This window comes from Neoroseomonas terrae, from assembly GCF_018129025.1.
Classification (GTDB): domain Bacteria; phylum Pseudomonadota; class Alphaproteobacteria; order Acetobacterales; family Acetobacteraceae; genus Neoroseomonas; species Neoroseomonas terrae.
This window is the reverse complement of sequence record NZ_JAAEDI010000026.1, coordinates 1-57,671: the sequence shown is the minus strand read 5'-3', so window position 1 is coordinate 57,671 and position 57,671 is coordinate 1. Positions and strand designations below refer to the sequence as shown.

General features: G+C 69.1%; 48 protein-coding genes (1 of these 48 running past the window's edge). 15 read left to right on the top strand and 33 right to left on the bottom strand.

Annotation, left to right across the window (positions count from 1 at the left end):
• A protein-coding gene (locus GXW78_RS21615) for an ABC transporter substrate-binding protein (RefSeq protein ID WP_211870971.1) crosses the window boundary here: on the top strand, window positions 1-1,138 show its 3' portion. The gene continues 449 nt to the left of window position 1, outside the view; 1,138 of the gene's 1,587 nt are visible here — the last part of the coding sequence; its start codon lies beyond the left edge, outside the window; it ends in the stop codon at window positions 1,136-1,138.
• Between the two features lie 20 nt (window positions 1,139-1,158).
• On the opposite strand, the gene GXW78_RS21610 is transcribed toward GXW78_RS21615, so the two are convergent.
• Genes GXW78_RS21610 through GXW78_RS21580 form a run of 7 tightly spaced genes read right to left on the bottom strand, consistent with a single transcriptional unit; the run spans window position 1,159 to window position 7,757 of the window.
• On the bottom strand, window positions 1,159-2,169 hold the full coding sequence (locus GXW78_RS21610) for a dimethylarginine dimethylaminohydrolase family protein (RefSeq protein ID WP_211870970.1): 1,011 nt from the start codon (window positions 2,167-2,169) through the stop codon (window positions 1,159-1,161).
• Between the two features lie 25 nt (window positions 2,170-2,194).
• Window positions 2,195-2,983 (bottom strand): ABC transporter permease, encoded by a 789-nt coding sequence (locus tag GXW78_RS21605; RefSeq protein ID WP_211870969.1) that lies wholly within the window; start codon window positions 2,981-2,983, stop codon window positions 2,195-2,197.
• Between the two features lie 4 nt (window positions 2,984-2,987).
• The gene (locus GXW78_RS21600) at window positions 2,988-3,833 is read right to left on the bottom strand and encodes an ABC transporter permease (protein ID WP_211870968.1); all 846 of its coding nucleotides are present in this window, start codon (window positions 3,831-3,833) and stop codon (window positions 2,988-2,990) included.
• Window positions 3,830-4,933, bottom strand: coding sequence for an ABC transporter ATP-binding protein (locus GXW78_RS21595; protein ID WP_211870967.1), 1,104 nt, complete (start codon window positions 4,931-4,933; stop codon window positions 3,830-3,832). The genes GXW78_RS21600 and GXW78_RS21595 overlap by 4 nt, the downstream gene beginning before the upstream one ends.
• Window positions 4,930-5,700 carry a class II aldolase/adducin family protein gene (locus GXW78_RS21590; protein WP_211870966.1) on the bottom strand — a complete coding sequence of 257 codons (771 nt, stop codon included), beginning with the start codon at window positions 5,698-5,700 and terminating at the stop codon, window positions 4,930-4,932. Before GXW78_RS21590 ends, GXW78_RS21595 begins: the two co-directional genes overlap by 4 nt.
• Complete coding sequence (locus GXW78_RS21585; RefSeq protein ID WP_338147811.1) at window positions 5,700-6,638, bottom strand: 2-hydroxyacid dehydrogenase; 939 nt, start codon at window positions 6,636-6,638, stop codon at window positions 5,700-5,702. The genes GXW78_RS21590 and GXW78_RS21585 overlap by 1 nt, the downstream gene beginning before the upstream one ends.
• A gap of 9 nt (window positions 6,639-6,647) precedes the next feature.
• Window positions 6,648-7,757 (bottom strand): extracellular solute-binding protein, encoded by a 1,110-nt coding sequence (locus tag GXW78_RS21580; protein ID WP_211870965.1) that lies wholly within the window; start codon window positions 7,755-7,757, stop codon window positions 6,648-6,650.
• 179 nt (window positions 7,758-7,936) lie between these two features.
• Here GXW78_RS21580 and GXW78_RS21575 point away from each other — a divergent pair, with 179 nt between their 5' ends.
• From GXW78_RS21575 to GXW78_RS21565, 3 genes are all read left to right on the top strand, one after another.
• The gene (locus GXW78_RS21575; RefSeq protein ID WP_211870964.1) at window positions 7,937-9,265 is read left to right on the top strand and encodes an NAD(P)/FAD-dependent oxidoreductase; all 1,329 of its coding nucleotides are present in this window, start codon (window positions 7,937-7,939) and stop codon (window positions 9,263-9,265) included.
• Window positions 9,262-10,881, top strand: coding sequence for an amidohydrolase (locus GXW78_RS21570; protein ID WP_211870963.1), 1,620 nt, complete (start codon window positions 9,262-9,264; stop codon window positions 10,879-10,881). The genes GXW78_RS21575 and GXW78_RS21570 overlap by 4 nt, the downstream gene beginning before the upstream one ends.
• A 67-nt stretch (window positions 10,882-10,948) precedes the next feature.
• Window positions 10,949-11,434, top strand: coding sequence for a GlcG/HbpS family heme-binding protein (locus GXW78_RS21565; protein ID WP_211870962.1), 486 nt, complete (start codon window positions 10,949-10,951; stop codon window positions 11,432-11,434).
• Between the two features lie 99 nt (window positions 11,435-11,533).
• Here the strand turns inward: GXW78_RS21565 and map are convergent, their stop codons facing one another.
• The 9 genes from map to GXW78_RS21520 form a co-directional block, all read right to left on the bottom strand.
• Entirely contained in the window at window positions 11,534-12,304 is a 771-nt protein-coding gene (map, locus tag GXW78_RS21560) for a type I methionyl aminopeptidase (protein ID WP_211870961.1), read from the bottom strand.
• Window positions 12,301-12,510, bottom strand: a complete 210-nt coding sequence (locus tag GXW78_RS21555; protein WP_211870960.1) for a ParD-like family protein — start codon at window positions 12,508-12,510, stop codon at window positions 12,301-12,303. The genes map and GXW78_RS21555 overlap by 4 nt, the downstream gene beginning before the upstream one ends.
• A 76-nt stretch (window positions 12,511-12,586) precedes the next feature.
• A complete protein-coding gene (locus GXW78_RS21550) occupies window positions 12,587-13,033 on the bottom strand; it encodes a thioesterase family protein (protein WP_211870959.1) in 447 nt (148 codons plus the stop codon).
• Between the two features lie 5 nt (window positions 13,034-13,038).
• Window positions 13,039-13,746, bottom strand: a complete 708-nt coding sequence (locus GXW78_RS21545; RefSeq protein ID WP_211870958.1) for an RraA family protein — start codon at window positions 13,744-13,746, stop codon at window positions 13,039-13,041.
• Between the two features lie 57 nt (window positions 13,747-13,803).
• A complete protein-coding gene (locus GXW78_RS21540) occupies window positions 13,804-16,014 on the bottom strand; it encodes a glycosyltransferase (protein ID WP_211870957.1) in 2,211 nt (736 codons plus the stop codon).
• A gap of 48 nt (window positions 16,015-16,062) precedes the next feature.
• On the bottom strand, window positions 16,063-17,412 hold the full coding sequence (locus GXW78_RS21535) for a glycosyltransferase family 4 protein (protein ID WP_211870956.1): 1,350 nt from the start codon (window positions 17,410-17,412) through the stop codon (window positions 16,063-16,065).
• A gap of 135 nt (window positions 17,413-17,547) precedes the next feature.
• A complete protein-coding gene (locus tag GXW78_RS21530; protein WP_211870955.1) occupies window positions 17,548-18,867 on the bottom strand; it encodes a TRAP transporter large permease in 1,320 nt (439 codons plus the stop codon).
• On the bottom strand, window positions 18,867-19,376 hold the full coding sequence (locus GXW78_RS21525; RefSeq protein ID WP_211870954.1) for a TRAP transporter small permease: 510 nt from the start codon (window positions 19,374-19,376) through the stop codon (window positions 18,867-18,869). Before GXW78_RS21525 ends, GXW78_RS21530 begins: the two co-directional genes overlap by 1 nt.
• A 70-nt stretch (window positions 19,377-19,446) precedes the next feature.
• Entirely contained in the window at window positions 19,447-20,439 is a 993-nt protein-coding gene (locus GXW78_RS21520; protein ID WP_211870953.1) for a TRAP transporter substrate-binding protein, read from the bottom strand.
• A 150-nt stretch (window positions 20,440-20,589) separates the two neighbouring features.
• Here GXW78_RS21520 and GXW78_RS21515 point away from each other — a divergent pair, with 150 nt between their 5' ends.
• Together GXW78_RS21515 and GXW78_RS21510 are read left to right on the top strand one after the other, a co-directional pair.
• Window positions 20,590-21,333 carry an SDR family NAD(P)-dependent oxidoreductase gene (locus GXW78_RS21515; RefSeq protein WP_211870952.1) on the top strand — a complete coding sequence of 248 codons (744 nt, stop codon included), beginning with the start codon at window positions 20,590-20,592 and terminating at the stop codon, window positions 21,331-21,333.
• Window positions 21,334-21,384: 51 nt separating this feature from the next.
• Window positions 21,385-22,140: an SDR family oxidoreductase gene (locus GXW78_RS21510; protein ID WP_211870951.1), complete on the top strand. Its 756-nt coding sequence runs from the start codon at window positions 21,385-21,387 to the stop codon at window positions 22,138-22,140.
• A 52-nt stretch (window positions 22,141-22,192) separates the two neighbouring features.
• Here GXW78_RS21510 and GXW78_RS21505 read toward each other — a convergent pair whose 3' ends face one another.
• Window positions 22,193-23,761, bottom strand: a complete 1,569-nt coding sequence (locus GXW78_RS21505) for an acyl-CoA synthetase (protein ID WP_211870950.1) — start codon at window positions 23,759-23,761, stop codon at window positions 22,193-22,195.
• Between the two features lie 135 nt (window positions 23,762-23,896).
• On the opposite strand from GXW78_RS21505, the gene GXW78_RS21500 reads away from it, so the two are divergent.
• The 3 genes from GXW78_RS21500 to GXW78_RS21490 are packed head-to-tail and all read left to right on the top strand — an operon-like array spanning window position 23,897 to window position 26,744.
• The gene (locus GXW78_RS21500; RefSeq protein WP_211870949.1) at window positions 23,897-24,940 is read left to right on the top strand and encodes a DctP family TRAP transporter solute-binding subunit; all 1,044 of its coding nucleotides are present in this window, start codon (window positions 23,897-23,899) and stop codon (window positions 24,938-24,940) included.
• Entirely contained in the window at window positions 24,924-25,451 is a 528-nt protein-coding gene (locus GXW78_RS21495) for a TRAP transporter small permease (RefSeq protein WP_338147810.1), read from the top strand. The genes GXW78_RS21500 and GXW78_RS21495 overlap by 17 nt, the downstream gene beginning before the upstream one ends.
• Before the next feature lie 6 nt (window positions 25,452-25,457).
• Window positions 25,458-26,744 carry a TRAP transporter large permease gene (locus GXW78_RS21490; RefSeq protein ID WP_211870948.1) on the top strand — a complete coding sequence of 429 codons (1,287 nt, stop codon included), beginning with the start codon at window positions 25,458-25,460 and terminating at the stop codon, window positions 26,742-26,744.
• A 23-nt stretch (window positions 26,745-26,767) separates the two neighbouring features.
• Here the strand turns inward: GXW78_RS21490 and GXW78_RS21485 are convergent, their stop codons facing one another.
• The 3 genes from GXW78_RS21485 to GXW78_RS21475 all read right to left on the bottom strand — a co-directional run bounded on the left by GXW78_RS21485 (window position 26,768) and on the right by GXW78_RS21475 (window position 29,164).
• Entirely contained in the window at window positions 26,768-27,127 is a 360-nt protein-coding gene (locus GXW78_RS21485; RefSeq protein WP_211870947.1) for a VOC family protein, read from the bottom strand.
• Between the two features lie 327 nt (window positions 27,128-27,454).
• Window positions 27,455-28,426, bottom strand: coding sequence for a tripartite tricarboxylate transporter substrate binding protein (locus GXW78_RS21480; protein ID WP_211870946.1), 972 nt, complete (start codon window positions 28,424-28,426; stop codon window positions 27,455-27,457).
• A gap of 81 nt (window positions 28,427-28,507) precedes the next feature.
• Complete coding sequence (locus GXW78_RS21475) at window positions 28,508-29,164, bottom strand: peroxiredoxin (RefSeq protein ID WP_211870945.1); 657 nt, start codon at window positions 29,162-29,164, stop codon at window positions 28,508-28,510.
• A 216-nt stretch (window positions 29,165-29,380) separates the two neighbouring features.
• Here GXW78_RS21475 and GXW78_RS21470 point away from each other — a divergent pair, with 216 nt between their 5' ends.
• From GXW78_RS21470 to GXW78_RS28105, 3 genes are all read left to right on the top strand, one after another.
• Window positions 29,381-30,190: a hypothetical protein gene (locus GXW78_RS21470; RefSeq protein ID WP_211870944.1), complete on the top strand. Its 810-nt coding sequence runs from the start codon at window positions 29,381-29,383 to the stop codon at window positions 30,188-30,190.
• Window positions 30,187-31,926, top strand: coding sequence for a thiamine pyrophosphate-binding protein (locus tag GXW78_RS21465; protein WP_338147809.1), 1,740 nt, complete (start codon window positions 30,187-30,189; stop codon window positions 31,924-31,926). Before GXW78_RS21470 ends, GXW78_RS21465 begins: the two co-directional genes overlap by 4 nt.
• A gap of 221 nt (window positions 31,927-32,147) precedes the next feature.
• Window positions 32,148-32,588 (top strand): hypothetical protein, encoded by a 441-nt coding sequence (locus GXW78_RS28105; RefSeq protein WP_246522511.1) that lies wholly within the window; start codon window positions 32,148-32,150, stop codon window positions 32,586-32,588.
• On the opposite strand, the gene GXW78_RS21455 is transcribed toward GXW78_RS28105, so the two are convergent.
• On the bottom strand, window positions 32,576-33,478 hold the full coding sequence (locus tag GXW78_RS21455) for a PfkB family carbohydrate kinase (protein ID WP_211870943.1): 903 nt from the start codon (window positions 33,476-33,478) through the stop codon (window positions 32,576-32,578). The genes GXW78_RS28105 and GXW78_RS21455 overlap by 13 nt on opposite strands.
• A gap of 81 nt (window positions 33,479-33,559) precedes the next feature.
• Between GXW78_RS21455 and trxC the strand changes: the two genes are divergently transcribed.
• Complete coding sequence (gene trxC, locus GXW78_RS21450) at window positions 33,560-34,018, top strand: thioredoxin TrxC (protein ID WP_211870942.1); 459 nt, start codon at window positions 33,560-33,562, stop codon at window positions 34,016-34,018.
• 71 nt (window positions 34,019-34,089) lie between these two features.
• Window positions 34,090-36,420 carry a xanthine dehydrogenase family protein molybdopterin-binding subunit gene (locus tag GXW78_RS21445; protein WP_211870941.1) on the top strand — a complete coding sequence of 777 codons (2,331 nt, stop codon included), beginning with the start codon at window positions 34,090-34,092 and terminating at the stop codon, window positions 36,418-36,420.
• Between the two features lie 138 nt (window positions 36,421-36,558).
• On the opposite strand, the gene GXW78_RS21440 is transcribed toward GXW78_RS21445, so the two are convergent.
• From GXW78_RS21440 to GXW78_RS21430, 3 genes are read right to left on the bottom strand one after another with little or no spacing between them, the layout of a single operon-like run.
• Entirely contained in the window at window positions 36,559-37,701 is a 1,143-nt protein-coding gene (locus tag GXW78_RS21440) for an acyl-CoA dehydrogenase family protein (RefSeq protein ID WP_211870940.1), read from the bottom strand.
• Between the two features lie 7 nt (window positions 37,702-37,708).
• On the bottom strand, window positions 37,709-38,914 hold the full coding sequence (locus GXW78_RS21435) for an acyl-CoA dehydrogenase family protein (RefSeq protein ID WP_211870939.1): 1,206 nt from the start codon (window positions 38,912-38,914) through the stop codon (window positions 37,709-37,711).
• A 13-nt stretch (window positions 38,915-38,927) separates the two neighbouring features.
• Window positions 38,928-41,018, bottom strand: coding sequence for a 3-hydroxyacyl-CoA dehydrogenase NAD-binding domain-containing protein (locus GXW78_RS21430; RefSeq protein WP_338147808.1), 2,091 nt, complete (start codon window positions 41,016-41,018; stop codon window positions 38,928-38,930).
• A 161-nt stretch (window positions 41,019-41,179) separates the two neighbouring features.
• Between GXW78_RS21430 and GXW78_RS21425 the strand changes: the two genes are divergently transcribed.
• Window positions 41,180-41,968, top strand: a complete 789-nt coding sequence (locus GXW78_RS21425) for an SDR family NAD(P)-dependent oxidoreductase (protein ID WP_211870937.1) — start codon at window positions 41,180-41,182, stop codon at window positions 41,966-41,968.
• Window positions 41,969-42,022: 54 nt separating this feature from the next.
• Here the strand turns inward: GXW78_RS21425 and GXW78_RS21420 are convergent, their stop codons facing one another.
• The 9 genes from GXW78_RS21420 to GXW78_RS21380 all read right to left on the bottom strand — a co-directional run bounded on the left by GXW78_RS21420 (window position 42,023) and on the right by GXW78_RS21380 (window position 57,485).
• Window positions 42,023-43,822, bottom strand: a complete 1,800-nt coding sequence (locus GXW78_RS21420) for a formylglycine-generating enzyme family protein (protein WP_211870936.1) — start codon at window positions 43,820-43,822, stop codon at window positions 42,023-42,025.
• 83 nt (window positions 43,823-43,905) lie between these two features.
• Window positions 43,906-45,093 (bottom strand): ABC transporter permease family protein, encoded by a 1,188-nt coding sequence (locus GXW78_RS21415; RefSeq protein ID WP_211870935.1) that lies wholly within the window; start codon window positions 45,091-45,093, stop codon window positions 43,906-43,908.
• Window positions 45,094-45,095: 2 nt separating this feature from the next.
• Window positions 45,096-45,824 (bottom strand): ABC transporter ATP-binding protein, encoded by a 729-nt coding sequence (locus GXW78_RS21410; RefSeq protein ID WP_211870934.1) that lies wholly within the window; start codon window positions 45,822-45,824, stop codon window positions 45,096-45,098.
• A 187-nt stretch (window positions 45,825-46,011) separates the two neighbouring features.
• Window positions 46,012-47,934 carry a vWA domain-containing protein gene (locus GXW78_RS21405; protein ID WP_211870933.1) on the bottom strand — a complete coding sequence of 641 codons (1,923 nt, stop codon included), beginning with the start codon at window positions 47,932-47,934 and terminating at the stop codon, window positions 46,012-46,014.
• Window positions 47,931-49,064: a hypothetical protein gene (locus tag GXW78_RS21400; protein WP_211870932.1), complete on the bottom strand. Its 1,134-nt coding sequence runs from the start codon at window positions 49,062-49,064 to the stop codon at window positions 47,931-47,933. Before GXW78_RS21400 ends, GXW78_RS21405 begins: the two co-directional genes overlap by 4 nt.
• Complete coding sequence (locus GXW78_RS21395) at window positions 49,061-51,661, bottom strand: virulence factor SrfC family protein (protein WP_211870931.1); 2,601 nt, start codon at window positions 51,659-51,661, stop codon at window positions 49,061-49,063. The genes GXW78_RS21400 and GXW78_RS21395 overlap by 4 nt, the downstream gene beginning before the upstream one ends.
• Window positions 51,658-54,621 carry a virulence factor SrfB gene (locus tag GXW78_RS21390; RefSeq protein ID WP_211870930.1) on the bottom strand — a complete coding sequence of 988 codons (2,964 nt, stop codon included), beginning with the start codon at window positions 54,619-54,621 and terminating at the stop codon, window positions 51,658-51,660. Before GXW78_RS21390 ends, GXW78_RS21395 begins: the two co-directional genes overlap by 4 nt.
• A gap of 79 nt (window positions 54,622-54,700) precedes the next feature.
• Window positions 54,701-55,894, bottom strand: a complete 1,194-nt coding sequence (locus GXW78_RS21385) for a hypothetical protein (protein WP_211870929.1) — start codon at window positions 55,892-55,894, stop codon at window positions 54,701-54,703.
• Between the two features lie 280 nt (window positions 55,895-56,174).
• On the bottom strand, window positions 56,175-57,485 hold the full coding sequence (locus tag GXW78_RS21380) for a hypothetical protein (RefSeq protein ID WP_211870928.1): 1,311 nt from the start codon (window positions 57,483-57,485) through the stop codon (window positions 56,175-56,177).
• Window positions 57,486-57,671: the final 186 nt, after the last annotated feature.

The following is a 57,671-nucleotide window of genomic DNA, read 5'->3' as shown; positions in this document are numbered from 1 at the left end:
CTTCGGCCTGGTGCCGGAAGCCCTGGCGCGCTCCACGGCCTCCGCGCTGTTCGTCATGCCGGAACGCATCGCGCGCACGCCCGCGAATACGGCCATCACCGACCCGACGGGCTCCGGCCCCTTCATCTTCCGCCAGCAGGAATACCTGCCGGGCGAACGCGCCGTGTATGTCCGCAACCCCGCGTATCGCCCGCGCAGTGAGCCGGCCGATGGGCTTGCAGGCGGCAAGGTCGTGCAGCTCGAACGCGTCGAATGGCTTGGCATCAGCGACCCCGCCACCGCCGCGGCTGCGCTGCAGTCGGGCGAGATCGACTTCGTCGAGCAACCGACGCCCGACGTCCTGCCGGTGCTCCAACGCAACCGCAACATCCGCACCTTCGCGCTGAACCCGGTCGGCTTCATGGCCTGGCTGCGGCCGAACTCGACCGTGCCGCCCTTCAACGACGCCCGCGCACGGCAGGCGCTGCTGTTCCTGATCAATCAGCAGGAGAACCTCCAGGCGATCGGCGTCGCGCCGTCCGAGCAGGTGCCCTACTGCCCCGCCTTCTTCTTCTGCGGCACGCCTTTGGAATCGGATGCCGGCGCGCAGGGTCTGCGCGACATCAACGTCGCCCGCGCCCGGGAGCTGCTGCGTGAGGCAGGCTACAACGGCCAGCGCGTGGTGTTCCTGAACGCGACGGATTCGCCGATCAACAACGCGGTGACGCTGACCATGTCCGAGAATATGCGTCGGGCCGGTCTCAACATGGATGTCGTCGCCATGGACTGGGCGACGCTGACCCAGCGCCGCAATCGCCGGGAGCCGTCGGACCAAGGGGGCTGGAACCTGTTCGTCACCGTGGCGAACGTGCTGGACGGGCAGAATCCGCTGGTGAATCTCTACCTGGCCGCGACCTGCGATGCCGCGCCCGCCGGCTGGCCCTGCGACGAGGAACTGGAACGCCTCCGCACCGCCTGGTGGTCGGAATCCGACCCGGGGAAGCGCCAGCAGATCCTGGTACAGGTCCAGGCCCGCGCCGCACAGGTTCTGCCCTACATCAATGCCGGCCAGTTCCGGACGCTGGCCGCCTACCGCAGCAATGTCGAAGGGCTGCGGCAGACCACGGTGCCCGTCTTCTGGGGCGTGACGAAGCGCTGAATGAGCGCCGCGCGATCTGGTCAGACCGGGTCGCGCACCAGCGGCGAGGTGGAGCAGTGAATCCCACCGCCGCCGAGATAGACCTTGTCATAGGTCACGAGCCGGACGCTGATCCCGGCCTTGTCCAGTGCCTCTTGCGTGCGCGGGCCGACCTGGTCGCTCATCAGCACGCGGCCCGGCGCGACGGCCAGGCAGTTGATCGCCCAGGACGGGTCCTGATGGTTCAGCGGGATCATGCGGATGCCGAGCCGCTTCAGTTCCTCCATGAAGACGAAGGGCAACGTCGAGGGATTCACCAGTGCGACGTCGTGGTCGATCATCACGAAGGCGCCATCGATATGCAGGCGGTAGCCGGGGATCTGCACGCGGATCAGACGCGTCCCCTGCAGCGCCAACACTTCCTCCACCTGCCGTGCGCCTTCCTCATTGACGCGGGAGGAAACGCCGACGACCGCCACATCCGGGCGGATATAGGCGAATGAGCCGCCCTCCATCAGCCCGGTGCCGGCGACCGTGCGCAGGATCGGCATGCCGAGCGCGGCGAGCGTCTCCGTTACCGGCCGTTCCTCGCCGCGCCGGATGCGCGGGCCCATGCGGGTGACGATGGCGCCGCCATCGACGGCGATGCAGGAATCCCGCGTGTAGATCGACTTGTGGCGGCCGGTCGCGGCGCGGTTCAGCATCACCACCTCGACGCCTTCCTCGCGCAGCGCGGCGGCGAGCGCATCGTGCTGCGCCTGCTGCTCGGCGAGCGAGGGGATCACCTCCCCACGCCAATAGGCGCCGGTCGCCGGGTCGCCGTGGGCGCCGAGTTCCGGGATCAGCGGCAGGGTCTCGAGAACCTTCATCTCCTCGCCCGGACGATGCATCAGCACCGCGCGCAAGCGGCCGATGTCGGAATTGCAGCCCCAGCGGCGACCCCAACCGAAGACCTGTTCCTCCTCGCTATTGAAGCCGGGCTCCGGCTCGCTGGCGAAGCGCTCGATCAGCATGTTGTAGCGGTGGTCGAACTCGCTCATCGCGCTCGACATGGCGCGTTCCTCCGTCTTGTTGGTGTCAGCCTTCGCTGCGCCGCCGCAGGGCCCGGTCGGCCATGAGCAGCAACAGCGTGAACAGGATCAGCAGCACCGCGACCGCCGCCATCGCCGGGTCCAGGTTCTCGTTTATTCCGTCCCAGATGCGGCGCGGTAGGGTGAAGACGTCGCGGGACGCGATGAACAGCACCATCACCAGTTCATCCCAGGAATGGATGAAGGCGAAGATGGCGCCCGAGAAGATGCCCGGCGCGATGCGCGGCAGAATCACCCAGCGCAGCGTCTGCGACAGGGACGCCCCCATGCCGCGCGCCGCCTGCTCCAGCCGCGGATCGAAGGTGGCGAGCGCGGTGGAGACCGTGATCACCACATAGGGGATCCCCGTTACCCCATGCGCGATCACCACCCCCAGGAAGCGGTCAAGCAACCCGAGCGGCCCGAAATACCGGTACAGCCCGATGGCATAGACGATGGACGGAATAATCAGCGGCAGCAGCATCAGCACGCGGATGAGTTCCGTTGCCCGGCGCGAGATCCGCCAGCAGCCTATGGCGCAGAGCGTCCCTGCCGTCACAGACAGCACCGTCGCCGCCACCGCGATGGTGAAGGACTGCCAGATCGACCCCAGCCATTCCGGGGAGGTCAGCACGGTGCGGAAGTGCTGGAAGCTGATCCCATCCTCCGGCAGCGACAGATACCGCTGGTCGGTCAGCGCGACCGGCAGGATGATCAGGATCGGCAGCACCAGATAGGCCGCCGTGGCCCAGGCCAGGCCGCGTCCGACGGTGCCGGGGCGATAGGTTCCGTCCATCGCCTCAGCCCCCCGCCCCGAAGATGCGTCGCAGATCGACCACGCGGGAGAACACCGCGAGCGTCACCAGGATCGCCACGACCAGCATCGTCGCCATCATGGTCCCGAGCCCCCAGCGGATCAGGTCCAGGATCTGCAGGCTGATCCATTCTGCGACCATCAGAGTCTTGCCGCCGCCGAGGATTGCCGGGGTGATGTAGAAGCCGAGCGAGAAGATGAAGACCAGCACGCCGGCAGCGATGATGCCCGGCATGGACAGTGGAAGGAAGACGCGGCGGAACACCTCGAACCGCGTTGCCCCCAACCCACGCGCGGCGGCAAGCAGCCGCGGGTCGATCTCCCGCATCGAGGCCAGCATCGGCAACACCGCGAAGGGCACCATGTAGTGGACCATGCCCACGATGATGCCGAACTCGTTCCAAACCAGCGGCAGCGGTTCGCTTATCATGCCGGCATTCATGAGGGTGTTGTTCACCAGCCCCTGGCGGCGCAGCAGCGTGACCCAGGCGAAGGCGCGCACCAGCACGGAAATCCACAGCGGCACCAGCACGGCTAGCACCCACCAGCCGCGCGCCCGCGGCGAGGCGAGCGTGATGGCATAGGCGATGGCGTAGCCGAGCAGCAACGCCAGCACCGTGGTGATGGCGCAGATGCGCAGGGTAGTGAGGATTACCCGCTGCACCGCGCCCGAGGTGAAGATGCGCTCATAGTTGCCTAGGCCGGGCTCCGGATCGGTCACGCTGATCGCCAGCACCTGCACGATGGGCGCGATGTAGAAGGCCAGCAGCAGCGCGAACGCCGGCAGGATCAGCAGCCACCAGCCGACCCCGGCGCGTCCGGTGCCCGTCACGGTGCATCCTCTGCGACCGGCACCGCCGCCCTAGCATCCCAGCCGAGACGGACGGGCAGGCCCTCCGTTGGCGCGAATGCCGAACGCCAGGCGGGCAGGTTGGCGCGGATCTCGCCGAGGGCCTCCGTTGCGATGCGCAGGGAAAAGCCCGTGCCGAGATAGGCCCAGGACACCACGCGGCCCTCGAGCACATTGTCGGCGGATTGCCCCTCGGGCAGCAGGTCGATCTTCTCCGGTCGCAGCGACAGCAGGCTGCGCGTTCCGTCCGCTGGCGGCGCCTCGCCGTCCGGCAGCGCAACCGCCAGCCGCGACGCCCCGTTTTCAAGGGCAAAGCCACCTGGCCGGGAATCGCGCACCGTGCCGTCCAGGAAGTTCGACTTGCCAAGGAAATCAGCGACGAAGCGTGTACGCGGCCGCTCATACAGCGCCCCGGGCGCGCCGTGCTGGATCAGCTTGCCATGGTTGAGGATGGCGATGCGGTCGGACATCGACAGCGCCTCCTCCTGGTCATGAGTGACGTTGATGAAGGTGCGGCCGACACGGCGGTGCAGCGCCTTCAGCTCCTCCTGCAACTCCGCCCGCAGCTTCTTGTCGAGTGCTGAGAGCGGTTCATCCAGCAGCAGCAGGTTCGGGTCGAAGACCAGCGCGCGGGCGAGCGCGACACGCTGCTGCTGTCCGCCCGAGAGCTGCTTCGGCAGCCGGTCCGCGAACTGGCCGAGCTGCACCAGATCCAGCGCCGCGCGAACCTTCGCATCCCGGTCGGCGCGCGACAGGCCGCGCACGCGCAGCGGGAAGGCGACGTTCTCCACCACCGTCATGTGCGGAAACAGCGCGTAGCCCTGGAAGACCATGCCGAAGTTACGCTTCTCCGGCGGCAGCGGCGTGATGTCCGCACCATCCAGCAGGATGCTGCCGGCGGTCGGCGTCACGAAACCCGCCACCGCCATCAGGATCGTTGTCTTCCCCGATCCGGACGGGCCGAGCAGCGTCAGGAACTCGCCCTGCCCTACTTCCAGCGAAACACGCTCCACCGCGGCGAAGGACCCATAGTGCTTGCTGACCTCCCGCAGCGACAGCGCGTGACCGCGCGCATCGCTCACGAGATGTAGTCCGGCTGCTCGCGGTCCAGCTTCCGGCGCAGCGCCTGCCACGGCAGCCACCCCTTGGTCGGGCCGGTGCCGAACTGCGCGGCCGTGCGGGTCACCACCTGCGCCGGCGGAATGGCGAGCGGCACGCCTGAGGACTGTGCGGCAAGCTGAATACGGCACGCCTGCTCCAGATAGTACATCCAGTAGAAAGCCGCCGCGACGGTCGGCCCCACCGTCAGCAGCCCATGATGGCGCAGGATCATGCAGGGCTTGTCGCCAAGGTCGCGCACCAGCCGCTCGCGCTCGGACAGGTTGTCATCCGCCGCGACGCCTTCGTAGTCGTGCAGCGCGACCTTGCCGTCGAACTCGATGCTCATCTGGTTCAGCGGCAGCAGCCCGCCGGTCTGCGCCGCCACCGCCATGCCGGCCAGCGTATGCGTGTGCATGACGCACATCGCCTGCGGACATTCGCGGTGAACGGCCGAATGAATCACGAAGCCCGCCGGGTTCACCGGCCAGGATGTGTCCTGCAAAGGCTCACCTTCGGCATCCACGACGACGAGGCTGCTTGCCGTGATCTCCTCGAACAGCAGGCCGTATGGGTTCACCAGGAAGCGATGCCCCTCGCCCGGCAGCCGCGCGGACAGGTGCGTGAAGACGAGGTCGGTCATGCCGAACAGGGCGATCAACCGATAGGCGGCTGCGAGGTCCTCGCGCACCTCCTGCTCGGTCTGGATGCGGTTGGGGTCCGGCTTCACCGGCGGCGGCGGAAGGGCCATCAGTAGCCTCGCTCGGGACTGTAGAGGTTTGGTAGCGCCTCGCCGCGCTCGAGCCCGGCGATGCAGCCGGCGACGTAGCGCGCGCGTTCCTGCCGGCTCGGCGTGCTCGCGGCATGCGGCGTCACGATGATCTTCGGATGCGACCAGATGGGGCTGTCGCCGGGCGGTGGCTCCTGCTCGAACACGTCGAGCACCGCGCCCGAAAGCTGTCCGCTATCCAGCGCCGCCACGATGTCACGCGTGGATTGCTGCATCCCGCGGCCAAGCTGCACCAGCCCTGCGCCGCGCGGCAGTTTCGCGAACAGCGGCGCCGCCAGGATGCCGGCCGTCTCCGGTGTCGCCGGCAGCAGGCAGACCAGCACGCCGCAGCGCGCCAGGAAGGCATCGCGTTCCCCGTCGCCGGAAAATGTCTCGATCCCCGGCAGCATCTTCCGCGTGCGTGACCAGCCAACCACCGGAATGCCGAGGCCGGCGATCATCTGGGCCGCGCGCATCCCCATCGCGCCGAGGCCCATCACGCCGACGGTGCGCTCGGCCGCCGCGAAGGGCGGATCAAAGGCATCCCAGCGCGCCCCTGCCTGCGCGATCGCCATGCGCCGCGCATCCTTGTTGAGCGACAGCACGGCCCAGACGGCGAACTCGCCCATGCGCTGCGTCGCTTCGGGCGGGACGCAGCGAACGAGGGGCACGGCCGCCGGCAGCAGCGGGTCACGCAGGATGTAGTCCACCCCCGCACCGGCGCCAAAGATTGCCCGCAGCTTGGGCAGCGCGGCGAGCCGCCCGGGCTCCGGGTCCCAGACCAGCGCGAAATCCACCGTCGCCGGGTCGACATCCCGATCGTCCCACCAGCGCACGTCGAGATGCGGCGCGATCCCGGCGAAGGCGGCGCGCCATTCCGGCACCGCCTCCTCGCCACCTGACTTGATCAGCAGTCTCACGGGCCAGCGTCAGCCCGTGATGGCGTCGATGAAGTCGGCATTGGCCTGCTGGTAGTTCCGGCCCCACCACTCGCCATTCAGCACCACCTGCACCCGCGCATTCTCCGGATCGGTCGGGTTGTTCTTGCGCAGATCGGCGGGCACCAGCGCGGCCGCGCGCGGATTGCACGGCCCGTTGCCGAGCAGCTTCAGCAATTCCACCTGCGGTTCCGCATTGGCGAGCATGGAGGCGAGCAGCCGCTGCGCACCCTCCCCGCCCGGATTGCCGCGGGGGATGACGAAGATGCCCGCCTGGAGCAGCGCCTGTGGCCAGATGAACTTGATGCGGCCGTTCGTTTCGCGTTCCAGCACCGTTGCCCGGGTGTGCCAGATCTGGCCCATCACCGCCTCGCCGGTCCGGAGGAACTGCTCGCTCTCGCTCCCGCTGTTCCAGTACACGGCGTTGCGGCGCAGCTCGGCCGCCTTGCGCACCGTCGCCCGGACGTCGAGCGGGTAGAGATTCGCCGGATCCTTCCCGAGCGCCATCTGCGCGGCATCGAGCGTCGCCATCGCATCCCGCCGCATCAGCCGCGTGCCGGGGAAGCGGCGAAGGTCCCAGAAATCCGCCCAGGACGTCGGCCCGCCCTGCGGGAACTTCGCGCTGTCGTAGCAGAGCACCGAGCTGAAGGAGTATGGCGCCGCCCCGTATTCCAGCGCGAAGCCGGTCGGCAGCGTGTCCTCCTTCTTGACGATGTCGTAGTTGATCTTCGTCACAAGGTTCTGCCGGCCCAGCAGCACCGAGGAGGACGCTGAGGAATCGCACAGATCCCAGGTCACCCGCCCGCTTTCCACCATGGACCGGATGCGGCCGGCGGAAGGTCCGGTGCTGTCCTGCTCCACCGTCCAGCCCGGATTGGCTGCCATGAAGGGGGCACCGTAGAAGTTCCCGAAGCCCTGATTGGCGATGCCGCCCCAATTCACCATGACCAACCTGCGGGCGGCCTGCGCCTGCGCCTGCCCGTCCGCCAGGCTGGCCACGCCGAGCGCGGCAAGGCCGGCGAACAGCGTGCGCCGGTCGACCTCTCCGCGGCGGAACCTGCGGAAGGCCAGTTCGACACAATCCTGCTGGAAGCTCTGCATCACCGTCTCTCCTCGCTGGGCCCGCGCCACCGCGACCCCGTTGGCGCCATCAGCGCAAAATTGGCGCCGTCTGCGCAAAGCACGACGCATGCCAAAGGCGTTCGCGACCACTTGCGGTTGTCGCTGCGCCGGCGTGAACTCTCCCGTGCAGACATCACCATGAGCAGGCTCATCGGGCAATGATCCCAGCACATCCCGCCTTCGCGCCCGGCTTCAAGACCACCCCCTGGTGGTGGGAAGCCGCCGAGCCACCCGCCCGCGACAGCGTCCTGCCGGACCGGGCAGGTGTAGCCGTCGTCGGTGGCGGCTATGCCGGGCTGTCGGCGGCGCTGACGCTACGGCGCCTGGGGCATGACGTCACGGTACTGGACGCGGAACGCATCGGCTGGGGCGCCTCCTCGCGCAATGGCGGCATGGTGTCGGGCGGGCTGAAGGTCGCGTCGGGCGCGCTGACCAAGACCTACGGGGCCGACAAGGCGCGGTCGATCGCGCTGGCCGCCGCCGCCTCATTCCCCTTCATCGAGGAGACGATCACCCGCGAGGGCATTGAGTGCGACTACGTCCGCTGCGGCCGTTTCGTGCCGGCCTGGACGCCGAAGCATTATGATGGCCTCGCCGCCCGCGCCGATTTCATCGCGGAGGTCACAGGCCTGCCCACGCACCTCCTGCCGCGCGAGCGCCAGCATGAGGCGCTGGGCAGCGACCACTACCACGGCGGCATGATCGCCGAAGCATCGGGCAGCCTGCATCCCGGCAAGTATGCGCGCGGCCTTGCCGCCGCCGCCGACCGCGCCGGCGCCAGGCTGGTGGACGGCGTGCGCGTCACCGGCATCCGCCGCGAGGCGGAGGGCTTCCGCCTGACGACCGATCGCGGCCAGATGCGCGCCGATGCCGTGCTCGTCGCCACCAACGGATACTCGCGCGACGGCAATGGGCAATCCGCGATGCCTTGGCTGGCGAAGCGGATGATCCCGGTCGGTTCCTACATCATCGCGACCGAGGAACTGCCGGCCGAGACCATGGATCGTCTTTTCCCCGGTCGCCGGATGATCAGCGACACGCGGCGCGTGCTGAACTACTTCCGCCCCTCCCCCTACGGCAATCGCGTGTTGTGGGGCGGGCGCGCCAGCTTCGGCCCGACCGAGCCGGCGACAGCCGCGCCCGTGCTGCGGGACTTCATGCTCGCCGTCTTTCCCGAGCTAAAGGACGTGAGGCTGACCCATGCCTGGACCGGCAATGTCGCCTTCACCTTCGATTTCCTGCCGCATATCGGCGTGCAGGACGGCATTCACTACGCGGCGGGCTGCCAGGGGTCGGGCGTCGCGATGGCGACCTGGCTCGGCCATCGCGCCGCGCTGAAGATCGCCGGCGCGGACAATGAAGGCTTCGCGCTGGACGGGCTGAACTTCCCCACCATGCCGCTCTACAACGGCAATCCGAACTGGTTTCTGCCGATCGTCGGCGGCTGGTACCGGCTGCGCGACCACATGGACAGGGCTGCCGCATGAACGCCGATCTCGTCCTGCTCGGCGGCCGCATCGCCACCATGGATGCGGCGGGCAGCGAGGCCGAGGCGCTCGCCGCCATCGGCGGACGCATCGTCGCGATCGGCAGCAGCGATGCGATGCGCGACCATATCGGCCCGGGCACGCGCGTGCTCCAGGCCGAAGGCCGCCGCGTCATTCCCGGGATCGTCGACAGCCACGCGCATCCGGATTCCTACGCCGTTCGCCTGCGGAGCTGGACGCTGCTCTCGCCCGACCGGGTGACGACGCGCGACCAGGTCCTCGCCACCATCAACCGCGTCTGCGCCGGCCTGCCATCCGGCCGCTGGGGCGCCTTCTATCGGCTGAATGAGCGAGCTTCCGGCGGCTATCCGACGCTCGACGAGTTGGACGCCGCCTCTGCCGGCCACCCGGTCTTCATCCTGCGCACCGACGGCCATCTCGGCCTCGCCAACCGCGCTGCCTTCGCCGCTTGCGGCGTCGCGCCCGACGCTGCGGACCCTCCCTTCGGCGCCTTCGACCGCCATCCGCAAACCGGCGCCTTCACCGGCCTGGTGCGGGAGACGGCGGCGCATGTCTTCCTCAACGCCATCCATGACGCCGACAGTGAATCCGACATCGCCGAGGGCATGGAGTTGGTGCAGGACGAATGCCTGCGCCACGGCATCACCTCCGTCGCCAATTCGCTCACGCCATCCAAGGCCATTCGCGCCTATCAGCGGATGCACCGCGAAGGCCGCTGGCGGATGCGCATGGGCATCATCGCCTCCGGCCGCGACGAACCGCTGATCCCGCATCTCATCGGTGCCGGCATCCAATCCGGCTTCGGCGACGAATGGCTGCGGCTGATCGGCGTCGAATGGTGCCCGGATTGCTCCACCTCCGGCCGCACCGCCGCCTATTGGGACCCGTATGTCGGCGCCGCCATCCCCGGCGAGCCCGTGCCCAACACCGGCATGCTGCTGTATGACCGCGAGGACCTCACGCAGCGCGCCACGGCCGCGCACAAGGCCGGGCTCCAGGTGATGATCGAGGGCGTCGGCGACCGCGGCATCGACTTCGCGCTCGACGTGATGGAAGCCGCCCTCGCCGCCCATCCCGTCGCCGACCATCGCATGCGGGTCGAGCACTGCTGCTACGTCACGCCACCCATCCTCGATCGCCTGAAACGCGGCGGCTTCGTCGATTCCTCGGCGACCGGCTTCATGGACGAGCTCGGCGAGGCCTATGTCGCCAATCGCGGCCAGGCCGCGCTGCGCCACATGTGGCCGCATCGCAGCCTGATCGCCGCGGGCATCCCGGCCCCCGGCCACTCCGACTTCGCCGTTTGCCGCGTGAACCCCTTCACCGCGCTCGGCGCGATGGTCACGCGGCGGAGCCAGACCGGCGCGGACCTCGACGCTTCGGAAGCGATCACGCCGATGCAGGCGCTCGCCGCCTACACCACCCTCGGCGCCTGGGCGCAGCGGGAGGAAGGGGAGAAGGGCAGCCTGGAACCCGGCAAGCTCGCGGATCTCGCGGTGTTGGATACCGACATCCTCGCCTGCGATCCGGCAGCGATCCGCGACACGCGCGTCGTCGCGACGGTCGTCGGCGGCGCGCTGCGCCACGGCGGCTGACACCCTTTTCCGCCCTGCCCGGCGCATGCCAGCATCCGCCCACCGATTCGCGCCGAAAGGGTGCCGCATGCGCCGCCTGTTCCTGCTCACCGCCCTCATGTCAGCGCCCCTGCCGGGCCTGGCCCAAGGCCTGGTCACGGAACGCAGCGTGGGGGTCGGCCTCGCCGCAGAAGCCGTTGCCGCGGCGGTCGAGGCCTGTGCCGCGCGGGGCCATCGCGTCACCGCCGCCGTCGTGGATCGCGCCGGCGTGCTGAAGGCGCTGCTGCGCTCCGACGGCGCCGGTCCGCACAGCGTCGCCTCGGCGCGCGCCAAGGCCTACACGGCCGCGACCATGCGCGCCAATACGAGCCAACTCCTGGAGGGCGTCCGCACGAATCCCGGCGCTTCCCGGCTGATGGACATCGACGGGCTGCTGATCATCGGCGGCGGCATGCCCATCCGCATCGGTGACGAGGTCGTCGGCGCCATCGGCGTCGACGGCTCGCCAGGCGGGAACCTCGACGACCAATGTGCCGAGGCCGGCATCGCCCGCATCCGCGATCGCCTGAACTGAGGCAGATGCCGATCAGGTTGAATCACCTGCTCGGACCACGACGCTCGCTAAAGTCGCAAGCCCGGCGCCGCTTCCGTGCCGGGGCGATCGGAAACGAGTCTAGGCTGCGCGGTTCTGCTCACGAGACCGCAACGTCAGAACCGACACGCCGGAGGCCGTCACGGCGACCGTGTGCTCGAACTGCGCGGAAAGGGAGCCATCACTGGTGACGACCGTCCAGCCATCCGCCTCCGTCCTGACGTTGCGCCGCCCCCGGTTCAGCATCGGCTCAATGGTGAGGACCATTCCCTCGCGCAGCGCCATGCCGGTGCCGGGCCTTCCGAAATGGAGGATCTGCGGCGCCTCGTGCATCTCGCGCCCGATGCCGTGGCCGCAATATTCGCGCACGACGGAATAGCCCTGGCGCCGCGCATGGCGCTCCACCGCCCAGCCGATGTCGCCAAGACGGGCGCCCGGACGCACCGCGCGGATGCCCATCCACATCGCGTCGTAGGTCGCCTGGACCAGCCGCCGCGCGGCCACGTCCACCGCGCCGACCAGATAGGTCTTGCTGGAATCCGCGATGTAGCCGTTCTTCTCCAGCGTGATGTCGAAGTTCACGATGTCGCCGTCGCGCAGCACCTGCGATGCGGAGGGCACGCCATGGCAAACGACGTCGTTCACCGACGCGTTCAGCACGAAGCCATAGCCGTACTGGCCCTTGCTCGCGGGCCGTGCCCGGAGTTCGTCGACGATGAACCGCTCCACCATCTCGTCGACCTGCAGCGTCGTCAGGCCCGCGAGCGGCGTGCGGTCCAGCATGTCGAACACGGAGGCGAGCAGCCGGCCAGATTCCGCCAGCAGCGCCACCTCCCGCGGCTGCTTCGTCATTCGGCCGCTGCCGGTGCCTGGGCCGGGACGCCTGCCGCGCTCAGCTCGCGCTCCATGATCTCGGTGAAGCTGAGCGTGGGGTTGCGCTCGCACAGCATGCCGACCTTGATCCAGAAGGCGGCCTGCGCGTTGATCGAGCGGTAGGCCACCTTGCTCGCCCGGCGCAATTGGTCGTGCAGATCGTCGTCGATGTTCACGATGCCCATGGAAGTGCCCTGCATATGAAATATATGCCTCGTATATACTTCATATACTAAGCCGCCAAGGCTCCCCGCTGCGTCCTTACCCTGGCGATGCCCGCTTCAGGGCAAGCCGCTTCGCCGCCCCGCCCGAGGCATGGGCAGCGAAGCGCGCGAGGACGCTGTCCGGCCACTGTCCGACCCGCCGGACGCCGAGGTCGATGCAGAGGTACAGCACCTCATTCTCTGCGGCCTGCCAGCCCTCGGCAGCGTGGAACATGGTGTGGCGGCAGAGCAGGCGCTTGGCATCGTAGTCCAGCACTTCGCTGTCGAAAGCGAGCGGCGCGCCTTCCGTCACCTCGCGCGTATAGGCCTGCCAGGATTCGGCCGCGAAGGTGCCGAGCCCGCGCGCGCGTGCATCAGGCCCGAGCCCCAGCGACGGCCACAGCGCATCCGTCGCGATGTCGAAGGCCACCAGGTAGTAGGCTAGGTTCATGTGCCCGTAGTGATCGACCCACCCGGGCAGCACGGAACAGAGCGGCGCGCGCATGCCCCTCAGTGGATATCCTCGGCCTTCACCAGCGCTTCCTTGAGCTTGCCGATGTTGAAGCCCTGCGACTTCACCATGTCGAGGATCACCTTCTCCTTCCGCGCGCCGAGGTCGATCGCGGCAGGGATCTTGGTGACCACGTCATGCGGGATGACGACGGCGCCGTGACGGTCGGCATGGATGACGTCGTCATGCCGCACCTGCATGCCATGGATCGTCACGTCGAGGTTCAGCGCCACGATGTGCACATAGGCGTGGGACGGGTTCACCACCCCGGCGATGCCCTGGAAGCCGGGCGCAAACATGTCGAGGTCGCGCACCGAGCCGTTCGTGACCACGCCCTGCGCGCCGAGCCCCTGGTGCACGGCCGAATTCACCTCACCCCAGAAGGCGCCGACGCCGGGCGTGTCATCGAGGTCCTGCAGGCAGACGATGGTCGGCAGCGAAGCGTCGGCGACGTACTCGTACCAGCCCACCCGCATTGCCTTGTCGGCTTCCTTGCTGCGGCCGGACGGGAAGGCCGCGCGCTGGGTGCCGGTACGCGCCAGGCCGCAGATCGGCGGCAGCTTTGGATCGACCGCGGTCATCGGGCGCACGGTGAAGCCGTACCCGCGGCGATGCGGCGCGACGATCTCGAGCGCGTTGCAGATGGTGGGCGTGTCCCACTGGCGCAGCGTCTCAAGGTCGGCGGCGGTGAAAGGATAATTGGCCATGCTACGGTCTCCTCCGTCGCCACAGGATCGGTCAGGCGGCGGCTTCGGTCAAACCCGCTACGCCGCTCCCAGCACCCGATAGGCCTGGCGTTCGAGGAACTCGAGGCGCGCCAGCAGGTCATCAGCCCGGCACAGCATCACCGACGTGACACCGAGGCCGATGGCGCGGCCCACGTCGTTCTCGGTCACGTCGATCAGGACGCCGGCGCCGCTGTCGATCTCGACGATGACCTCACCGCCCACGGCATCGCATTCGAGCACGCAGGCAAAGGCCCCACCGGCCTCTGCCCCCGCGCCAATCTGCAGGAACGGACCGGGTGCCGAATCGATGCCGAAGGCGCGCAGCCGAATGCCCTTCGCCCCCGCCGTTGCCACGCAGCCGAGATAAAGCCGCAACCTGCCCTCCGTCGCCGCTGGATCGACGGGTAGCCGCAGCTTGGCGAGGCCCGCCCGCGTCCAGCACCCCCAGGCTTCGAGCGGATACCAGGCCAGCCCGTCACGCAGCAGGTCCGCCATCGCCTTGCTGCGCGCGGCATCGCTTCCGCCGGTCAGTCGCAGAGGATAGACGACCGCGGGTTCCACCAGTACCGCCGCGCGCGGTGCGTCGCGCGCCTCGGCGGCGCGGGCAGCGACTTCCCGCATCACCTGGTCGGCGATGTCGCCCCAGCTGCGAAGGGTCACTGTGTCTCGGATCGCCGCTTCGCGGCGTTCCCGTTCGTCCGCGTTGAAGATCAGCCCTTCGAGCTTCGCCACCAGGTCAGGCAGGTTCTCCGGCTCGAAGTAAACCGCCACCTCGCCACCCGCCTCGGTCAGGGAGGTGTTGCGCGCGACCAGCGGCACGCGCCCGAAGGACAGGCTCTCCGTTACCGGCAGGCCCCAGCCTTCGTAGAAGCTGTTCGTCACCGTGAACATGGCGCGGCTGTAGAGCGCCGCGAGCGCCACATCCGGCACCCCATGCGCGATCGAAACACGCTCCCGCAGCGCCTCGGAATTGCGCCACAGTGTCATTGCGCCGTCCGCGAGCCATCCCGGCTTGCCGATGCAGACCAGCCGCGGCACGCGCGCCGCCCCGTGGCGGCGGATCAGCGCCAGCCAGGCGTGGAACAGCATCAGGTGGTTCTTGCGGCTTTCGATCGTGCCGACGCAGAGCACGAAGGACTCGTTCGGCTCTGGCAGGTCAGGTCGCGGCGGCCAGCCTTCCGAGGCTGCCGCGCCGAGTTCCCGCCGCAGATCGGCATCAAGCCGGACGACGGTGACGGGTAGCGTGCGTTCGGGCAGCACCTCTGCCGCGATCCGCCGCGCATCGGCGGCCGACCATTCGGAGATGGCGAGTGCCGAATCCGCCTGCGCCGCCATGGAGGAGAACCACTGGGCGAATTCCTCCACCAGCAGGGGCTGGCAATGCTCCGGCGTCATCAGCGGGATGCAGTCGTAGACCAATGGCACGTAGCGCACGCCGTAACGCCGCATGATGTGGCGCACCCGGAGGAAGTAGTCCCTGATCCACCACGAGGTGCCCAGATTGACGAGGCTCGCCCCCGGCGCGAAGGCAAAGTCGGGCCCGTCGCGCAGCGTAGCGCGCAGTTCGCTCACCACCTCGATCCAGGCCGGGGCGTCGACCTCGCCGCCGGTGCGTGACAGCCGCCACAGCCGCAGGAACAGGTCGCGCCCGATCTCCCGCCAGAATCCCGACACCTCATCGAAGGCGACGGCCGACGTCGCCGCACCCTCGATCGGATCGAGCAGCGCACGCGCCGTGACGTTCAATTGCACGCGCTGGATGCCCGTCGGCGTCCGGTTGTGCATGACGTAGGCGACGAGATCGGAACTGTCGAAGACGATCTGCTGCGCCTGCCCCGGTGCCCGCGCACGCACCGCGACGGCGGATGCGAGCGAGGAGAGCGACCTCGCGCCGCGCGCGGCGTCGGCGTTGTCCGGTTCGAGCTCGAGCGCGCGGGCATAGGCGCGCCAGGCACCCTCCCCCTCGCCCAGCATCGTCAGCGCGTGGCCGACATGCAGATGCGCATCCGCGCTGTTCGGCGCGGCCGTTGCGGCTTCGCGATAGGCGGCCAGCGCGGCGGCGAGGTCCCCGCTTTCCTTCAGGCAGTGGCCGAGCTGGACGCGCGCGCGCCAATCCTCCGGGCGGCGTTCGAGGTAGCCGCGATAGGCCAGTACGGCAGCGTCCCACATGCGCTCGTCACGCAGGGAGTCGGCCTGGCGCAGCGCCTCGCCCGGTGTCGTGCTGCCGTCGCCGCCCGGCTGGTCCATCGCAATCCCCACTCGGTCAAATCAGTGGACGATATGCCACAGCCGGCCTCACTCGCCCACAGCGACCCCGACCCGCGCGTAGGCTTCGCGCAGCCGGAACCGGTAGCGTTCCGGTGAGAAGAGCGATGCCTGACGCGGCCCGGCATCCGACAGTCGTCCGCGCAATGCAGCGTCCGAATCGAGCGTGCGGATCGCATCCACCATCGCCCGAATGTCGTAGGGATCGATCTTCAGCGCCGCATCGCCCACCACCTCGGGCATGGAGGAGGTGTTCGACGTCATAACCGGCGTGCCGAGCAGCATGGCCTCCAACGCCGGCAGGCCGAAGCCTTCGTAAAGCGACGGGAACAGCACCGCCTTCGCCCCGCGGATCAGGCTGACCAGGAGGGGAAACGGCGCGTAGTCAACAAGCTTCACCCGATGATGCGTCTGCGTCAGGCCGTCCCGCGTCAGCAGGTAACGGAGATGATCGTTCTCGAACAACAAGCGCAGCTCGTCCTCCGACTTCCACGCCTTCTTGCCGACGATGACGAGCGGGTCGGTGACGCCGGAGGCGAGGTAGGCCTCGATCATCCGTCCGACATTCTTCTTCGGCTCGATGGCACCGAAGAACAGGAAGTAGCGTTGATGGCCGAGGCCGAAGGTGCCCTCGATCTCCGCCTTCACGTCGGCGAGAGGCTTCTGCGCGTAGCGCGCCGGGATATCCACCGACTGGTAGGTGTTGGTAACCTTTTCTTCCGGAATGCCGAGCAGGTTGACGATATCGCGCTTGGACGCCTCGCTGACCGTAACGATGTGGCTGCTGCGCCGCGCGAGCCGGCGCACGAGCCGGAAGTAGTTCCGCTTGTTGTCGAGCGTGGTGTAGGGCAGTCGCAGCGGCACTAGGTCGTGCATGGTGTAGATGTTCTTCGCACCGCGCACCTGCAGCGCCAGCGGGTAGGTCCAGTGCATCAGTGCGGGCGGTTCCCGGAAATGCACGGCCATGCGCCAGAAATAGAGCTTGGAGTGCAAGCGCTGGAGATCGAACAGGTCCTGCACGTTCCAGACATGATCGAAATGCGGCAGGCGAGAGCGGAAGCTCTCCCGCACGACACGGCCGGTGATCGGCACCTGGGTCGCGATCTCACCGAGCGGCGTCGTCGCCGCACGGCGGACAGCGCGCGCCACCTCGACCACGCGTGAGGGCCGGCCGACGGGCGGATCGAAGAAGGAGATCTCCCGCATCAGCGGGTTCATGGAGACGGTTGAGGAGCGGGTGCCATAGAGCACGCCCACCTCGGCGCCCAGATCGCGGAGACAGAACGACAGGTTGCGGGCATAGGTCGCGACCCCGGTCCCCTGCGTGAGCGACAGATTATACCCGTCGATGAAGATCCGCGGCGGGCGCTGGTCGGGCATAGGGGGGCAGTCCGTCGGTAGTCGGAATGGTTCGGGCAGGGGCCGCCCCGCCGGAGCAGCCCCTGTTGCCGAAATGGACCGCAAGGCTGAGGCGGCGGCCTGCCGAGGTCAAGCGAAGCCAGCCGCACGCCCGCTTCAGTCGAGGAAGTCCGGCGAGACCAGCCGGGGCAGGAACAGGACCACACTGGGCCAGAGGATGACGAGCACCAGCACCCCCAACATGGGCAGCAGCATGATCATCGTGTCCTTCAACGCATCCCGCATGCGCATGCCGGCGACATGGCACGCGATCATCAGGCACAGGCCATAGGGCGGGGTCACCAAGCCGAAGGCCAGGCTGACGATGCCGATCATGGCGAAGTGAACCGGATCGAGCCCCGCCCCCGCGGCCAGCGGCTGCAGGATGGCGCCGACGATGATGATGGCCGGGATCGCGTCGAGAAAGCAGCCGACCACCAGGAAGACCGCCGCGATGAAGAACCCCGTCGCGATCGGCCCCATGCCCCAGGCGGAGACGCCGGCGAGAATCGCCTTCGGGATTTCATAATAGGCGAGCAGCCAGCCGAAGGCGGATGCGGTGCCGACGCAGAACAGCGCCACCGCGGCGAGGCGACCGGTCTCGCCCAGCGCCTCCCACAGCTGCTTCAGCCCCATTTCCCGGTAATAGAACAGCGACAGCGCGCCGGCGTAGAGCACCGCGATGCAGGCGCTTTCCGTCGCGGTGAACCAGCCGAACACCTTGCCGCCGATGATGATCGCGGGCGTCAACAGCGCCGGAATGGAGACTGCCAGCGAACAGAGGAACTCGCGGAATGTCGCGCGTTCGTAGGTCGGGTAGCCCCGCGCCTTCGCGTAGGCGTGCACGGTTGCCATCTGCACCAACCCGATCAGCAACCCGGGAATGATGCCGGCGAGGAACAGCGCGCCGATCGAGACCGTCAGCACACCGCCCCAGACGATCATCAGGATCGACGGCGGGATGATGACCGCAAGCACCGCCGATACCGCGGTGATCGCGACGGAGAAGCCGTCGTCGTATCCCTCCTTCCGCTGAGCATCGATGAAGATCTTCGACTGCGACGCGGCATCCGCGGTGGATGATCCGGAGATGCCCGCGAAGAAGATCGACAGCACCACGTTGATCTGCGCGAGGCTGCCGGGCAGATGCCCCACCATCGCCCGCGACAGCCGCATCAGCCGATCCGTGATGCCGCCCACATTCATCAGGTTTGCCGTCAGCAGGAAGAACGGCACGGCGAGCAGGATGAAGGAGTTGTAGGCGTTGAACGTCTCCTGCATCAGCACCATCGGGCCCAGCCGGTCCTCGATCACGAGGATCGGCAGGCAGGCGAGGCCGAGCGCCACCGCCACCGGCACCCGCAGTGCCAGCAGCGTGAAGAACACGCCGAACAGGATCCAGGCCGCCTGGGAGGCGACCAGCACATTGCCGCCCATCAGGCCTGCTCCCCATGGATGAGCGTGGTGACGTCGTCGGCGAACTTCTCGCCGCCGAACAGCAGCCAGGAGAAGCCGAGGATCGGCCAGGGCAGGTGGATCAGCCAAAGCGGCAATTCCGCGAGCTCGCTGATGCGGAACCAGGCGAAGTCCACGAACTCGATACCGAACCACAGGAACACGGCGCCGAACAGCAGGACGAAGACACCGGACACGATGTCCATGAAGGCGCGCATGCGGCCCCTCAGTTCCGGCCAGAGGTCCACGATGAAATGGATGCCCTCCTTCTGCCCGACGATGGCGCCGATCATCACGGTCCAGACGAGGAGGAAGCGGGCCATTTCCTCCGTCCAGATGTAGTGCGGCAGCAGATGCGTCTGGCGCGAGACGACCTGCAGGGTGACGGGGACGACGAGGATGAGGACGGAGATCGCAAGCAGTGCCGAGAGCAGCCGGCCGTAGAGCTCGGCTGCCCGCCGCACCAGGCCGCGCAGGCCGGGCTGGGGCATGGGTAGGCTCCGGGAATGTCGGGAATGCGGGCCTGCCGACGGCATCCGCGCCGCCGGCAGGCCAGAAGGATCACGAGGTGACGGCGTTGATGCGGGCGTAGATCGCTTCCGCATCCACTTCGCGGGCATAGGCGACCATCACCGGATCGACCGCGCGCTTCAGCGCGTCACGGTCGGTGAACTCGACGCGGCGCAGCCGGCCTGCCTGTTCGAGCTCGGTGATCTTCTGCCCGTCCTCGGTGCTCTCGGCGTGGCGGCCGAAGGTACCGGCTTCCTTGCCCGCGCGGCGGATCGCTTCCTGCAGCGGCGCCGGCAGCCGCGCCAGGGTCTGGCTGGCGAAGCAGATCGGCCGGATGGTGATGGCGTGCTGCGTCAGGATCAGGTTCGGCGCGACCTCGTAGAAGCGCATCGCCTCGACGCCCGCCGCCTCGTTCTCGCCGGCCTCGATGACGTTGTTCTGGATGCCGTTGTAGATCTCGTTATAGGCGATGACCGAGGGCGACATCCCGGCCGCCTGGAAGGTGCGCGACCAGATCGGCGCGCCCTGCACGCGCACCTTCAACCCGCGCAGCCCGGCCATGTCGGTAATGCGCTTGTTGGCGAAGATGTTGCGCACGCCGCCGCCGGCATAGCCGATCAGCCCGACGCGCGACCGCCGCTCGATCTCCGTCGCGACGGGCGCGAACAGGTCCTGGTCCAGCACCTTGTTCCATTGCGCGAGGTCGCGGAACAGGAAGGGCGCATCCACGAAGGGCGCGGCCCGGCTGAAGGTGGACATATGCGCCGGGGAGACGATGCCGTAATCCACCGCGCCGCGCCCGGCCGACATGTACTCGAAATACTGCTTCTCCAGCCCCAGGCTGGAATTCTTGTGGAGGATGAAGTTGATCGGCTGGGCGGTGTAGTACTGCTTCACCAGCTCCTCGAACCGCACCAGGGCGCGGGTGAAGACGTGGTCGTCGTTGAACTGCACCGCGCCGTTCAGGGTGATCGCCTGCTGCGCGTGGGCCACCCAGGGAAGCGCAAGCGCAGGTGCGCCGACCAACAACTGCCTACGGTTCATGAACGGTCACTCCCTATGTTTGCCGCCGGCTTCGTACCGGCTGTGGTTCGACTATAGAGGTGGAACCGCACCGCTGGGAACCACATGGTTACCCCCCTTCCCGTCTCGCCGGCCCTGTCAGACACTGCGCCGATCATCGGGGGAAGCACCATGAACCGACTGGACCTGGCCGGCCGCGTCGCGATCGTGACCGGCGGCGCGCGCGGCATCGGCCTCGCCATCGCCCGCCGCGCGGTGGAATCCGGCGCCCGCGTCGCGATCTGGGACATGGACGCCGCGATCGGCACTGCCGCCGCCGCGGCCCTCGGCAACGCCACCGCCCATGCGCTCGACCTCACTGACGAGGCCGCCATCGCCGCCGCACGGGACGCGACGCTCGCCGCCCATGGCCGCGTCGATATCCTGGTGAACAACGCCGGCATCACCGGCGGCAACGCACCATCCTGGGAATTGCCGCCCGCCGAATGGCGCCGCGTGATCGAGGTGAACCTGGTCGCGCCCTATCTCGTCGCGCGCGCCATCGTGCCCACCATGATCGCCGCCGAATACGGCCGCATCGTCAACATCGCCTCCATCGCCGGCAAGGAAGGCAACCCGAACGCCTCCCACTACAGCGCCTCCAAGGCCGGGCTGATCGGCTTCACCAAGTCGCTCGGCAAGGAACTCGCCAAGACCGGCGTACTCGCCAACTGCATCACCCCCGCCGCCGCCGCGACCGACATCTTCAAGCAGATGACCGAGCAGCAGATCGCCTGGATGCGCTCCAAAATCCCGATGGACCGCTTCGTCGAGGTCGAGGAGATCGCCGCCCTCGCCTGCTGGCTCGCCTCCGAGGATTGCTCCTTCTCGACCGGCGCGGTCTTCGACGTCTCCGGCGGTCGCGCGGTTTACTGACGCGCCGCTGCCCCGCACATTGCCGCCATCGCAAGCCATGAGGAATTGTCCATGAGCCAACCCAAGATCGCCGTCGTCACCGGCGCCGGCACCGGCGTCGGGCGCGCTGCTGCCCTCGCCCTGCTCGGCGGCGGCTGGACGGTCGTGCTGACCGGCCGCCGCAAGGAACCGCTCGAGGAAAGCATCGCCATGGCCGGCGACGCCGCCGCCCGCGCCCTTGCCGTTCCCACCGACGTCGCGGACCCCGCCTCGGTCGACGCCCTGTTCGCCACGGTGAAGTCGAACTACGGCCGGCTCGACCTGCTGTTCAACAACGCCGGCCAGAACGTTCCCGGCATGCCCTTCGAGGATCTGACCTACGCCGACTGGACCCGCGTCGTCGCGGTGAACCTCACCGGCTGCTTCCTCTGCGCCCAGGCCGCCTTCCGCATCATGAAGGACCAGTCGCCCCAGGGCGGGCGCATCATCAACAACGGCTCGATCAGCGCCCACACGCCGCGGCCGGACAGCGCCCCCTACACGGCGACCAAGCACTCCATCACCGGTTTGACCAAGTCGCTGATGCTCGATGGCCGGAAGTACGACATCTGCGCCGGCCAGATCGACATCGGCAACGCCGCTACGCCAATGACGGCCCGCATGTCGAAAGGCGTGAAGCAGGCGGACGGGACCACGGCGGTTGAGCCGACGATGGATGTCAACCATGTCGGCCAGGCCATCCTGCACATGGCGAACCTGCCGCTGGAATCGAACATCTTCACGCTCACCATCAAGGCGACGAAGATGCCGTTCGAAGGGCGCGGCTGAAGAAAAAGGTCGGGGGAGGAAGACCTTCCCCGAATCCCCCTCCGTTTTCTGTCTATTGGCGCCCGGCGTCGCGGCCGGCCAGGAGCCGCTTCACCTCGTTCTTCGGCACCTTGCCGTATCCGGATCGCGGCAGCGCATCCCACACCACGATGCGCGAGGGCCATTTATACCGGCCCAGCCGGCCATCGAGATGCGCCATCACCGCATCCGCGTCGATCGCCGCGCCGTCCCGCGGCACCAGCACCGCCACTCCGGCCTCCCCCCACTTCTCATGCGGCACGCCGACAACGCAGGCCTCTGCGACGGCCGGATGCGTCAGCAGCGCCTCCTCCACCTCCCGCGGATACACGTTCGACCCGCCCGAGATGTACATGTCCGACTGCCGGCCGGTGATATAGAGGAAGCCACGCGCATCGAGATATCCGAGGTCGCCGGTATGGAACCATCCGCCGGCGAACGCCTTCTCATCCGCCGCCGCATTCCCGAAATACCCCGCCATCACCGCCGGCCCGCGCACGCAGATCTCGCCGGTCTCACCAGCGCCCAACCGTCGATGGTCCGCATCGAGGATCCCCACATCCATCCCCGTCCGTGGATAGCCACAGGAGCCGATCGGCATGGCCGGATCATCGGCCAGGCTATGCCACTCCGGCGGCAGCACGGTGATGTTGCCCGTCACCTCGCCGAGGCCGAAATACTGCACGAGGCAGGGGCCAAGCTTCCGCAGCGCGTTCTTCTGGTCCTCCCGGTACATCGGCGCGCCGGCATAGATGACGTGACGCAGCGATGCGTGGTCCACCGCATCGACGCTCGCATCATTGCACAGCGCATTCAGGATGGTCGGCACGGTGAACATGTTGGTCACGCGATGGTGCGCCACCAGCCGCCACGCTTCCGCCACGTCCAGCCGCTCGCCGGGCATCAGCACCGACACTGCACCCCGCGCCACCTGCGCGAGCGCATGGATGCCGGCCCCGTGCGAGAGAGGCGCCACCACCAGCGAGGCATCCTTCGCCGACAGCCCCGGCATCAGATCCGCGATGTGGTTCACCACCACAAAGACCATCTGACCATGCGTCAGTGTCCCGCCCTTCGGCCGCCCGGTGGTGCCCGAGGTGTAGAACAGCCAAGCCGGATGATCGCGATCGACGGCCTCGGCCTCCGTCGCAGGAGCCCCACGACCGGCCTCGACCAAACCATCCCAGGAAAGGCCGCCATGATCTCCGATCGCGACCTCCAGCACGCAGGCCGCATTCTCCGCTGCCGCCGCGGCGCGATGCTCCGGAAAGGCCAAGTCGAACACATGCGCGCGGCACTCCGCATTGGCGGCGAGGAAGGCCACTTCCGGCGGGCTCAGGCGGAAATTCGTCGGCACCCAGACCGCGCCGATCAGCCAGCAGGCCCAACAGGATTCGAATAGCGCATTGCTGTTGCGGGCATGCACGAGCACCCGGTCCCCCCTGCGGACCCCCTGCGCGCGCAGTGCCGAGGCCGCGGCCGAGGCGCGGGCTGCAAGCTCCGCCCAGTTCCAGATGCGGTCGCGCCAGACCAGACCCGGCGCGTCCGGCAAGCGCCGCGCCGTTTGCAGCAGCAGGTTCGCGAGATTCGATGTCGGGATCATGCGTCGTCCCCCTCCCGGCCCCAGGCTTGCCCGCCCGCGCCGCCCGGGCAAGCGGCTTGCCGTCACTAGCCTGGCCGGTCCAGTCTCACGCCCAAGCGCCGGCCAACCCGGGCAGCCCTTGGGAGACAACGCCAGATGACGACCCCCGCCTCGCGCCGCACGCTGCTGCTCGGCGCCGCCGGCGCCGGCCTTGCCCTGCCGCGGATCGCCGGCGCGCAGCAGTACCGCCCCGAATACAAGATGACCGTCGTCGGCAACCGCCCGATCCCCTTCGCCGAGGGCGCCTTCATCTGGGCCGACCTCGTCACCCAACGCTCCGGCGGCCGCATCAACGTGAAGGTTTATCCCGGCAGCCAACTGGTCGGCGGCGACCAGACGCGAGAACTCGTCGCGATGCGCCAGGGCGTCATCGACTTCGCCGTGTTCTCCACCATCAACATCGCACCGCAGGTGCGCGAAGTCGGGCTCTTCCAGCTCCCGTTCCTCATGCCCGACCACAAGGCCTTCGACGCCCTGATCCGCGGGGAGGTCGGCCGCGACATCTTCGCCGTTATGGAGCGGCGGGAGGTCGTCCCCCTCGCCTGGGGCGAGAACGGCTTCCGCGAAATCTCCAACTCCAAGCACGCCATCCGCACCCCGGCCGACATGCGCGGCCTCAAGATCCGCTTCGCCGCCGGCGCCATCTTCACCGAGATCTTCCAGGCCATGGGCGCGAACCCTGTCCAGATGTCCTTCGCGGACCTCCAGCCCGCGCTGTCGACCGGCGCGGTGGACGGGCAGGAGAACCCGATCAACCTGTTCCTCGCCTTCCGCATGGACACGCTGGCGCAGAAGCACCTGACCATCTGGAACTACGTGAACGACCCGCTGATCTTCGGCCTGTCGCGCAACGTCTGGAACAGCTTCAACGACGCCGACAAGCAGCTGGTGCGCGACTGCGCCGAGGAAGCCGGCCGCCAGCAGATCGCCCTAACCCGCCGCGGCCTCGGCCTCGATGGCGGCGACGATGCCGCGATCCAGGACCTCCGCACCCGTGGCGTCGAGGTCACGGCGCTGACGGTGCCGCAGAAGGCCGAATTCGCCCGCGTCACCCGCCCCGTCTACGACAAATGGGCGCAGACGGTCGGCGCCGACCTCGTTCGCAAGGCCGAAGCCGCCATCCGTGCCGCGACCGCCTGAGGTGGCGGCCGAACCCGACCCCACCGTCTCCCGCGTCAACCCGCCGACGCGCATCCCGCTGCGCGTCGAGGAAGTGCTGATCGCGCTCGCCATGGGCGCGATGGTGGTCATCACCTCGGCGAACGTCGTGACGCGCTACCTGACCAACGTCTCCCTCGCCTTCACCGAGGAGTATTCGGTCGCCCTGATGGTGATCGTGGCGTTGCTCGGCACCGCCCTCGCCACGGCGTCCGGCCGGCACATCCGCATCGGCGTGCTGGTCGACAACCGCTCCCCGCCCGTCCGCCGGGGCGCGGAGATGGCCGCCATGCTGCTGACCATGGCCTGCTTCGGTATCCTCGTCTGGTACGGCGCCCGCCTTGCCTATGACGAGTACGATTTCGAGGTGCTGTCCCCCGGCCTCGGCCATCCGAACTGGATCTATACCGGGTGGTTGCCGCTGCTCTCCCTGGTCGTCGTGCTGCGGGCGGCCGGCCGCTTCATCCGGCTGATGCGCGGACAGGACGGCTGAGCGCGCATGATCGGCGTCGTCCTCTTCGGCCTGTTCACCATCCTGCTGCTCGCCGGCGTGCCGATCGCGGTGGCGCTCGGCCTCGCGGGCGCGACGGCCATCGCCCTTGCCGACCAGTCGATGTTCGCCATGCCGACCAACGTCTACGCTGGCATCGCGAAATACCCGCTGATGGCGATCCCGATGTTCGTCCTCGTCGGCAGCGTCTTCGACCGCACCGGCGTCGCGCTGCGGCTGGTGCGCTTCGCGACCGCCGTGGTCGGCGCGGGGCGTGGTGCGCTCGCCTCGGTCGCCGTGCTGGTCGCGATGGTGATCGGCGGCATCTCCGGCTCCGGCCCCGCGACCTCGGCTGCCGTCGGGCAGGTGGTCACGCGCTCCATGGTGAAGGATGGCTACCCCCGCCCCTTCATTGCCGCGACAGTTGGCGCGGCGGCAGCGACGGACATCCTGATCCCGCCCTCCATCGCCTTCATCATCTATGCGGTGCTGGTCCCAGGCGTCTCGGTGCCGGCGATCTTCATGGCCGGCATGTTCCCCGGCATCCTGGCGGGCATCGCCATCATCGTGCCCATCGTCATCATCTCGATCACCAAGGATTTCGGCGGCAAGGCCCGCGCCGAGGAGCGCCTCCGCGTCTGGCAGACCTTCAAGGAAGCGATCTGGGGCCTGATGGCGCCCGTCGTCATCCTCGGTGCCATGCGTACCGGCCTCGTCACGCCGACCGAGGCCGCCGTGCTTGCCGTCGCCTACGGTCTTTTCGTCGGCTTCGTCATCTACCGCAGCCTGACACTGCGCGACCTTTACGAGATGCTGGTGGAGGCGGGCGAGCTTTCCGCCGTCATCCTCATCGTCGTGGCCCTCGCCTCGGTCTTCGCCTGGTCCACCGCGACGCTCGGCATCGTGCAGCCCATCGCCACCTGGATCGTCGGTCTCAACCTCGGCGAGTACGGCACCATCGCCCTGCTGATGCTGGTGCTGATCGTGATCGGGATGTTCCTCGACGGTGTTTCGACCTTCCTGATCCTGCTGCCGGTGCTGATCCCGATCGCCAACAACTTCCACTGGGACCTGACCTGGTTCGGTGTGATCCTGACGATGAAAATCGCGATCGGTCAGTTCACCCCGCCGATGGCGGTGAACCTGATGGTGTCCTGCCGCATCGCCGGCGTGGGGATGGAAAGCACCATCCCCTGGGTGGTGTGGATGATCCTCGCGATGTTCGTCGCCCTCGCCCTGGTCGTCGGTTTCCCCGGCATCGCGCTGTGGCTGCCGCACGCCATGGGGCTGCGTTAGTCACGCTCTGCTGCTCCCGGAACTTACGCCGCCGGATAGGGTCGCGATGGTGGCGTCGCCAGGGTAATCAGGTTGCCGTCAGGATCGCGCAGCTGCGCCAGCGTCGAGTAATCGCCCTCGATGTCATCGCCGAGCACGATCCCCAGGCCCTGAAGCCTGCGGCGTTCGGCAGCAACATCATCAACGATCAGGAACATGACTCCGCTGCCGGCGATGAGATCGTCAGTCGAAAGCGCCACCCCGCCCTCGGCGGAGAGTTCCCACTGCACCATTGTCTCCATCGGCCGATAGTCCGGTCCGCGGCCGAGCAGCTTCGTGTACCAGCCCTCTGCTGCAAGGAGATCTGCGGTAAACAACGCCGTGTAGCTCTTCTGGATGTTCATTTGTTGTCCTCTGGCCAGACGTCGGAAGAACGCCTTCCGGTCAGCAGGGTTCCTAGGCATCCACACGACAAGGTCGGATCACAGCGGCGCTGGCAGCCCGTAAACCATCGCCTTCCAATGGCCGGGCGGACGGGCGGTTGCCTCCGCCTTACATATGGCGAGAGCCGCGCGGCATCATCGTTCAAGCGGGCCGATTCACACGACCCTGCTGTTCCACCGCGACTAGAGCATTTTCCGTTCGCCCTGGCTCACTGCGAATGCTCCAGTCCTTTGTTTTTGCGAGCATCTTCACCCTCCACCTAATCGGCATCTGCTCTAATCTGTGCTCTACGATGCCCGCAGCCCCAGCTCCTGCACCGTGCGCTTCTCCTCCTCGTTCTGCATCATCGCTGCCGTCGCGTAGTCCTCCGTGCCGAGATAGCGCACCGGCATGTCGAACCGCGCGATGGTCGCGAGATGTGCCGGGTCGTACAGCGCCTCCTTGAAGGCATCATGCAGGATGCGGACGACCTCCGGCTCCATGCCGCGCGGGCCGGCAATGCCGTAGGTGCTCTCCCCCAGCACGTCGAAACCCTGCTCGCGGAAGGTCGGCACGTCCGGGAAGCGTGGCGCGCGCTCCGTCATCCATACGCCGAGCACTCGCACCCGGCCTTCGAGCGCCATGTCAGCCCAGGCGCTGGTCTCGGCAGAGAAATGGATGTCGCCCGACAGCAGCGCCTGGAGGTTCGGCGCCGCGCCGCGGAACGGCACCGCGACCCATTCGACGCCAGCCAGCCGCGCGAAGCGCGTCATCTGCACTTCCGTGGTGTTCGCCCCCGGCGTGCCGTAGCTGATCACGCCCGGGTTTGCGCGCGCGAAGTCCACCACGTCCTGCATGTTCCGCCAGGGCGAGTCCGGCCGGACCACCACCCCGCCCATGTAGCCGACCAGCCGGATGATCCAAGAGAAGTCCCGCATCGGGTCCCATAGCGGCCGCTCCATCATGGCCGGCATGCGGAACACGCCGTTCGGCATCTGGCCGAGCGTATAGCCGTCGGGCCGCGCCTCTCGCGCCATCAGCTGCGCGCCGAGCGTGCCGGATGCCCCGGGCTTGTTCTCGACGACGACCGGCTGGCCGAGCCGTCGGGATGCCTGCTCGCTGACCGAGCGCATCTGGATGTCGGTGGCCCCGCCCGGCGTCCAGGGCACCAGCATCCGGATCGGCCGGTCCGGATAGCGCGCCTGTGCCAGCGCGGGCCGCGCCAGCAGCGCGGCGGATGAGATGGCCAGCATCGAACGCCGGCCAGCGAAGCCGATCATGCCGTTTCCTCCCAACTGTCATTGGGAGGAAACATGCACCGACCGATCGGTCGGTTGCGAGGACTTAATGCCCCGCCGCGATCACGGCTGCGGCACGATGCGGATGTAGGGCTTCGGCTCCTTCCAGCCGTTCGGGAACAGCTTCTTGGCGTCGTCGTTGTTGACGGATCCCGCGATGATCACGTCCTCGCCGTGCTTCCAGTTCGCAGGCGTCGCCACCTTGTGCTTCGCCGTCAGCTGCAGGCTGTCGAGCAGGCGCAGGATCTCGTCGAAGTTGCGCCCCGCCGTCATCGGATAGGCGAGATACGCCTTCACCTGCTTGTCCGGCCCGATGAACACCACGACGCGCACCGTCGCGTTCGTCGCCGCGGTACGTCCTTCGGAGGTCGTGCCTGCATCGGCCGGCAGCATGCCGTACAGCTTGGACACTTCCAGGGACGGGTCGCCGATCATCGGATAGGTCACGGCATGACCCGTCACCTCGCGGATGTCGTCCGCCCAGCGGCTGTGGCTGTCCACCGGGTCTACCGACAGGCCGATGATCTTGGTGTTGCGCTTGTCGAATTCCGGCTTCAGCCCGGCCATGGTGCCAAGTTCCGTGGTGCAGACCGGCGTGAAGTCCTTCGGGTGGCTGAACAGGATGGCCCAGCCATCGCCGATCCAGTCATGGAAGCGGATGCGGCCTTCCGTCGTTTCGGCTTCGAAATTCGGCGCGATTTGACCGATCGAGATGCTCATGGCGAGTGCCTCCTCAGGGGTTTGGTGGCGCGGAGGCCAGCACGGGCTCGCCTCGTCGGCAAGCAGGAGCAGATGCTTCCACGGCAGCCGTCGGCACTGGGCGGAGGATGCACCCGGCCGTCCTCCTGTGGGAAGCCATTGCATCGCGGGCACCGCCCCTGTTGCCAGCGCCATGCCCCACGCTCTACTCCCGAACCAGGGAGAAGGAACGCCGTCATGCTCGACCGGCTTATCGTCGTGGACAGCGTAACCCGGCTGGGGCCGGAAGCGCAGGGCCGGGTCGTGATCGGCGGCTCGCATGGCGGGGTCTATGCCGCCTATCTTTCAGCCAAGGCCCGCGTTGCCGGCGTGCTGCTGAACGATGCCGGCCTCGGCCTCGATGCAGCAGGCATCGCCGGCCTCGACTATCTCCAGCCGCTCGGCATCCCGGCTGCCTGCTGCTCCCATCGTTCCGCCCGCATCGGGGATGGCTTCGACCTGCTCGGCCGGGGCGTGGTCAGCCACGTCAACGGCGCAGCCGCGAGGCTCGGCATCGAACCGGGCATGTGGTGCCGCGAGGCCGCCCGCCGCCTCGCCGCTGCCCCCGTACCGGGAGTGGACGCGCCTGACAGCGTCGAATCCCGCTTTCCCATCGTCGTGCCTGGCCGTGCCCGCGCCTCGGCCATGGATTCCAACTCGCTGATGACGCCTGACGATGACGGCACGGTTGTCGTCACCGGCAGCCATGGTGGGCTGCTCGGCCGCCGGCCGGAGACCGCCGCGCGCGCCGCCGTCTTCGCCGCGCTGTATAATGACGCCGATGGCGGCATCGACGGCGCCGGCTTCACTCGGCTGCCCGCCCTCGATGCGCGCGGCATCGCTGCCGCGACCTACTCCGCCTGGACGGCGCGGATCGGCGACGGACGTTCCGCCGTCGCGACCGGCATCGTCTCCGCGGTCAATGCGCGCGCCGCCGCCCTGGGCCTGCGGCCGGGCGGCACGGTGCGCGACGCCGTAACCCTGCTTGCCGAGGCCAGTACGACGTGAACCAATCCAACGCGACCCTGACCATCACCGGCGGCGAGGCGCTCGCTCGCATGCTGCAGGCCCATCATGTCGGCCCGATGTTCGGCATGGGCGGCTTCCAGCTCCTGCCCTTCTACGAAGCGGTGCGCGCCCTCGGCCTGAAGCATTACCTGATCAATGATGAACGCTGCGGCACCTTCGCCGCGGACGCCTGGGCGCGCGTGACCAACCGCCCGGGCGTCGTGGATGCGACGCTCGGACCGGGGGCGACGAACCTCGTCACGGGCCTGGTGGAATCGCTCAACGCCGGCATCCCACTGGTCGCGATCGCCGGCGATGCGAACCGCGACCACGCGTGGAAGAACATGACGCAGGAAGCGCGACAGGTGGAGATCCTCCGCCCCGCCTGCAAGGAACTGCTTCGCGTCGAGAGCACGAAGCGCATCCCCGAATTCGTCCGCCGTGCCTTCGCGATCGCGACTTCCGGCCGCCCCGGCCCGGTCGTGCTGGATGTGCCGGAGGATGTCTGCCATGGCGAGCACAGCTTCGCCGCCGACGAGATCTGGGCCGATCCGGGCACGCTGATGGCCCAGGCGCGCCGCACCCGCCCCGACCCATTGGAACTCGACCGCGCGGCCGCGCTGCTGGCCAGGGCGAAGCGGCCCCTGCTACTGGTCGGCGGCGGCATCCATCTCAGCGCGGCCTACGACGCGCTGCTGGCGCTTGCCGAGGCGCAGCAGATCCCGGTCGCCCACACCATGTCAGGCAAGGGCGCGATCGCCTGCACCCACCCGCTCTCGCTCGGACTGTTCGGCCGCTACTCCCGTATCGCCAATGACTTCGTCGCCGAGGCCGACCTCCTCATCGTTGTCGGCTGCAAGCTTGGCGAGATCGCGACCAAGCGCTTTGCCCTGATGCCCACCGGGGTGCCCGTCGTGCATGTCGAGATCGTGCCGGAGGAGATCGGCCGCACCACCCGCGCCGATGTCGCCCTCGCCGCGGATGCGAAGCTCGCCCTGCAGGACCTGCTGGCCGCCCTCCCCGCCGCATCTCTGCCCGAGGGCCGTGCGGAATTCGCCGCCGCCGTCGTCCCGCGGATGGCCGCCTGGCGCGTCGGCGCCGCGGATCGCCTGGAATCCAACGAGACCCCCATCAATGTCGGTCGCCTGATCAACGAGCTGAACCTCGCCATGGCCGATGACGACGTCCTCGTCGCCGATGGCGGCTTCGCCGGCCATTGGGGCGGATTGCTGTTCGACACGAAGAAGCCTGGCCGCCACTTCATCGCGGATCGCGGCTTCGCCTCCATCGGCTACGGCGCGCCGGGCGCGATGGGCGCGCAGATGGCCGCCGGCCCGAAGCGCCGCGTCGTCGGGCTGACCGGCGACGGCGGCTTCAACATGACGATCGGCGAGATCGAGACCGCGCGCCGCGTCGGCGCGAACTATGTGCTTTGCGTCTTCAACAATGGCGCCTCGGGCTATGTGAAGGCGCTGCAGCACGCCGTTTATGGGGCGGGGAACTACCAATCCTCCGACCTGGCCGAGACCGATTACGCAGCCGCCGCCCGCGCCTTCGGCTGCCACGGCATCCGCGTCGAGGACCCCAACACGCTCGCCGGCGCGATCCGCGAGGGCCTGGACAATACCGACAGCCCGACCGTCCTGGACGTGGTCGTCACCCGCGATCCCGCGCGGATGCTGCCCGGCGTGGACAACCGGGCGCTGCGCGTCGAGAAGGGCGACCGGCCGGTCTAAGCCGTTCCTGCCGAACAGTGGGGTCGGCGTGCCTGTATGGCGGTCGTGGCCGATGTCTCGCGTCGCCATCCCACCGCCGGCCCGCGGGCACCGGCCGCATCCTTGCCCGTCCTGCGGCGTTCACCCCCTGCGATCGACCCTGCCACGGAGCCGCCACACGCCCGCCACCGTGCCGGATCAGAATCGCTGTCACTCAGACGTTGACGCAGAAGGATGGCGCCATGGCGCGGTCGGCTCGGATCATCCCACTGGGGCTTCTGGCGCTGCTGGCAGCCTGCACGAACCCCTACGACCCAGGCCAGCGAGCCGCCGGCGGGGCGCTGATCGGTGCTGGCACCGGTGCCGCGATCGGCGGCCTCGCGGGCGGGCCGCGCGGCGTCGGGGTCGGAGCGCTGGCCGGGGGGCTCGGCGGCGCTGCGCTCGGCGCCATCACCACGCCGCAGCCGCCACCATACCAGGGCGGCTATGCGCAGGGCTACGGCCAGTCCTACGCCCCACCGCCGCCCACCTACGCGCCATCGCCGGTCGGCGGGCAAGTGTACTATCCGCCGCCCGCCCCGGCGTATCAGCCGCCCCCGCCAACCTATCAGGCGCCGCCGGGTTCGTACTGGCAGCCGCAACCCTACTACGCGCCGCCGGATCCCTACGCCTACCGGTATTGAGCCAGGGCAGAGTCGATCGCCGCGCGGCTTGGCAAGGACGGTACGGCACCCGCGCAGCGGCAGGCCAGCGCGCCGGCCACGGCGCCATACCGCAGCGCGTCCCCCAGGGCCGCACCCCGCGCCAGCGCCGCGGCGAAGGCGCCGATAAAGGCGTCGCCGGCGCCGGTACTGTCCACCACCTTGGTCGGCAGTGCCGGGGCGAAAAGCACGGACCCATCGCGACCGGCCCACCAGGCACCCGCACCACCTGCGGTGACCACCACCCCCTCCGCATGCCGCGGCGCAAGGGCCCTCGCCAGCGCCTCCGGCCCGCCGGCACGGCCCAAAAGCAGCGCGGCCTCACTCTCATTCACCACCAGCATATCGGTCAGTTCGAGCAGAGCGGCCGGCAGCATCTGTGCCGGCGCGGCGTTGAGCAGCGTCGGAATGGCTCGCATCCGCGCGGCACGGAAAGCGGCCTCGGTCGCCGCGACCGGCGTCTCGAGCTGGGCTAAGACGAGCCCGGCACCGGGCACTGCCGCCGAGGCTGCTTCCCCCGACAGCGCCCCATTCGCGCCGGCCAGGATGACGATCTCGTTCTCGCCGGCGTCATCGACGAGGATCAGCGCCTCCCCCGTCGGCAGCGCGTCGAGCGTCGCGACGCCGCTGGCGTCGATGCCTTCTGTAGCCCAAAGCCCACGCGCCGCCTCGCCCGCAGCATCGTTCCCGACGGCTGCGACCATCGCCACTGCTGCCCCGGCACGCGCTGCCGCCACCGCCTGGTTGCTGCCCTTGCCGCCGTGGAAGCGGTCGATGCGGGTGGCGGCCAGCGTCTCGCCCGGCTGTGGGAAACGCGGCACGGCCAGCACGGAATCGCGATTGTAGGAACCGATGACGACGATGCGGCGCATCGCGCCACACTCCGCACGGGTCCTCGGGGGGTCAAGCGCAACGCCGCCGGCCGACAGGCGTTCCATCGCAGGAGAATCGCCGTGACCGACCCGCTTCAGATCGTCTGCCCCCATTGCGACGCGGTGAATCGTGTGCCGGCCGCGCGGCTTGCGGAGCGGCCCTCCTGCGGGGCGTGTCACCGCCCGCTGTTCACCGGCGAGCCGGTCGCGTTGGACGAGACCCGCTTCCGCCGGCACCTAAACGCGTCCTCCATCCCCGTGCTGGTGGATTTCTGGGCATCCTGGTGCGGTCCTTGCCACGCGATGTCCCCCGCCTTCGCGACGGCGGCGCGCGACCTCGAGCCCCAGGTCAGGCTGGCCAAGGTCTCCACCGAGGAAGCGCCGGCGCTCGCGCAGGCCCTCCGCATCCAAAGCATCCCGACCCTCGCCCTGTTCCGTGATGGGCAGGAGGTCGCGCGCCAAGCCGGCGCCATGCCGGCGAGCCGCATCCTCGACTGGACACGCGCTGCGATGCGCCTGACGCCGGCGCGGCATGTCTGACGCCGGGTTGCGGTGCAGCAAACTGCGCCTAACCTAGCAGGACATACCAAATCAGCTTTCGAGGACCTTTCATGCTCGACGCATCCCTGGCCGAAGCGACGAAGCAGAAATTCGGCATCGGGCAGCCCGTGCCGCGGCAGGAGGACCCGACCCTGCTGCAGGGCCGTGGCCGCTACACCGATGACCTCGCTTTGCCCGGGCAGGCCTGGTGCGTGATCGTGCGCAGCCCCTATGCGCACGGCGTCATTAACGGCATCGGCACCGAGGCGGCGAAGGCCATGCCCGGCGTGCTCGGCGTCTACACCGCCGCGGACATGGCCGAGTACGGCGCGATGCGCGCAACGCTGCCGCTCAAGAACCGGGACGGCACGCCGCTGACGAACATCCAGCGCGGCCCGCTCGCCGCCGACAAGGTCCGCTTCGTCGGCGATCCGGTCGCCTTCGTGGTCGCAGAGACGAAGTCCCAGGCGAAGGACGCCGCCGAGATGGTCGAGATGGACATCGATGCCCTCGATGCCGTCACCGAGGCCTCGGCCGCCGCCGCGCCCGGCGCGCCGCAGCTCTACGATCACGTTCCGGGCAATCTGGTGCTCGACTTCCAGTTCGGCGACGCCGCGGCGGTCGAGGCGGCCTTCGCGACGGCCGCCCATGTCACGACGCTGTCGATCCGCAGCAACCGCATCGTGGTCTGCGCCATGGAACCGCGATCCGCGATCGGCGAATGGGATGCCGTCGAGGAACGCTACGTGCTGCGCGTCGGCTGCCAGGGCGTGTTCGGCCTGCGCGCGCAGCTGTCGAAGGACATTCTGAAAGTCCCGGCCGACAAGCTGCGCATCCTGACCGGCAATGTCGGCGGGTCATTCGGCATGAAGGCCAGCGCCTACCCGGAATACACCTGCGTGCTGCACGCGGCGAAGATGCTCGGTCGGCCGGTGAAGTGGACGGATGAGCGCACCGGCTCCTTCCTGTCCGACTGCCACGGCCGCGACCATGAGACGGAAGCATCCCTCGCACTCGATGCCGCGGGCCGCTTCCTGGCCGTGAAGCTCGTCTCCTACGGCAATATGGGCGGGTACCTGTCCACGGTTGGCAACAACATGGGGACGGGCAACTTCATGAAGAACATCCAGTCGAACTACGCGACGCCCCTGCTGCTGGTGGAGACGAAGAACTACGTCACCAACACCACGCCGATCACCGCCTATCGCGGCGCCGGCCGGCCCGAGGCCAACTACTTCATGGAGCGGCTGGTTGAGACCGCGGCGCGCGAGATGGAGTTGGACCCCATCGCCATGCGCAAGCTGAACCATATCCGCCCTGACCAGTTCCCGTTCAACTCGACGAACGGCTCCGCCTATGATTCCGGCGATTTTTCCGTCGTGCTCGACCGCGCCATCGCCGCCTCAGACTGGGACGGCTTCGCCGCTCGCAAGGCCGAGAGCGAATCACGCGGCAAGCTGCGCGGCCGCGGCGTCGGCAACTTCCTGGAATGCACCGCGCCGCCCATGAAGGAACAGGGCGAGCTGGTCTTCGAGGAGGATGGCTCCGTCACCATCGTCACCGGCACGCTCGACTACGGCCAGGGCCATTGGACACCCTTCGCCCAGGTGCTGCACGCGAAGCTCGGCGTGCCGTTCGAGAAGATCAAGCTGGTCCAGGGTGACTCAGACCGTCTGATCGCTGGCGGCGGCACCGGCGGATCGAAGTCGCTGATGGCGTCCGGCGCTGCCATCCTGGAAGCCGCCGACCTCGTCATCGACAAGGGCCGCAAGGCCGCCGGCTTCGTGCTGGAAGCCGCCATCGAGGATATCGACTTCGCCGAGGGCCGCTTCACCATCGTCGGCACCGACCGCGGCATCGGCATCATGGAACTGGCCGCCCGCATCCGCGAGATCGGCCCCCTGCCCCAGGACGTGCCGAACAGCCTCGACAGCCGCACCGTCTACCAGGAAGCGCCCATGGCCTTCCCGAATGGCTGCCACATCTGCGAGGTCGAGATCGACCGCGATACCGGCCACGTCACCATCGATCGCTACGTCACGGTCAACGACTTCGGCGTGATCGTGAACCCGCTGCTGGTGCAGGGCCAGGCGCATGGCGGCATCGCCCAGGGCATTGGCCAGGCGCTGATCGAGCGCGTGGCGTATTCCGAGGACGGCCAGATCCTCACCGCCTCCTACATGGATTACGGTATTCCGCGCGCGGACGACCTGCCGAGCATCGGCTTCGAAAGCGCGCCGTCACCCTGCACGACCAATCCCCTGGGCGCGAAGGGCTGCGGCGAGGCGGGGTGCGCGGGGTCGCTGCCGGCGGTGATGAATGCGCTGTCGGACGCGCTGGGCGGGCGGCACATCGACATGCCGGCGACGCCGGAGCGGATTTGGGCGGCGCTGCAGGGGTAAGAAAGAACGGGGGAGGAACACCTCCCCCGAATCCCCCTCCGTTTTCTATCTGTTTGGAGACTGACAGCGGCGGCCGGCGCCAATAGATAGAAAAAGGAGGGGGTTTGGGGGAGTTCATCTCCCCCAACCTTTCTTCTTCTACGCTGCTACGAACACCCCACCTTCCTCGCTCAACGCCGCGAGGTGGTGGTCCACATCCCCGAACATGTTCTCGATGACGGTCAGCCGCTTCAGGTAGTGGCCGCCGACATATTCCATCGTCATGGCGATGCCGCCATGCATCTGCACGGTCTGCTGCCCGACGAAGCGGGCGTTGCGGCCGATCTCGATCTTCACCGCGCGCATCTGGCGGCGACGTTCGGCGGGGTCTTCCTCGCTCGCCATCATCGCGGCGAGCATCGCCATGGAGCGCGCCTGCTCCAGGCACACCATCATTTCCGCCGCGCGGTGTTGGAGCGACTGGAACGACCCGATCGGCCGCCCGAACTGCTTGCGCGTCTTCAGGTACTCGATGGTCAGGTCCTTCGACGCCTCCATGCAGCCGATCGCCTCGGCGCCGAGGGCGGCGATGGCCTCATCTACCACGCGCTCGGCGAGGGCCAGCCCGCCATTCAGCTTCGCGTCTGCACTGACCTTCACGTTGTCGAAGGTGATGTCCGCGGCGCGCTGCCCGTCGGATGTCTTGAAGCCGCGCCGCGTCACGCCCTGCGTGTCGGCCGGAATGAGGAACACCTCGATCCCGTCGCGATCGCGCCGCCCGCCGGAGACGCGGGCGGTGACGATGATCTGGTCCGCGGTGTCGCCATGGACGACGACGCCCTTGCGGCCCTCGATCACCCAGCCCGCGCCGTCCTTCTTCGCCGTGGTTGCGACGTCGTTCAGGTCGAAGCGGGACTGCGTCTCGGTATGCGCGAAGGCGAGCAGCAGCTTGCCCTCCGCGATCTGCGGCACCAGCGCGGCGCGCTGCTCGGCCGTCGCGCCGTGGCGCAGGAAGGCGCCTCCGATCACGACCGTCGGGATGAAGGGCTCCAACGCCAGCGCGCGACCGAACTGCTCGGCGACGATCATGGTCTCGACGGCGCCGTAGCCGAGGCCGCCATCATCCTCGGCGAAGGGCATCGCCAGCAGGCCGAGATCGGCATAGGCCGCCCAGACATCACGCGACCAGCCGGTCTCGGACGCCATGTACCCCTTGCGCTGTTCGAAGGCGTATTTGTCCTTCAGCAGCTTCGCTAGGCTGTCCTGCAGAAGCCGCTGGTCTTCGGAAAGATCGAAATCCATCTGTCTCTCAGAGCCCCAAAAACGCTTTGGCCATGATGTTCTTCTGGATCTCGGTGGATCCGCCGTAGATCGACTGCTTGCGCCAGTTGAAATAGGTCGCCTGTGCGAGCGTCTGCCAGTCCTGCGCCACCTCGGGCTCGTTCCAGCGATCGGCCTCCGGGTCCGACGCAACAAGTCCATAAGGGCCGGCGGCCATCACGTAGAGCTCGGAGATCGCCTGCTGCAGCTCCGTCCCGCGGATCTTCAGCACCGAGGATGCCGGGTTCGGCTTGCGCTGGCTGAGCTGCCGGTTCTCATCGGCCAGCACGCGCAGCGTCGTCATCTCCAGCGCCTTGAGCTGCACCTCGACCTCGGTCAGGCGCGAGCGGAAGCGCGGGTCTTCCATGACGGGCCGCGCCCCGCCGGGCGCTTCCTTCGCGATCAGCTTCAGCCGCCGGATGCGCTCCTTCGATGCACCCACGCGGGCCTGGCCGGTGCGTTCGTTCGACAGCAGGAACTTCGCGCAATCCCAGCCGCGGTTCTCCGTGCCGATCAGGTTCTCGACCGGCACCTTCACGTCGTCGAGGAAGACCTCGTTCACCTCATGCGCGCCGTCGATCGTGATGATCGGCCGCACGGTGATGCCCGGCGTCTTCATGTCGGCGATCAGGAAGGAGATGCCCTCCTGCTGCTTCGCCGCACCCGGATCGGTCCGCACCAGCAGGAAGATCCAATCGGCATGCTGGGCCAGCGTCGTCCAGGTCTTCTGCCCGTTGACGATGTAGTGGTCGCCCTCCCGCACGGCGCGCGTCTTGAGGCTGGCGAGGTCCGACCCCGCGCCGGGCTCCGAGAAGCCCTGGCAGAACCACAGGTCCAGGCTCGCGATCTTCGGCAGGAAGTGCTTCTTCTGCTCCTCCGTGCCGAAGGCGATCATCACCGGCCCGAGCATGTTGGCGTTGAAGCCGAGCGGCGACGGCGCCGGCGTCGACTGCATCTCCTCGCTCAGGATGAAGCGCTGGATCGCGCTCCACTTCTGGCCGCCCCATTCGACCGGCCAATGCGGCACCGCCCAACCCTTGGCATAGAGCCGCTTCTGCCAGTCGATCTGCATCGCCTTGGTGGGCGTGCGGCCTGACGCCATGCGCTCGCGCGTCTCGGCCGGCAGGTTCTCGTCGATCCAGGCACGCACTTCCTGGCGGAAGGCGCGTTCCTCATCGGTGAAGCGCAGTTCCATGGCGTCTTCTCCCTTACGCGTTCGCTTTGGCGGACATGCCGGCGAAGCTGCCGCCCTCGGCCGCCAGCTTCTCGATCAGCGCCGCGGGCTTCAGATTGGCATCATTCGTCAGCTCGGCGTAGTGCGCCAGCTTGTCGCGCACCGCCTTCAGCCCGATGGAATCCGCCCAGAACATCGGCCCGCCGCGGAAGGCCGGCCAGCCGAAGCCGTTGATGAAGATCACGTCGATGTCGATCGGGCGATAGGCGACGCCTTCCTCGAGGATGCGCGCGCCCTCATTCACCATGGGCAGCAGCAGCCGCTCCAGGATCTCCTCGTCGGAGATCTTCCGCCGCCGCACCTGCATCTTCTCCGCGACGTCGAGGATGATCTTCTCGACTTCGGGATCGACGAGCCGCGTGCGCTTCTCGTCATACATGTACCAGCCCTTGCCGGTCTTCTGCCCGAAGCGGCCCTGCGCGACGATGGCATCCGCGACAGGTGCGACGGTCCCGCGCGCCTTGCGGACGGCGGCACCGATGTCGAGCCCGGCGAGGTCGCCCGTCGCGAGCGGCCCCATCGCCATGCCGTAGCCTTCCATCACCTTGTCGATGTCCTGCGGTAGGCAGCCTTCCAGCAGCAGCTTCTCGACCTGCGGCGTGCGTTTGCCGGTCATGCGGTTGCCGACGAAGCCGTCGCAATTGCCGACCAGCACCGGCAGCTTACCGATGCGCTTGCCGAACTCCGTGGCGGTCGCGATCGTCGCCCAGGACGACTTCGCGCCGCGCACATTCTCCAGCAGCCGCATCACATTGGCCGGCGAGAAGAAGTGCATGCCGACGACCAGTTCCGGCCGCTGGGTCGCGGAGGCGATCTCGTCGATCGACAGCGTCGAGGTGTTGGAGGCCAGCGGCACCCCCGGCCGCGCCGCCTTGTCGAGCCGCGCGAAGACTTCCTTCTTCACGTCCATATTCTCGAACACGGCCTCGATCACCAGATCCGCCTTCGCGACCGTGCCCTCGAAATCGGTGCTGCCGGTCAGCAGCGCCTTGCGCTTCTCGTATTCCTCCTGCGACAGCCGGCCGGTCGAGACCGTCCGTTCCCAATTCGCATGGCAGCGCGCGAGGCCCTTCTTCAGCGCCTCCTCGCTCGTCTCGACGATCGTCACCGGCACGCCGTTGTTGGCCGCCGACATCGCGATGCCGCCGCCCATCGTGCCGCCGCCGATCACCACCAGTCTCTCGACCGGCAGGGACTTAGCATCGGCCGGCTGGCCCGGGATGCGCAGCACCTCGCGCTCGCCGAAGAAGATGTGACGCAGCGCCTTGGACTGTTCGCCCGACACCAGCGACTGGAACAGTTCGCGTTCCTTCGCGAGCCCTTCCTCGAACGGCATGGTGAAGGCGGCGCGCACGGCCTCGGCGCAGCCCTTCGGGCTCTCCTGCCCGCGCGTGCGCCGCAGCAGCCCGGCGATCACCGCGTCATAGGCTGCGGGGTCCTGCCCTTCGATCTTGTCCGTGCGGTTGCGCGCCAGGGTGAAGGTCTTGCTGAGATTGGCCTTGGCCCAGGCGACGGCGCCTTCCTCGAGATCGCCATCGATCACCGCATCGATGATGCCGAGCTTCTGCGCCTTCACCGCCGGCACCGGATCACCGGAGACGATGATCTTCGCCGCTTCCTCCGCCCCGATCATGCGCGGCAGGCGCTGCGTGCCGCCGGCGCCCGGCACGAAGCCGCGCTTCACCTCCGGCAACCCGACCTGCGCACCGGCACCCGCCACGCGCGCGTGGCACGCCAGCGCCAGTTCCAGGCCGCCACCCAGCGCCGACCCATGGATCGCGGCGACGACGATGCCCGGATACCCCTCGATGGCATCGAACACCTCGGTCAAGGAGGGCGGCTGCCGCGGCTTGCCGAACTCGGTCATCTCGGCGCCGGCCGAGAACATCCGCCCCGACCCGATCAGCACCACCGCCTTCGCCCCGGCGGCCTTCGCCTTGTTCAAGCCGTTCATCAGGCCGGCGCGGATCTCGGTCCGCAGCGTGTTCACCGGCGGATTGGCCAGGCGCAGCACATGCACCTCGCCCTTCGCCTCATGCTGGACGAAGTCGGCGTCCTGGGCCACTGGCGTTTCTCCCTCAAAGCTGATGGTCGCGGTCCGACCGATCGGTCGGGGCGGAGTGTCGTTCAGGATCCGCCGGCCGGCAAGCGCCGCCCTACCCCGGTTGCCGAGCCGCCCCGGCCATGCTGCGCTGCGCAGCATCAACCCTGCGGGAGCGAAACGCCATGTCCCTGTTTGACCTGACCGGAAAGGTCGCCATCGTCACCGGCGGCAGCCGCGGCATCGGCCGCGCCATCTGCGAACGCATGGCGGAACAGGGGGCCAAGGTCGTCGTCTCCTCCCGCAAGGTCGAGGCCTGCCAGGAAGTGGTGGACGCCATCACGGCGAAGGGCGGCACCGCTATGGCCGTTGCCTGCAACATCGGCCGCAAGAACGAATGCCAGGCGCTGGTGGACGCGACGATCGCCAAATGGGGCCAGGTAGACATCATGGTCTGCAACGCCGCGATCAATCCGCACTTCGGCCCCGCCGTGACGATGCCGGACGAGATCTTCGACAAGATCATGGCATCCAACATCAAGTCGAACCTCTGGCTCGCGCACATGACCGCGCCGGGCATGGCCGAGCGCGGCGGCGGCTCGATCATCATCGTCTCCTCCATCGGCGGCTTCCGCGGCTCGCCCGTCCTTGGCGCCTACGCCATCTCGAAGGCCGCCGACATGCAGCTCGTGCGAAACCTCGCCGTGGAATGGGGCCCGAAGAACGTCCGCGCCAACGCGATCGCGCCGGGCCTGATCCGCACCGACTTCGCCCGCGCCCTGTGGGAAGACCCGGGCATCTACAAGAAGCGCACCAAGGACACGCCGCTGAAGCGCATCGGCGAGCCGGACGAGATCGCCGGCGCCGCGGTGTTCCTCGCCTCGGCCGGTGGTTCGTTCATGACCGGGCAGACCATCACGATCGACGGCGGCGTACTCGCCGGCCCGCCGAGCCGATCGGACGACGAGGAATAAGATAGCCCGGCAGGGAGGCGTCGGGAGAGCGGCGTAGCCCGCTCTCCAACCCGGTCACCACCCTCGACGTATCGGTGGCTTGACGCTGATCCCGGGCGCCTGTCCCGGCACACCCTGCGGCGCCGCCGGCGGCCGCTGCGGCGGTGGCGAGGGCCGCGCCGCGGAGGAGGATGACGACGCCGAATCCTGCGGTGGCGGTTCCGGTGGCGGAGGCGGCGGCAGGACAGCAACGGGCGGCGGGGCCGGTGCCGGCTGCGGCTGCGGCTGCGGGACCGCAACCGGCCGCGGCGGATCAGGCTGCGGTGCCGGCGCATTCGGCAGCCCGGCCGCGGCCCGCGCTGCGGCCAGCACGTCCTCCCGCATCCGGTCGCGTTCCGGCAGGCTGCGATCGCGCGAATCGGCCGCATGCGCAGCCGCGATGTCCAGGTACGGCCGCAACTCCGGCAAGCCCCGCGCCTCGGCCTCCCGCGCCACCACGCCCGCCTCGGTCGTCAGCGTCGCCCGATCGGCCGAGCGGCCCAGATCGGCCACGATCCGGGCATAGCCATCCAGCGCCAACTCGCGTTCCACGCGAAGCTGTTCCAGCGCCGTCGCCCATTGCCGCCGCATCTCGGGGCTTGCCTGGACGACATCGGCGCCCGACAGCAGCGGCTGGATGCCATCCATCCGCCGCTGCGACTGCCCTGCCGCGCGCGCCAGCACCGCGGCACCTTCAAGCTGCGCCCGGATGCCGGCGCGTTCCTGTTCCAGCCGCTGCCGCTCCGCCGCCATCAACCCCGCCTCCAGGCGGTCGAGGTTCTGCCGCATCCGCGGATCGGCGCCCTCGCGCATCGCCGCGATCTGGCGGCGGGCGTTCTCGGCCTCAGTGCCGGTCGCGCGGCTTTCAGCCTCGAAGGCACGGTTCAGCGCCTCGGCACGGCGCAGGCTCGTCGTCACATGCGCCGCCAGCGCCACGCGGAAGCCGACCGAGGCCAGCCGCGTCGGCTGCCCATCCGTCGCGTCATAAGGAGGCATCTCGATGCGCAGGGAGGATCGCAGCGCTGCCTCCGGCGTGCGGAAATCCCCGCCCTTCACCACCACGCCGCCCGCTTGGCCATGCAGCCGGCCGACGCGCACGGCGCGAAACGGTTCCAGCACCAGTTCCCCGACATTGCCGAGGATGTCGTGTAGCCCCAGCGGATTGGGCTCCAGCATGCCGACCGGCTGTGCCCGCCCCGCGGCTGATCGCGGCCCCTGGAACCAGGCGTAGCGCGAAGTGCCTTCCGGCATGGGAAAGACGCGCCCGAGGAAGTCGAGTTCGCTGACCGCTGCACCACCGCGCGCGGCGTATTCCCACTCCTCCTCCGTGGGCAGGCGCACGAAGGCGCGGGTGCCGTCGGCTTCCGGCAGGCGCTGCGCCGCGTTGCGCAGCAGCCAAGTGGTGTAGCGCTGGGTGAACGCGACCGCATCGAACCAGGACAGCGTCGCCGCCGGCAGTCGGCCCTCCGCGGAGGGTGCCGGGCAGCGTTCCTGCATCACCGCCGCATACTGGTCGCGCGTCACCTCATACTTGCCGAGCCAATAGAGCGGGACATCGCGGCCTTCGGCCGTGAAGGGCCCCGCCACCGCATCGCGCCGAGCGAACTCCGCGACACCCCCGGCCGGGTCTGTGGTGCCGATGGTGACCGGTCGGTCGTCCAGAGCGCCCGGCCCGCTTGGCGTCTCGATGGGCCGAAACACCATGGACCCACCGCAGGGCATCGGCAGCGTCAGATCCCCATCGAGCGGCCGCGGATTGGTGAAATCCGCCGACCAGGGCGCCTGCGCCGCCGCGGTCGTGCCGACAGCCAACGCGACAGCGAGACCCAGCGCCACGTATCGGTTTCCAAAGGCCCTTCGGCCTTTGGCGGGGTGGCCTGGAGGGGCAGAGCCCCTCCAACCGCGACCTGCGCCGTCCATCACCCCTCCGCCAACCCTTCCGCCGGCGTCACCGCCGCCGCCCGCAGCCCCGCGAGCACCGCGGCGACCAACGCGCCCACGATCGTCACCCCGGCTGCGGCCGCGCCCATGCCCAGCGTCAGCAGGCAAACCGGCCGATCGCCTGTCACGGTTCCTGCGAAAACCCGGTTCAGCACCCCGGCCACCATGGCGGCAATCCCGAATGCCAGAACCGCGCCGGCCAGCGCCACCGCCGCTGCCTGCACCAGCGGCACCATGAGCAGCGCACGGCGCCGCACACCGAGCAGCGACAGCAGCGCGAGATCCCGCCGCTTGCGTTCGACCTGTGCCCAAAGCCCGACGCCGAGGCTTACCAGGTACCCTGCCCCACCCGCCCCCGCGATGGCGAGGAATAGCAGCGCGAGGTTCCGATCGAGCCGTAGTAGCCCTGCGACCGCCTCGGCGCGGGACGCGACCTCGATGCCGGCCAGCCGCATCTCGCGGTCAAGCGCCGGAACATCTTCCAGCCGCGCGGCGTAGAAGCGGAAGCCCGCGAAGGGCCGCTGTCGCGCTTCCGTTTCCGTCACCGGCCGCGCATCGGCATCCACCGTACCGTCGAGGAAATCCTCCGTCAGCAGTAGCACGGGAAGGATCGCGAAAGCGGCATCGCGTGTCGCGGCGGATAACGGCGCCGTACCCCCGACCCGCATGGGCAGGGTCAGGACCTCGCGCGAGCTGCCGCGACTGCGCGCGACGGAGGCGAGTACCGGATCGCCCGCGTTCAGCCCCAGCCGCTGCATCGCCGTGCCGGACAGAATCAGCTCATCGCCGTCGATCGCACTGTACCCGGGCAGCAGCGGATCGCCGACGGCCGTCGGCAGCAGTTCCACCCGCAACCCGTTGCCCGGCCGCGCCGGGTTCTCGAGCACGATGGTCGCCGACAGCGCACGGGTACGCGGCACCAGAAAGGCGATGCGCGGATCGGCGCCCAGCCGCTCGAACATCGTTGGTTCCAGCGTGCGGTTGACGATCGAGACGACTTCCCGCGCGCGCGGGTCCTCCAGCAACTCCGCCCGCAGCCCCGCCACCACGCCCTGTCGCAGCCCAAACAGCACGATCAGCGGCGCCAACACCGCCGCGCACCCCAGGGCCGAGCACAGGAACAGCACCTTCTCGTGCCAGATATCGGCCAGCGCCAGGCGCAGCATGGTCAGGCCGCCTTCGCCAACGACGCGCGCGCGAAGACCGATCGCGCCAGACCATCCGCCCCCGGCGCATGGGTCTCGCAGGCCAGTACCGGGTAGCCGGCGCGCGCCGCCCGATCGGGATCATGCGTCGCCACCAGCAGCGCCGCGCCCGCCGCCGCACATTCCCGCTTCAGCAGCGCCAGCACCGCATCCGCCAGTTCCGGATGTACGGACGCCGTCGGCTCATCCGCCAGTACAAGCGCAGGCCGGTGCGCAAGCGCGCGCGCGATCGCCACCCGCTGCCGCTGCCCGACCGACAGTGCCGCCGGACGCTTACGCAGCTGCGCGCTGATGCCGAGTTCCTCCGCCAACCCCAGCACCCGCGCCGGGTCCGCGCAGCCTGCGATCCGCTGGGTCAGCGCGATGTTCCCCGCCACGGTCAAATAGGGCAGCAACCCCCCCGTCTGCGGCACGACCCCGATTTTCCGCGCCCGCAGCGCCGCCAGTGCATCGCGCCGTCCCTTGCGCCACAGCCCTGCGACGTCCGAGCCGGCAAAGACGTACTCCCCGTCATCCGGCGGAGACGCCAGCGCCAGCATCATCAGCAGCGTCGACTTGCCGCTGCCAGACGGCCCAGCCAGCGCCAGGGCCTCACCTGCAAGCAAGTCGAACTCGGGCACCTCCAGCGCGAAGGCCGCAGCATCGCCGCGATAGGCCTTGGCGACGCCGCGCAGCGCCAGGAGTGGCGTCATACGGATGGCCCTTCGGCCCCATACCCCGCACTGGACCACGAGTGCGAAACACGGTGGCATGCAAACCGCGTATGGTCGCCAGGGCGGCACCGCACAGCGCGAAGGCCAACGGCGCGGATGGACCGCGATCGCCGCCGGAAGGCATGCAGCGACTGATCCCGGTGGTCGAATAATTCGACCGCCGACATCACGGCAGCGCGTCGAAGGGCACGGGGAAGAAGGCCTCACCACCCGGCCGCCCATCCAGCGTTACCCACAGATCCGGCCGCGCCGCGAACTCCTGGTACAGCCGCAGCTTGCGCTCGATGCTGTTGATGATCTCGCGCTGTCCGGCGGCGCCGGAGGCGATCCAATCCTGCTCCGACAGATCCATCACCTGGCTCTGATACGGCAGCCCATCCAGGTACTCACCCAGCGCCTGCCCCACCCGCGACAGATTGCCCAGCCGCGCCGGATCGCGCGCCGTCGCCGCGAATGCTGCGCGCAACTGACCGAAGAAAGATCGCGGATCGGTCCGCCCCGCGAGCCCCGCATCCAGGATGCGCGTCAGCGCCTGCGACAGGTCCGACAACTGGTTGCGCGTCAGCAGGACGCGGATATCCAGCGCCGTTACCGTCGGGTCGCGCAGGTCGCGATCCGTGGTGAAGGACCGCACCACATCCGGTGCCGTGGTCCCGCCTTCCCGCCCCATATAGGCGAGGCGCATCGCTGTCGCGACGATCTCCACCTGTTGGGCCATGCGCTCGGCTTCGGGCGTGCGCGCGGGCTCGATGCCGCCGATCGGTCGACCGACGGTATCCGCCACCTGACGGAACAGCGCGTTGGTCAGCCCGTTGACCACGCGGTCGAAAGCCTGCGGGCTGCCGCCGGCCACCGGGAAGTACAGCGACCCCGCCGCGCCATACCGCGTCAGCTCGGTATACTGCGCACGAGCATGGGCATGGTTCGACTGCCCTTCCGGCGTGAGCAAATGGATCGCGAACAGCGCGATACCCCTCGCCTCTGCCAGCGCCTTGATCTCCGCGATGCCAAGCCGCGTCTGCGACTTCGGGTCGGTAGCGTCGAGCGCGCCAGCATCGGTGATCAGTACCACGTAGCGCCCACCGAACGCCTGCCAATCCACCTGGTCGATCGCCACGCGCAGCCCGGCGATCGCATCCTCGTCGAAGCGTTCGGTCGCGACGGTCGCAGCGCGCACCTGTTCCAGCGCCGGCAGGATCGCCTCCGGCGGTTGCGAGAGGTCCGGCGCCGCGACCAGGCGGGTCACATATTCAAGCTGCGGCCGCGTCGAGATGTCGGCGCGATAGGCCACCATCCCGAAGCGGAAATTGTCGCGCACCGCCGTGTCGCCGATGCGCCCGACGATGCGCCGGATCGCCTCCCGCGTGCGGTCGATGGACGCCTGCATCGAGATCGTCGTGTCGATCACGAACACGACGCCGCCACGGAAGTCCCGCAGCCGTGCGGGATCGGCCTGCTGTGGCGCCTGGCGCAGCTCGGCGGGGGCGGAGATCACCTCCAAGGCGCGCATCTGCGTGCCGTCCCGCCGCTGCACCGTCTCGGCCTCGAGGATCGGCAGCAGGTAGAAGTTGCGCTGGATATCGATGAAGGTCTCGGGCTCCAGCGCCACCACGGGACTGCCCGGCTGCCCCGCCGCCGCCCGCAGCGCCACCGCCTCCTGCGCCATGTCCGGCGCCGACAGTAGCCCCCGCAGCGACGCCGCATCGCGCAAGAACATCGTGCGCTCGCGACCGGCCGGATTGGTGAAGGCCCCGACCATGGTGTGGCGCCAGTCGATCGCGCGGTCCTCCCGCACCCAGCCATCGGTGCGGCCATCCGCCTCGCGCCCGATTTCTACCCAGCCGTCGCGGCGGGCATAGACATGCGCGACGGTAAATCCGGCGATCGGCTGCCCCTGCGCCGCGCCCGGCTGCGCGTGCAGCGTCGCGCCGGGTCGCAAGATCACGCGCTGGAACAGCGTCGTCTTGCCGGGAATCAGCAGCGGCTGCCGAGCCTGCGCCGGGCGGATGGCCCGCTGCTGCGCTTGCACGGTCTGAACGTTCGACAGGATGGCGGCCGAGGCCAGCAGCAGGATGCGGCGCGGGGTCATGGCCAGAAATCCCTGATGGTCAGCGGCGCGTTGAAGTCGCCTTCCCGCACCCGGTCCTCGAGCCACTGCCGCAACCGCGCGCGTGGTTCGGCGGCGGTGGTGTCGCCGGCGGCGGCGGCGTCGCGATACAGCCGCGCCGCCTGGCGCGGATCGGGGCCACGGAACGGCCGGCCCGGCTGGAACCCGACCGGATCATACAGCCGCGCGAGCCGTGCGAGCGACGCGGCATTCCCCGCCCGCGCCGCGGCTTCCCACAGCAGCAGCGCATCGTCGTAGCGGCCGGTCGCGTAGCGCCGCGCGGCCTCGTCGGCGATCGCGGCGGGCGATGTCGCGCGCTCAATCACCTCGGCGACCGTCAGTCCGTCCATGCTGGGCGGCGCGCCTGTCTCCACGCCAGGCCGCACGGGCGGCAACTCGGGCTGCGGCTGCGCCGGCGGTTCGGGCGCTGGCGTGATCGGGGCGAGGTTGCGCGGCAGCGGCTCCGGGGCGATCTCGATCGGATCTTCCGGTGGTGGTGGCGCCACTACCGGCCGCTCCCGCAGCACGAACCACCAGTAAGCGCCCCCGCCCGCCGCCAGCACCAACAGCAACACCAGCAACAGCCACGGCCAGATCGGCCTTCCAGGCGGCGCGACCGGCGCCGCCTGCGGCACCGACAGCGGCGGCGGCACCTGCCGAGGCGCCATCGCGATCGTGGCGTCCGGATCGTCGATCGGCAGGCTGGGCAACGGCGCAGCGGCCAGCGACGGCGCAGGCCGCGCGGCAGCCGGTGGAGGCACAGCAATCGTGTGCCCCGACCCGCCATGCAGCGGCGGCACGTCGGGCCAGAAGAGCGGCGCCTCGATCCGCGCGCCCGGCAGGCGGAACTGCACCGGCCCGGCTTCCAGCCAGTCAACGATATGCGGCCCGAGATAGAGCCGCACGCCCTGCGGCGAACTCTCCACGCGATCGGGCGCGATCATCGCGTCGCTAACCTGCCAGCCCTCGGCGCCGAGCGTCCCCTTGGCCCAGCCCTCGCGCAGAATGCGAAAGCGCGGATCGGCCGGCGGGTCCGTCACCCCCTGCAGCAGGATGATGGCGTGCCCGCCTTCCGGATGGGCGGGATCGGCGGCGGCGAGGACCGCACTCATGCAGCCTGGCCGAGCGCGCCCAGGATCTTCCCGAGCCGCGCATTCTCAGCGACGTCGATCTCGAGCCCGCCCGGTGCCGTGACGTTCTCCTCCGCGAGCCGGGAGAAGGCGCTGATCCAGTCCACGTGGAACTGCTTGTCATAGGCCTCGGGCTGCGCGCCCAGATGCGGCATGCCGTTCACCGGCGGCCGCGGCGCGAAGACCGGGCGTTCGGTGCGCCCCGCGCGTGGCCGCTGGTCCGGCGGCAGGTCGGTGTAGCCGAGTGTATGGACGTAACGGTTGACCACGCCCTCCGCGACCATCACCGGCTTCGACGCGCTCTCAGACAGCTTCTGGCGATAGGACGCGGCCTCCCGCAGCCGCTGCGCGATGCGCGCCGACAGCCCCGTGCGGCGCGCCCCAGCGCCGATCTGCGCGACCAGCGCGGCGGCGGCATCGCGCGGCAGCTTCAGCTGCTCCGCCGTCTCCGGCTCGGCGGCGGCGCGGTGCATCTTGTCCACCCATTCGGCGACGGCGAGGTCCGCGTAGCGCTCGAAGGCATCGCGCGCGCGGTGCTCGCCCTGCGCGGCCGGTGCGACGAGGTCGCCGAGCGCGGCAAGGTAGTCCTCCTCCCCCGCCCGCACGCCGACCGGGGAATTGTCCTCCTCCGGCTCCGTCTGCATCCGCCACCAGGCGGAGGTCAGCTCCTCCGGCGTCACCTGCAGGCTTCGGATCATCCGCCCGAAGGCTTGGGCCGAGGCGCAGGCGACGAGCGCACGGCTGACGACGCGCGCCTCCTCGCGCCGCTTGTTCAGCTCCGCCGTCAGATCGCCCGAATGCCAGTAGGGCGAGAGCCGTCCGGCCATGTCCCCGCGCAGCACTTCCAGCCGCGCCGCGATCTGCCCGCGCTTGATCGCCGGATCGCAGACCGGCCGCAAGCTGTCCGCCAGATGCGAGATGCCGCCATCGTTCAGCGTCATCGCCGCATCCCAGGCGCGCTCGGGATCGGCAAAGTGGCGGCGGGCATCGTCGTTGGTGACGAATTCCTCGCGCAGCCGGGCGATGCGCGCGGCTTCGGAGGCACGCGGCGCGGCCTCCCTGCCCTGCTCGTCATAGTCGAGGATATGCTTCGCCGCGACGTTCGGGTTCCGCATCCAATAGGTGTTGGCGAAGGCCTTGCCCGCCGCCCAGTTGCGCGGCCAGTCATATTCCTTGCCGAAGAAATCGAGCAGCGAGGCGTTCAGCCGGATGCTCCACCGGCTGCCGGTGCCCTCCGCCGCGCCCTTCTTCTCCTCGAACTCCGTGTCGAACTTGGTCAACACCAGGAACAGCGCGTTGCGATGCCGCGCGCGTTCCTCGGGCGTCACGCCCAGCGTGCCATCGACCCAATCCTTGATCATCCGCGGCAGGGTGCGGACTTCCTGGTTGGATGGCCCGATGCAGAGCAGCATCGAGGTGATTTCCTGCTCCGCGCAATACCGCTGGTACAGGTAGGCGACCTTGCCGCGGAGGAAGAGGCTGGGGAACTTGGTCCGGTCCGCGAGGAAGCGTTCGGGCTGCGTCAGCTTCTCGCGCGACCGTGCGCCGGGGAAGTCGAGCAGGTCGGTTACCTCGAAGAAATCCCACGGCTTGTCACGCAGCGCGATGGTCAGCTCCGCGACCAGCGCGGCGAGCGCCGCCCGCGGCAGCGAGGCCTGGCGCCCCGACCGCGTCCGCACCGCGAGCTTGCCATCCGTGGGATCGCCAAGCGCCGCGAGCGTCCGCACATCGATGATGGACGTCTCGCGCGGCGACAGCGCATCGAGCGACGCGAAGGCCTCATCGGCATAGTCGAGCGCGGCGAGCGCCATCAGCAATTCGCGCGCCGCGGCGGTGAAGGCCTCGTGCCCGTTCCACAGGATGGAGAAGAACGCCGCGCGTTCCCCCACTGGCAGCCTCGGCGCGATCGACGCCGCCAGCACCCAGAAGGCCGAACCCAGACCCGGCACCAGCGGATGGCCGCGGAACAGCCCTTCGAAATACTCGCGCAGATCGTCGACATCATCCTCGGTCAAATGATCGACCGGCCCGCTGCCCGCCTTCCCCGCGAAGCGCGCGCAATGCGACTGCACGAGTTCCGGCGAGGGGATATCCACCTCCGCCGGATCGAAATCCTCCAGGAAGGTATTGCCGAAGATCTTGATGACATCGGTCTGCGACAGCAGCCGCAGCGCCACCGGATACCCCGGAATCGTCACCGGCGGCCGCATGGTGAACCGCGTGACGAGCCCCGTCGCCTCCTGCCCACCTTCCGGGTTGATGTCGCGCACGAAATCCAGCGCCGCGCCGTCGAACAGCGCCGTCACCGGTTCCTGCCCGCGCCGCGCCAGCGCCGAGATCAGGTACGACTTGCCGGATTGCGACGGCCCGAACACCGCAACACACATCGGCCGTTCGGCGGCGACTTCCAGCTTGCGCGCGCGCCGCGCGAACTTCCGGAAGTCGCGCGCGACGGCCTGCGCTTCCTCCCGCACCTTGGCGCGGTTGTCGGTCAGCCAGGTGACCGCCTCGGACGCCGCCTCGGCCGTACCACGGGCGGCGGCGGCAAGCGCCGCGTCGGACGTCGTATCCAGCCTCATGCCATCCCCACCACGCCGGTATCGCGCCAGTAACCGGCCTCGGATTTCATCGTCTGCAGCCTGATTTCCACATCGGTGCGGCGCAGCGCGGTGCCTTCCGCATCCTCGATCTCCTCGACGCAGAAATCCTCGCGCTTCTCCTCCTGGCCCGGCGCGTCGGGGTCCATGTCCGCGCGGCGGATCTTCACCCGCAGCGGCAGCGCCATGCGAGGAACGCTTTCAGGGTTCGCGAATTCCAGCGCATAGAGCGGCGTCGCCGGCCAGCGTTCGATCGGCAGTTGCCGGAAGCCGAGGAAGGTCGGCGCCGCGAAGGTCATGGTGAACTCCACCCCGTCGCCGGCATTCGGCCGCTTCTCCAGATCGACCTCCGACAGCAGCACGCCCTGCTCGCGAATCTGCCCCGAGATTTCCATCCGCCCGATGAATCGCGCCGTCGATTTCATCGCGAGCTGCGAGGTCCGCATCAGGAAGGATTCCAGCCGCCCTTCCGCCAGCGCGCACAGCATCGCGCCGACCGCAGCACTGGTCTTCGGGTCCTCGATGCGCGCATTGGCGTCGCGGAACGGATACCAGCCACCCACGGCATAGCGATGCATGCCGATCATTCGATGCGGCGGCACCGGCGACTTCGCCAGCACGATATCCGTCACGGCCCGAAGGCGAGACGGCCGGCCGGACAGCAGCAGCACGTCGCAGTCATAATGCCAGACGACCTCGCACAGATCGGCCAGCACCGGCCCCAGCGTCGCCTGCACCACGGCCTCGACGCGCCGTGCATCGGCGGCGATCTCGACATCCTGGATCGCGAAGCTGCGCGCGCCGGCCTGCCGCGCCGCCGTCTCGAAGAAGGCGACGGCGCGCGGATTCGCCGGCTGCGCGCCGGCATCGATCACGGCGCGGACGGTGGCGCGGAACACCTCGCCCATCTCGCGCCCCTCGATGCGCTCATAGGCATGCAGCACCGCAAGTCCGACCGGTTCCAGCACCTGGCTCACGAATTGCCGGCGCAGATGCCGGTCAACCTCCGACTGCCCGCCACGATCGCCGCCGAGCGTCTGCCGCAGGAAGGCGTTCGGGTCCGACATGCCGGCCGTCCGCAGCGCATCCGCCACCTGCGGCAGCACGATGTGCGTGATCAGCCCTTCCAGCACCTCGTCGCCCGCGATCTTGAAGCCTTCGCGGAATTCCTGGCGCGGCACGATGGTGTCGCGGTTCTCCACCGACCACGTCACCACCATCAAATCGGTGGTGCCGCCGCCGATATCGATCGACGCCACGCGCAGGCAGGGGTTCGGCCCGCGTTCCGGCCGCACCCGCCCGGCAAGTTCGAACATCCCCTGCGCATCGCCCTGCAGCCGCTGCGTGATCTCCGTGTAGAGCCAAACCACCTGCGTCGCCGTCGCCTCGTCGAGGTTCAGCAGCACGCGCGGTTCCGGCGGCGCCGCCTGCCCCGCCTCGGTCCAGCCGAGCAGGTCCCAGGCGAGCTTGATCGCCCCCTCGGCGCGTTCCCGCAGGATCTTCTGCTCCGCCAGCGGCATCGCTGGCGGCAGCGTCAGGATCACGCGCCGCAGCCTGCGCGGCACATCGGCGAAGCGCCGTGCCGCGCGCGTCGCCGGCGCGTTGATCTGGCTGACCGCCTGCATCAACAGTTCCGCCAGCAGGAAGGTGTACATCGACGAGCGCGAGAATCGCGCCCGCACCGCCGGCTGCCCGCGCCCGCGCAGCATCCGCAGCGCCTCGCCGGTCTCGGTCACATGCGCCATGAACGGCCCAGACACCGGCGGTTCTGTCGTGACGCCATCCGACGCGCGTCCGTTGAACCGCCAGCCCTGCACATTCGGCCGCCGGTCCCACAGATACCGCTTCGGACTGCTGATGCCGGTCGCACCCTCATTCCCCTGCGTCGCCGCCGCCAGCCGCATCGCTTCGGGTCCGACGCGCACCGGCGACGGCCAGCGGAACGCATTCGCCCGCCCCGACCGGCGCGAGATCGCATCCCGCCCGAAGGACCCGACCGCGAACTCCACCCGGCTTTCGAAGGGCCGCGCATAGACCTGTTCCGGCCGCGACAGGTCCCGCAGCGCCAGCACCGACGAATTGTTCAGCGACGGCGCATCCTGGCTTTCCTCGACCAGCAGCCCGCAGGTGCGCGCATTGCCGACATCGATCACCAGATCGACATTGATCGGCGCATAGCCGCGATTGTCGGAGACGACATCGACCAGCCGCAGCCGCGGCAGGATGCCGATGCCATCCAGCAGCCCAAGGAAGCTCAGATACCGCGCCCAATGCTCCGCCGCGTGCGGGAAATCCTCCGGCCGCAGCGGCCGGCCGCCGCGCTGCGCCTGCCGCAGCTCGCGGAACCCTTCCTCGAGCCACTGCCCGACCCAGGATTCGTTCAGGAACCACGCATTCTCCGGATGGTTGAACACCGGCGCGAATTCCTGCTGCCGCGCGCTATCCTCCGGCGCCGGCGCCACATAGGGGCGTTCCGGCACGCGCGGCATCAGCGCCGTGTCGAAGGCCAGCACCAGCCGGTGCGACCGCCCTTCCGCATCCCGCTGCGGAAACTCCGCGACATAGGCCCGCGCCCAGTTGGACGGCCCGCGGTCATACACTTCCTTGCCATCCGCCCCGCGCGCATGGACGCGGAAATACGGCAGCGGCAGCCATTTGTTCAGGAACGGCTCCAGCGCTTGTGCGCGGGAGATCGCATAGGTCTCCTCCGCATGCGGTACCTGCCGCGTCACCGGATCGACAAGGTTGCCGTCTTCGTCCGGTTCCAGCACGCGCAGGATGGTCGGCGACTTGCCCTCGTGATCCACCTGCTCGCGCAGCGCTTCCTCCCAGAAGGAACGCGACCCGCGCGGCAGCCGGTCGATATCGAAATCGATATCGACGAACTGGATGCCGGAAGACGGCACCAGGCTGATCAGGCCGGCCGTGGTCGAACTGCTCATGAACCCCCCAACTCGCGCCGACGAGTGTGCCGCAGTGCGGCGCCCTGCGCCAACGTGGCCATGTCCTCTCGTGCCCGCATCAGTTCGGGCAGTTCAGGCGGTACCGCCACCGCGTATTCGCGAAGGGGCCGATCACCACGACCTCGACCACATTGTCCCCGCCCTGCGGCCGCCAGTCGAAACCGATCCGCCCGCGCCCGCTGACCATGCCCGGCGTGCGCGCAATGACCCGGCCGCGATACCGGACCTCGATGCTGTCAGGCACCGTCTGCGCATCGTAGTCGAGCGTCACCGGCCCCGGCGTGGGGCCAAGGAAATGCCGCGTCCGCGTCTCCCCAGCACCGCCGGACTGCAGGTCCACGTTGCAGGGCTGCGTCCCGGGCGGCGGACCGGTCTGCTGCTGCGGCGGCGGTTCCGGTTCGGGCGGCGGCGGGGGTGGTTCGGGCGGCGGCATCGGAAGCGGTTGCTCGGGCGCCGGTTCGGGCTGCGGCTGCGGCGGCGGCTGGGGTTCAGGCTGCGGCGTCGGTTGCGGCGGCGGCGGTTCCGGCGCGCGCGGGATTGGGCAGGCCAGCCGCCGCCGCCCCAGATCCTCCTCCAGCCGCGCCAGTTCCCGCCGCAGATCGCGCTCCCCACGCTCGGCCTCGACAAGCCGCGCCAGCGCCTCCAGGTCGCCCGGCGCGGCCACGCATTGCGATTGCGGCGGCGTCAGGAACCGCCATGCCAGCAGCGGCCCGACCAGACCCGCCAGCAGCGCGAGCACAGCCAACGCGCCGAGCGTCACCGCCCAGACCCCCCAGGGCCGCCGCGCCGGCGCCTGCCAGTGCCGGCCATCGTCGAACCGCGCAAGCAGCCCGAGCGGCCCCGGCGCCGCCGCGCCCACATGCCCCCAGCCCGCCAGCACCGGCCGTCCATCAACGGCGAAGACGAGGTCGAAGGAGGGAACCTCCGCGATCGACGGCCACAGCTGCGCGAGCGCGCCACCGCCCTCGGCGACCTGCCGCTCCGCCTCCCGACGCAGATCGGAGAGAATGCGCCCGGCCTCGGCCGTCAGCGCCGCACGCGACGCGGCATCGAGGTCCGCATAGCGCATCATCCGGGCCCCGGGCGCACCCCAGGCGATGCCGGAATCTTCCATCACCGGCACCGCGAACAGCGCGGCGTGGGCGGGCGAAAGACGCCCGGCCTCGGCCTGCACGGCGGCGAAAGCCTCGGCCGGCGGCATCGGCAGCAGCAGGCGCAGGTCCTGCGGGCGGGTGGCGGCCAGCCGGATCATGCGCGGCACCCGCCGGAGGGGCGACGCCCCTTCGGACCACCCCGGCAAAGGTCGAAGGGCCTTTGCAAACCTTCATCCGCCAAGCTCACCGGCCCGCCCACGCGCCCCGAGGCGCCCGCCTCGCGCCCAGGCTGATCACTGTGCCCGGCGCCGAATCTAGGTCTCGAAAGGCCCTTCGGCCTATGCGGGCTCCCGTTCCCGTTGCCGAGCAACGCGAATGGGGCCCCGTGGTGGGGAGGGTTCGGGAGGGTCAAGACCCCTCCTGATCCACCATGGCCCATCATGGCACCGTGAACTCCCCGACCACCTGGTCCCGCATCCCCTGCCGCGCCGTGCCGGTGATCACCCGGTCCGGCTGGCCCTGCTGCCGCACCGTCACGCGGTACGGCGTGCTCGGCCCATCCACACGGTCGAAATAGTCCACAACGATCCGATACCGGCCCGGCGCCGGGTTCTGGTCGAACACCACATTCTCGACCGGCGTGCGCGTCGTCGGCCCGCCCGCCGCGTTGCGGTCGATGTCGAGCGAGCCGCCGCATGCCGAACGGTTGCGGTAGTCGATCCGCTGCCCATTCGGGCAGATCACCGCGAGATCGAGGTCGTTCCGGTCATCCCACCCCAGGATCACCTGCGTCCGCCCGCGCCGCGCGCCCTGCCGGTCAGCCCGGTCCAGGTCGTTGTTGCGCGGCTGCTCCGGCGGCGGCTGAGGGGGCTGCTGCGGAGGCGGTTGCTGCGGCGGCTGGGCGGGCGGCTGCGGCGGCGGCGGATCTGGCGGCCGTGGCGGCTCGGGCGGGCGTGGCGGCGGTTCCGGGGGGCGGCACAGCAGCCGCCGCTCGCCCGCCTCGGCAACGATGCGCGCCAGTTCGGCCCGCAGGGCGCCCTCTCTCGCCTCTTCCTCCCGCAGCACGTCCAGCCGGCCGATTTCCTGCTCCGGCGCCACGCATTGCGCCTGCGGTGTCGCGAACCAGCCGAAGGGATCGCGCCACAACAGCCAGAGCGCCAGCAACAAGATCAGCAGCGCGGCGAGAAAGGCCAGCAGCCACGGCCATATCCGCGCCCGCGCCGCGGCAGCCGCCGCTGGCGGTCCCACAATGGTCATCGGCGCCACCGGCACCGGCATCATCTTGACCAGCAGCTCGCGCACGCCACCCGGCCCAGCGAGCGCATGCCCCCAGGGGGCGAGCACCGGCACGCCGTCCCGCACGCGGATCGCGGACGGATCAGGTATCTCCAGCGCCAGCCGCAGCAACTCGCCGAGGAAGCGATCCCCTTCGCTGGCCGAGCCGCGCAGCGCCTCCGCGGCGGCCTGGATCTCGCCCACCATCGGCATCAGGCGACCGCGCACCGCCTCCTGCGTGGCGGGGTCGAGGTCGGTCATCGCCACCGCCGGGCCGCTGCCGGGGGAGTACCAGTCGATGCTGCCCTTCTCCGGGTCCGGATTGGGCTCGGCGAACAGGGCGGCATGCTCGGGCGTGAGTGCGCGCCGCAGATACTGGGTCAGTTGCTCCCAGTGCTGCAGCGCAAGCTGCCCGCCGACGCCCTGCGCCAGCAGGTCCCGGTTGAGGGTGGTGGCGATCAGGCTCGAATCCACGGTCGCGTTCCGTCCTGGCCGATCAGTTCAGCGTGCCCGGCGGGAACCTCGGCGCCGAGCCGTCCGGTGACGCCCCCGGCGCGGTCGGCGCGGGTGGCGCTTGGGGAGCGGGCCCGCCGGGTTGCGGCGCAGGCGAACCAGCCCCCGGTGCCGGGGGCACGGATGGCGGCGCTGCGGGCGGGTTGG

Coding starts and splice junctions, on each gene's coding strand:
- GXW78_RS21610 (WP_211870970.1), bottom strand. CDS start 2,169: ATGTCGAGCGCGATGAGCGAGTTCGACCACCGCTACAACATGCTGATC.
- GXW78_RS21605 (WP_211870969.1), bottom strand. CDS start 2,983: ATGGACGGAACCTATCGCCCCGGCACCGTCGGACGCGGCCTGGCCTGG.
- GXW78_RS21590 (WP_211870966.1), bottom strand. CDS start 5,700: ATGGCCCTTCCGCCGCCGCCGGTGAAGCCGGACCCCAACCGCATCCAG.
- GXW78_RS21580 (WP_211870965.1), bottom strand. CDS start 7,757: ATGCAGAGCTTCCAGCAGGATTGTGTCGAACTGGCCTTCCGCAGGTTC.
- GXW78_RS21575 (WP_211870964.1), top strand. CDS start 7,937: ATGATCCCAGCACATCCCGCCTTCGCGCCCGGCTTCAAGACCACCCCC.
- GXW78_RS21570 (WP_211870963.1), top strand. CDS start 9,262: ATGAACGCCGATCTCGTCCTGCTCGGCGGCCGCATCGCCACCATGGAT.
- GXW78_RS21565 (WP_211870962.1), top strand. CDS start 10,949: ATGCGCCGCCTGTTCCTGCTCACCGCCCTCATGTCAGCGCCCCTGCCG.
- map (WP_211870961.1), bottom strand. CDS start 12,304: ATGACGAAGCAGCCGCGGGAGGTGGCGCTGCTGGCGGAATCTGGCCGG.
- GXW78_RS21555 (WP_211870960.1), bottom strand. CDS start 12,510: ATGGGCATCGTGAACATCGACGACGATCTGCACGACCAATTGCGCCGG.
- GXW78_RS21550 (WP_211870959.1), bottom strand. CDS start 13,033: ATGCGCGCGCCGCTCTGTTCCGTGCTGCCCGGGTGGGTCGATCACTAC.
- GXW78_RS21545 (WP_211870958.1), bottom strand. CDS start 13,746: ATGGCCAATTATCCTTTCACCGCCGCCGACCTTGAGACGCTGCGCCAG.
- GXW78_RS21540 (WP_211870957.1), bottom strand. CDS start 16,014: ATGGACCAGCCGGGCGGCGACGGCAGCACGACACCGGGCGAGGCGCTG.
- GXW78_RS21535 (WP_211870956.1), bottom strand. CDS start 17,412: ATGCCCGACCAGCGCCCGCCGCGGATCTTCATCGACGGGTATAATCTG.
- GXW78_RS21530 (WP_211870955.1), bottom strand. CDS start 18,867: ATGGGCGGCAATGTGCTGGTCGCCTCCCAGGCGGCCTGGATCCTGTTC.
- GXW78_RS21525 (WP_211870954.1), bottom strand. CDS start 19,376: ATGCCCCAGCCCGGCCTGCGCGGCCTGGTGCGGCGGGCAGCCGAGCTC.
- GXW78_RS21520 (WP_211870953.1), bottom strand. CDS start 20,439: ATGAACCGTAGGCAGTTGTTGGTCGGCGCACCTGCGCTTGCGCTTCCC.
- GXW78_RS21515 (WP_211870952.1), top strand. CDS start 20,590: ATGAACCGACTGGACCTGGCCGGCCGCGTCGCGATCGTGACCGGCGGC.
- GXW78_RS21510 (WP_211870951.1), top strand. CDS start 21,385: ATGAGCCAACCCAAGATCGCCGTCGTCACCGGCGCCGGCACCGGCGTC.
- GXW78_RS21505 (WP_211870950.1), bottom strand. CDS start 23,761: ATGATCCCGACATCGAATCTCGCGAACCTGCTGCTGCAAACGGCGCGG.
- GXW78_RS21500 (WP_211870949.1), top strand. CDS start 23,897: ATGACGACCCCCGCCTCGCGCCGCACGCTGCTGCTCGGCGCCGCCGGC.
- GXW78_RS21490 (WP_211870948.1), top strand. CDS start 25,458: ATGATCGGCGTCGTCCTCTTCGGCCTGTTCACCATCCTGCTGCTCGCC.
- GXW78_RS21485 (WP_211870947.1), bottom strand. CDS start 27,127: ATGAACATCCAGAAGAGCTACACGGCGTTGTTTACCGCAGATCTCCTT.
- GXW78_RS21480 (WP_211870946.1), bottom strand. CDS start 28,426: ATGATCGGCTTCGCTGGCCGGCGTTCGATGCTGGCCATCTCATCCGCC.
- GXW78_RS21475 (WP_211870945.1), bottom strand. CDS start 29,164: ATGAGCATCTCGATCGGTCAAATCGCGCCGAATTTCGAAGCCGAAACG.
- GXW78_RS21470 (WP_211870944.1), top strand. CDS start 29,381: ATGCTCGACCGGCTTATCGTCGTGGACAGCGTAACCCGGCTGGGGCCG.
- GXW78_RS28105 (WP_246522511.1), top strand. CDS start 32,148: ATGGCGCGGTCGGCTCGGATCATCCCACTGGGGCTTCTGGCGCTGCTG.
- GXW78_RS21455 (WP_211870943.1), bottom strand. CDS start 33,478: ATGCGCCGCATCGTCGTCATCGGTTCCTACAATCGCGATTCCGTGCTG.
- GXW78_RS21445 (WP_211870941.1), top strand. CDS start 34,090: ATGCTCGACGCATCCCTGGCCGAAGCGACGAAGCAGAAATTCGGCATC.
- GXW78_RS21440 (WP_211870940.1), bottom strand. CDS start 37,701: ATGGATTTCGATCTTTCCGAAGACCAGCGGCTTCTGCAGGACAGCCTA.
- GXW78_RS21435 (WP_211870939.1), bottom strand. CDS start 38,914: ATGGAACTGCGCTTCACCGATGAGGAACGCGCCTTCCGCCAGGAAGTG.
- GXW78_RS21425 (WP_211870937.1), top strand. CDS start 41,180: ATGTCCCTGTTTGACCTGACCGGAAAGGTCGCCATCGTCACCGGCGGC.
- GXW78_RS21415 (WP_211870935.1), bottom strand. CDS start 45,093: ATGCTGCGCCTGGCGCTGGCCGATATCTGGCACGAGAAGGTGCTGTTC.
- GXW78_RS21410 (WP_211870934.1), bottom strand. CDS start 45,824: ATGACGCCACTCCTGGCGCTGCGCGGCGTCGCCAAGGCCTATCGCGGC.
- GXW78_RS21405 (WP_211870933.1), bottom strand. CDS start 47,934: ATGACCCCGCGCCGCATCCTGCTGCTGGCCTCGGCCGCCATCCTGTCG.
- GXW78_RS21400 (WP_211870932.1), bottom strand. CDS start 49,064: ATGAGTGCGGTCCTCGCCGCCGCCGATCCCGCCCATCCGGAAGGCGGG.
- GXW78_RS21395 (WP_211870931.1), bottom strand. CDS start 51,661: ATGAGGCTGGATACGACGTCCGACGCGGCGCTTGCCGCCGCCGCCCGT.
- GXW78_RS21390 (WP_211870930.1), bottom strand. CDS start 54,621: ATGAGCAGTTCGACCACGGCCGGCCTGATCAGCCTGGTGCCGTCTTCC.
- GXW78_RS21385 (WP_211870929.1), bottom strand. CDS start 55,894: ATGATCCGGCTGGCCGCCACCCGCCCGCAGGACCTGCGCCTGCTGCTG.